The following is a 57,671-nucleotide window of genomic DNA, read 5'->3' on the forward strand; positions in this document are numbered from 1 at the left end:
CTCAACGACATCGGCCCCGAGGTCGACCCGCGCGGTCTGCAGCGCATCCAGGAGTACGTTGGCAAGGCGCCGCCGGTCATCGACTGGGCGGGCGCCATTGCCCAGGTCCAGGAGGTCAACGGCGAGGCCTTGCCGGACTTCAGTCCCGCGCAGTGGGAGGCGATGGCGCGAGCGCTGTACCGCGAGGTGGACGGCGTGCCGGTACCCGCCTACGACCCGGCTATCGCCCAGCCGGTGGATGCCGGCGGCGCGGTGCCACCGGACCTGTGGCCGCTGTTCGCGATGATCGCGTCGCTGCCGATACTGGTGATTCGCGGCGCGCACTCGGATATTCTCGCGCCCCAGTGTGTCGACACCATGCGCGAGCGCAAGCCCGACCTGCTGGTCGCGCAGATCCCTGGCCGCGGTCACGCGCCGACCCTGGACGAGGCCCAGTCGCGCATTGCCATCGACGCATTCCTGGAACAGTTCGCGAGCGCCTGATTCACACTCGCCTGATTCGCACTCGCCTGGGCCGCGGGTTTCCCGGCGGTGGTTTTGATCTATAGTTAGCTTCCCTGCCAACGATACCAACGACAGCGGAGCCGCCCATGCGTCATATCCCGCAGTTTTCCACTGCCATCCTCACCTGCACATTGCTGCTGCTCGCCGCCTGCGGCGACAGCCAGGACCCGCCGGCTGCCGCGGAGGACACCGCCATGACTACCATCCAGGGCGAACTGTATTACCGTGAACGCATGCTGCTTCCCCCGGGTGCCGAGGTCGAGGTGCAGTTGCAGGACGTGTCCCGCGCGGATGCGCCGGCGGACGTGCTGGCCAGTGTGAACTTCCAGCCGGATACGCCCCCGCCGTGGTCGTTCACCATCAGCTATCCCAGCGCACAAATCCAGGAGCGCCGTACCTATGCGCTGCGCGCGACCGTGCGCATGGAGGAGCGACTGCTGTTCACCACTACTGATTTCATCGCGCCGTTCACCGGCGAGCCGCTGTCGATCCAGCTGACCCAGGTGCCGTCGCCGCGCATCAGGACACCCGCGCCTGAAACCGGCCCGGAACAGGCGCCGGAGGCCGGGACGCCCGCCCCGGCCGCGGAAACGTCCGGCCAGCCGGCCTGGCTGCTGGTCACCCTGGAGGGTGAACCCGCACCCGTGGGCGCAGGCGGGCGCCCCGCGGACCTGGTGCTGGACGCGCAGGAGAAGCGCGTCGCCGGGTTCTCGGGTTGCAACCGCTACAGCGGCAGCTTCTCCGACGACGGGAATTCCAGCCACGGCACGCCGCTCAAGTTTGGCCCGCTGGCGGCTACCCGGCGCGCCTGCGTCGATGGCGGCGAGCTGGAACAGCGTTTCCTCGCCCTGCTCGACCGGGTGGATGCCTACCGCATGAGCGGCGAGGAACTGTCCCTGTTGGCCGGCGAAGAGGTGGTCGCGACCTTCCGCCTGCCCTGAGCGCGGCGTATAATGGTCGTTTAATCTCGATGCACTGACGCCCTGACTCCATGTCCCTGATCGCACGTACCGCCGCACTGCGCGCCGCGAGGCTCCTGGCCCTCGTCGCGCTGCTGTCGGTCACCGCGCTGCAGGTCGAGGAGGCGGGGCACTGGCACCAGCCCGGCGACGGCTTCGCCGAGTGCCTGCTGTGCAAGAGTTCCGCCGGCACCGCCCTGCTCTCGCTGCAGGTCGGTATCGCGCTGTTCGCCGTCGCGGTTTTCGCGCCGCGCCTGCGCCAGCGAGTGGCGGTCGTCCGCCGCAGCATTCACCGCCTCGCCAGAGGACCCCCGCAGTACTCCTGAAACCATCGACCTTTCGATAACCACAGGAGAACCCAATGAAACGCCTGATCCCCATCGCCGCGGCACTCGTCGCGGCGCGGGCGGCTGCGGAGCAGTTGCCCATCGAACACGTACTGGTGACAGTACCCCTGCACAAGAAAACCGCCGAGACCGCGCTGCCGATCACCGTGCTGTCCGGCGATGAACTGCACCGCGCCGCGTCCGCCACCATCGGCGATACCCTGGCCAACCAACCCGGCCTGGCCAACGCTTCCTTCGGCCCGGGTGTCGGCCAGCCGGTGATTCGCGGCCAGCAGGGCGCGCGTGTCACCGTGCTGCAAAACGGCACCACCGCGGCGGATGCCTCGGCCCTGAGCGCTGACCACGCGGTATCCGTGGAGCCGTTGCTGGCCGACAGCATCGAGGTGCTGCGCGGCCCGGCCACCCTGCTCTACGGCGGCGGCGCCATCGGTGGCGTGATCAACGTGCTGGACAATCGCGTGCCAACAACACTGCCGGATGCCCCCAGCGGTGGTATCGAATACCGCCGCGACACCGCCTCCGACATGGATAACGTGGTCGGCCGGCTGGAGGCCGCCACCGGCGATTTCGCCTGGCACTTCGACGGCCTGTACCGCGACTGGTCGGAGATGGACGTGCCCGGCAACCCGGTGCTCGGCGACGATGAGCGCGATGAGCGCGGCACCCTGCAGAACTCCGATGGCCAGACCCGCTCCGCGACCCTGGGCAGCAGCTACCACTTCGGTAGCGGTTTCGTCGGCCTCGCCGTCAGCCGCCTGGAGAACGAGTACGGCATTCCCCCCGGCGCGCATGGGCACCACCACGATGAAGAACTCGAAGGAGAGCACGACGAGGAACTCGAGGGCGATCACGACGAAGAGCACGAGGACGAGCACGGCGAGGAGGGTATCCGCATCGACCTCGAGCAGACCCGCTACGACGCCGCACTGCACCTGCACGAGCCCCTGCCCGGGTTGGAGGTCATGCGCGGTTTTGTCAGCTACACCGACTACGAGCACGCCGAGATCGAGGGTAATGGCGAGGTCGGTACGCGTTACACCAACGAATCCTGGGAGGCGCGCCTGGAAGCGGTGCACCAGCCCTGGGGTCCGGTGCATGGCGTGTTCGGCCTGCAGGTGCTGGATGGGCGCTTCAGCGCGATCGGTGAAGAGGCCTTTATCCCGGTGACCGACCGGCGCGAGGCGGGCCTGTTCCTGCTCGAGGACTACCACCTGGACGACTGGTTGTTCGAGGTCGGCCTGCGCCTGGACCGCGATGAGCGCGACCCGCGGGGCGGCGCGCCTGATCGCGATTTTACCGCGTTCAGCGCCTCCGGTTCCGCGGTCTGGTCGCTGAGCCCGGCCTGGCAGTTCGGCCTCGCGCTGTCGCGCGCGGAACGCGCCCCGGCGATCGAGGAGTTGTACTCCAATACGGGTATCACGGATCCCGAAGCCTGGGTGGTGCACGCCGCCACCAATGCCATCGAACTGGGCAACGACGATCTCGACACTGAGGTTTCCGCCAACCTGGACCTTTCCGTGGACTGGTACGGCGACGACAACTCGGTGAGCGTGACCGTGTTCTACAACGACTTCAGCGACTATATCGGCCTGCTCGCCACTGGCCAGGAAGTCGACGAAGTCCCGGTGTACGGCTACGCCCAGGAGGACGCGCAGTTCTACGGCGTGGAGGTGGAGAGCGATTTCCGCCTGGCCAGCCTCGCCGGCGGCGAGCTGCGCCTGGGCGTGTTCGGCGACACCATTCGCGGTGAACTGGACGGCGGCGCCGATGTGCCGCGCCTGCCGCCCATGCGCGTCGGCGCGCGCCTGGGCTGGAGCGATGCGACCTGGGATGTATGGACCCAGGTGCTCGACGCCGCGGACCAGGATCGCCCCGGCGAGAACGAGGAGGAAACCGCGGGCTATACACGCTGGGATGCCGGCGTGCAGTTCAGTCCCACCTGGGGCGGTACCGACCTGCAACTGTTCGCCAGGCTGAACAACATCACCGACGAGGAAATCCGCCTGTCCACTTCCTTCCTGCGCGAGGTCGCCCCGGAGGCCGGGCGCGGCGTGGAGGCCGGCGTGCGCCTGGTGTTCTAGCCGTTCGGCGGATTGCCTGACACAGCGCTGGCGGCATATTTTTGCTATCGTGCACCAGCGGCTTTCACGGCGCCCGGGACACTGTCCCGGGCGTCGCGTTTACAGGATACAGTTCATGCAGAAACGCCTCATCGTCGGTATCAGCGGCGCCTCGGGCATCATCTACGGGGTGCGCGCCCTGGAGTTGTTACGTGAGCACGGCGTGCAGACCCACCTCGTGGTCAGCAAGTCCGCCGAGCTGACCCTGCACCACGAACTCGACATGTCGCTGGACGCCCTGCGCGACCTGGCCGACGAAGTGCACCCGATCAAGGACGTGGGTGCGAGCATAGCCAGCGGCTCGTTCCTCACCGAGGGCATGCTGGTGGCACCGTGCTCGGTGCGCAGCATGGCGGAGATCGCCACCGGGGTGACCTCCACCTTGCTCACGCGTGCGGCCGACGTGGTGCTCAAGGAGCGCCGCCGGCTGGTGCTCATGGTGCGTGAAACGCCGCTGCACACCGGCCACCTGCGCAGCATGACCGCGCTGTCCGAGATGGGCGCGGTGATCGCGCCGCCGGTGCCCGCGTTCTACACCCGCCCGCAGTCCCTCGACGAGGTGGTGACCCAGAGTGTCGGTCGCGCCCTGGAGTTGTTCGGTCTGCCCATTGCACAGGTCCAGCGCTGGCAGGGACACTGATGCCCATCCTGTTCGGCGTGGTGCTGCTCGACCTCGTCGGGTTCGGCATTGTCATTCCCATTCTGCCTTTCCTGTCGCCTCCACTGGGTGCGGACAAGCTCGACATCGCCCTGATCGTCGCGATCTATGCGGCAGCGGCAGGGGTGTCCGGGATATTCTGGGGGCGGCTGTCCGATCGCATCGGGCGCAAGCCGGTGATTCTGCTGTGCCTGTGCGGAAGCGTCATCGCTTATATATTCCTGGCCATGGCGACGAGCCTGTGGATGGTCTATGCGGCGCGCGCCTTTGCCGGTCTCATGGCCGGCAACCTCGGCGTGGCCTCGGCGATGATGGCGGACATCACGCGCCCGGCGGACCGCGCCCGCGGCATGGCGCTGATCGGCGCGGCCTTCGGCCTGGGTATGATTCTCGGCCCCACCATCGGTGGCCTGCTGGCCCATGGCAGCGGCAATTTCACCCTGCCCTGCCTGTTCGCCGGTGGCATGTCGGCGCTCGCCGCGCTGGCCGCTGCCATCTGGTTGCCGGAATCGCACGGCGCCGCGCGGCGGGCGGAGCACCGGGTGCGCCGCCAGCGCGAGGGCCGGCTGAGCACTGGACAGATGCTGCGCCGCAGCGGCAATCGCCTGTTTGTGTTCCAGTACCTGCTGCACAACGCCTGTGTCAGCTCCGGTACCTACATCTTCCCGCTGTGGGTGGCGGACCTGCTCGGCTGGAGCGCGCGCGAGGTCGGTATGGTGTTCGGCGTGCAGGGCGCGTTGATGGTGGTACTGCAGGCTGGCGCCATGGGTACCCTGGTGCGCGTGCTGGGCGAGTGGCGGTTGTTGCGCGTTACGGTGAGCGTGTTCCTGTGCGGGTTCGGCCTCGCCGTGGTGGCCGGCGGGCACGCCGCGGCGATGGTCGCGGCGCTGTTCCTGGCCATGTCCGGCGCCACCCTGTGCATTCCCCTGCTCAACAGCATCATCACCCAGCGCAGCCCGCAGACGGATCGCGGCCGGGTGCTGGGTGCCACCTCCGCGGCGTCCTCGTTCGGCCGCGTGGTGGGGCCGGCGCTCAGCGGCCTGGGCCTGGGCCTGTGCGGCTACGCCTGGACCTGGGCGCTGTGGGCGGCGGTCGCGGCGCTTTACCTCGCCTGGGTTTTGCGCGAATCTGCTCGCGCGGCCAGCATGCGACCGGCCGGCCCGGACCAGGGGCGCACAGGGCGAGCCTAGAGGGAGAGCGAGCATCCATGGAACTGCCTGACATTCACCCGCAACTGCTGGCGGATACGCACTACCTCGGCCAGTTGCCGACCGGCAGCCTGTTGCTGCACCGCAACGCCAGCGTGCCCTGGTTTATCCTGGTGCCGGAGACCCGCCTGGAGGATTTCCTCGACCTGCCCGAGGTGCACCGCCAGGCGGTACTGGCGGATTGCGCCGCGGTCTCCGCTTTCGTCAAGACGGTGCTGGGCTTCGCCAAGGTGAACTTTGCCGGCATCGGCAACCTGGTGCCGCAGATGCACCTGCACGTGGTGGCGCGCGCGCCCGACGACCCCTGCTGGCCGCGCCCGGTGTGGGGCAATCTCGAGGGCGATGCGGCCTATTCGCCGGCCACGCTCAGCGTGTGGCGCACGACCCTGGAGCATATGGCCGGCCTGGAGACAGCGCCGCTGTGAAACCCCGGGTCCTGCTCACCCACCAACTCCCGGGCGAGCGCGTCGCGCTGCTGGAGCAGCGCTGTGAACTGCTCACCTGGCCGGGCCCCGGCCTGCTGCCCGCAGTGCAACTGGCGCAACTCGCCGCCGGCTGCGAGGGCATCCTCTGCCTGCTCACCGACCGCATCGACCGCGCGCTGGTCGACGCCCTGCCGCAACTGGCTTTCGTGTCCAGCATGTCGGTGGGTGTCGACCATGTGGATGTCGAGGCGCTGAACGCGCGCGGCATCCCCCTGGGCCACACGCCGGGGGTGCTGGTGGAGACGACCGCAGATACCGCCTTCGCCCTGCTGCTGGCGGCGGCGCGCCGGGTGGTGGAGGCGGACGCCTTTGTGCGCGCGGGCAAGTGGACCGAAGACAACCGCTGGTCGCCGGAGTTTTTCACCGGTATCGATGTCGGCGGCGCCACCCTGGGCATCGTGGGCCTGGGCGCGATCGGCCAGGCAGTGGCGCGCCGCGCCGCGGGCTTCGGCATGCGCGTGCTGGGCTGGAACCGTACGCCGCGCGAGGTGCCGGGGGTGACGCCGGTGTCACTGGACACCCTGCTCGGCGAGAGCGACTTCCTGTCGCTGCATGTGGCCCTGTGCGAGGACACCCGCGACCTGCTCGACGCGGCGCGCATTGCGCAGATGAAGCCCGGCGCGGTGCTGGTGAACACCGCGCGTGGCGGCATCGTCAACGAAGCCGCCCTGGCGGCGGCGCTGGTGGAGGGTCGCCTGGGTGCGGCGGGCATCGATGTCTTCGAGCGTGAGCCGGTCGCGGTGGACAACCCGCTGTTGCGGGCGCCCAACGTGGTGGTCGCCCCGCATATCGGCAGTGCCACCCGGCTGACCCGGGCGCGTATGGCGGATATTGCGGTGGACAATGCGCTGGCCGCGCTGGACGGCCGACCGATCCCCCATTGCGCCAACCCGCAGGTCTATGCCCGCGGTGGCTGAGGGCGCGGTTTAGCGCGCGTCGGGCAGTTCGCCCAGACCCTTGCGCACGCCCTGGCGGATCGCCTTGGCCATTTTCTCGGGGTCGGGCTGGTTGACGCTGTCGACGATCTTGGTGATCAGCACGCTCCACACCTCGTCGTGGCTGCCCGCATCGTTGAACAGCAGCGCGATGTTGTGGGTCTCGCGCACGCCGGACAGCGCCTGGGCGTTGTCCACCATGGCCTGGTTGACCTGGCGGTTGGGGCGCGCCGAGGGGATCGGGTCGATGCCGCCGTAGGCGTCGCTGCTGCCCACGCCCTGCAGGATCCCGGGTGCCTGCAGGTAGGTGATCTCGAACTGGGCGCGCCCGGCGTCACGCACATAGCCTTTCTCCGCCAGGGCGGCGTCCACTTCGCGGCGCAGCACGGCGTCCATCACATAGATCGGGTCGCTGGAATTCTGCGGATTTTTCAGGGCCTCGTCGCGCCAGGTGTAGAACTTGTACTGGCCCTGTGCGAATTGCGTGGCGTCCGCGGGTTGGGTCTCGATGCTGCTGCAGGCCGCCAGCCACAGCGGGAGGCAGAGAATCGACAGGAGATGGAGTGGGCGCATGCGGCAGGCCTCGGGCAGTGGCAGTGGATCGTCAGCCGGGAATGGTAGCAGGGCGCGCCGAATCCAGCCACGCGCAGGGTTTGCACTCGTCCCGCTAATTGGCAAAAAGCGCACATTTTGTGTGCAAGGGCCTTGTGCCGTTTGCTAGCATCTGGTGAATAACCACAGGTTATTTCTTCAGGGGTGACCCCATGATCTCAAGGAAGCTGATTCGAACGGACCTCAACCTGCTGGTAGCCCTGCAGATTCTCCTCGAGGAACGCAACGTCACCCGCGCCGCGGAGCGCTTGTCGGTGAGCCAGCCGGCGTTGAGTAAAACGCTGCAGAAACTGCGCGACGCCTTCGAGGACGAGTTGTTTACACGCACCGCCCACGGCCTGGTGCCGACACCGCGGGCCGAGGAACTGGCCGCGGAACTGCCCGGTCTGCTGGAGTCGGTGGAGCGCGTGCTCGGCGACACGGACTTCGACCCGGCGACGTTCACCGGTACCTTCAAACTGTTGCTGCCGCCGATCCTGTGCGAGGCGCTGCTGCCGGGCCTGATCGCGGAATTGCACGATGCGGCCCCGGGGGTGCAGGTGATCACCGCCGAGATCACCCCGGACTACCAGGAACTGCTGAAGAAGGGCGAGGTCGATTTCGCCGCCTTCGTCGCGGTGGACACCGGCCGCGACATTCACGCGGAGCCGATCTCCACCCTGGCGCCGCGCTGCTATATGCGCCTGGAGCATCCGCTGGCGAGCAAGTCGGCGATGAGCCTGCAGGACTTCCTCGACTACCCGCACCTGCGTCTGTACCTGCCGCGTCTGACCCGCGAGAACACCTCGATGGTGGACGACGTGCTCGGCCAGTACGGCGTGCACCGCAGCATCAGCCTGGAGACCACGCAGTTCGCCTCGGCGGTCGGCGTACTGGCGCGCACCAACTGCCTGCTGGTGGCCAACGCCGGTTTCGAGGCCTCGGGACTGTACAGCGAACTGATTACCGGGCTGGAACTGCCCTCGGAACTCGAGCGCATGATTCGCAACACCCACAGCAGCAATCGCGGCCGTATGTCGCTGATGCGCCATACCCGCACCTCGCGCAGCGCGCCGCACCAGTGGATGCGCGGCCTGTTGATGAAGCACCTGAACGGGCCGGGCGAGGCGGTGGAAGCCTCGCGGCCGCTGCAGGCGATTTCCTGAACCGTCCGCTGCAGTGAACTTTTCTGAACTGCACCGCTGCGCTCAGGGAGCGCCGCTGCCCGCCATCATTACCGCGTCGATACCCGCCAGCTTGTCGTAGTCGTACGCGCTCAGGCGGAATACGTAGGGGTGGTCGCTGCTGGTGACGAAGCAGTCGTCTCCCTCCCGGTAGAACGCCAGTTTTCGCTCGCCGCCCAGGCCGGTCACCTGCAGGATCATCGACGCTTCCGCAGCGCGGATCTTCTGCGCCCGCTCGTCCCCGGCAACGCCTTCCAGGCGCAGGGTTCTCAGCGCCTGCAGCAGGGCGTCCAGTTCGCGCGGCTCGGGAGGCTGTCCGCTGCCCAGCAGCCAGTCGCCGGAACTGCGATCCAGGCTGTAGCCGTCGGCGACGATGCGCAGCGGGGCGCGCACCTGCAACAGCTCGGGCTCCAGCCAGGCGCCGTCGTGCGCCGGCAGTTCGAACAGGTTCAGCGGTACGCTGTAAATGGGCTCCTCGCCGGCACTGCGCGCGTGTACCCGGCGGTAGCCCGGCGAGGTGCCGAGGTACACAGAGCCCACCTCGTTGCCCTGGGCCGACAGCGTAACTTTCAGCCGGTACAGGTAGGACGCCACCTGGAAGCGCTGGTGCGCGGCGCCGCTGTGCGCCACCGGCCAGCCCGGGTCGGTGTGTGTCAGTACATCCAGCAGTGCCTCGATACGGTCGCGATCTGCGGGCAGGGCATCCAGTTGGGGCAGCGACCACTGCTCGCCGCGGCGCCTTAGCACCGCGACATTGTGCTCGCGGTCCTCTAGCCGGATCTCGTCCACCACGTAGGTGTCGGTGCGCACCAGGTAGATGGCGCTGGTCCCGTCCTCGGCTTCGCGCACGGCGCGGTACTGGTAGGCGAGCACCACCATTTGCGCGGCGAGCAACAGCAGCAGCGCGACGCCGACCCGGTTCACAGTCCCAGCTCCCGGCGGAACCACGCACGGCGCCAGCGACGCATCAACCAGGCGACGATACCGATCAGCGCCAGCCAGCCGACCGCGGCGCCGTAGTTGGCCAGTTCCAGGGCCAGGCGCATGCGCTGCTCCATCGGCGGCAGCGTGCGATTGAAGTGCGCGCGGGCGCGAATCTGCAGGAAGCGCTCTTCCTGCAGCGCCCAGTCCAGAGTGTTGTTGAACAACTGGATGGGCCCCAGGTACTGGTTGCCCGAGGCGCGCACCTGGGCACCCAGCACGCGGTCGCTGAGGAAATCATTGGACGGGTAGACAATCAGCCGCGCCGATTCCGGGGAGTGACGCACGAAGCCGTGGGCCGCTGCAGTGGTGCCGGGCAACTGCGCGAGCGCCGCGGGGGGCTGGCTGAAAAACGAACTGAAGCGGCCCTGTAAAGATGCACCCAGCAACTCGCGCCGGGTCTGCTCCGGCGCCGGCCAGCTGCTGTCCTGCTGCGGGGTGATGTCCCGTTCGTCGCTGGCCCAGGCCTCGCGGCTGCTCGTCAGCAGCCGGGTCAGGCGCACCCCTGCGGGCGGCTCAATCCTGAGCGGCGAGGCCCAGGCCATGGTCACCTGCGGCAGGTTGCGGCTCACCGGGTGGTCCGCCAGCCCGTCCTCGCGAATGTCGATGAAATACGGATAACCGACAATCTGTACGTCGCGGAACTCGTAGTCGCCGGTCACCCGGCGTACCGGAGCCGGGAAGTTGGCGTGGCGCTTGTCGAGTACCAGGCTGTCGCCGATGCTCACCCCGAGGTGCTTGAGCCAGGCCTTGAGGCCGTTGCGCCGACGCTGCATGTCCAGGCCGCTGTCGTCCGGTTGTACGCTCCACGGCGAAGTGGCCAGGATTACCGTGCCGCCGCGCATCAGGAACTGGTCGAGGGCGAAGATCGCGGTCTCGCCCAGTTGCTGCGGCGCAATTACCACCAGCACGTCCGCCTCCGGGCTGACCGTGCCGTCCGCGAGGTCTTCCAGCAGCAGGCTGTGGTCGCGGGTGATGGTCTCCTGCAGGGTATTGAACGCCGGCCCGCCCAGCCCCTGGCGGGCGACCTCCGGGGTCACCCGGGGGGCGGACAGCGCGACACTCCTGGTGAAATTGTGGGCGAAGCGCTTGAGGCCGGCGTCCAGCACCTGGCGGAAATCGTCCGGGTCGAACTCGCCGGTGGGCAGGCGCACCACCTGTTGGGAATCGGCCAGGGTGAGGTAGAAGAAAAAGCTGCGCTCCTCGTCCAGCGGGTCGCGCATGGGGGCGAAGCCCCAGTCCTGTTCGATACGCTGCGCCAGTTCCCCGTTGCCCTGTTCCGGCGGCAGGAAGCGGTAGCTGAACTTGCCGCCGGAGGCCTCCGCCGCGCGGCGCAGGGGGTCTTCGATGGCCTCGCGGTAGGCGAGCAGTTCGTCGGGCAGCTGCGCCGGGCTGGAGACATAGCCGATGAACTCCACCGGTTCATCGATGCCCGCGAACAGGTCGCCGCCCGCGCGGTAGTTGTACAGCACGTCGCGAATCGCACGGGTGATGTCGTACTCGGGGTTGCGCAGCTGCACTTCCGGCTGGCCGCTGGCCGCGGTGCGCATCTCGATGAGTTCGGCAAAGCTCAGCACCTTGTACTCGGAAACATACTGCACCAGCACGTGGAAGTAGGCGTTGACCAGGGCCGTCTGGTAGCGGTCCGCCACCTGTATCGGGGTGGCCTTGATGCCGTAGCGCTCGTTGGCCTCCTGCTCCAGTTCCGGGTCCTGCGCGGGGTCGACGAATTCCACGCGCACGTTGCCGCGACCGGCCGAGGCGTACTCCTGGATAAGGTCCTTCAACTGCGGTTCCAGCGGCGCCAGCAGCGGGTGGTTGCGGGCGCTGAAATAGCCGCGGATCAGCAGCGGTTCGCGCAGGTGGGTCACCAGTTCGCGGCTGGCGTCGGAGATCGAGTACAGGCGTCCCTGGGTGACATCGATGCGCAGGTTGGCGACGCGGTCCAGCCACAGGTTGGCGGCCAGCAGGTTGGCGAGCAGCAGCAGGATGCCCAGTCGCCAGTGGCGCTGGCGCGGGGTGGTGGCCAGGCGCGCCCAGCCCTCGCGTTCCAGCGAGTAGATGCTGAGGCCGAGAAAGCCGCAGCTCAGGCTCAGGTAGTAGACCAGGTCGCGCACGTCGATAACGCCGCGGGTGATGCTGGCGAAACGCGAGCCGCTGCCCAGGCGGCGCAGGGTCTCGGCGCCCTCGGCGGAGAAAAAACCGGTGAACAGGCCGCTGCCCAGCAGGTACAGCGCGCCGCACAGGGCGACGCTGCCGATCAGGCTGACGATGGCGTTGTCGGTGCGCGCGGAGACGAACAGGCCGATGCTGATATAGGCGGCGCCGAGCAGTGCGCTGGCGAGGTAGCCGGCGAGCACCGGGCCCCAGTCGAGGTCGGCGATCGCGGCCACCGTCAGCGGCAGCGGCGCGGTGGCCGCAAGCGCCAGCAACAGCAGGAACTCGCAGGCGTAGAATTTGCCCAGGGCGAAACGCCACAGGGCGCTGGGCTGCACCAGCACGTGTTCCAGGGTGCCGCTGCGCCGCTCCTCGCTCCAGGTGCGCATGGTGATGGCGCTGCACAGGAAGATCAGCAGTACCGGCATCCACTCAAACAGCGGGCGCACGTCGGCGATGTTGCGGGCGAAGAAGGATTCCGCCCAGAACACGATGAACAGGCAGGCGCCGGCGAACGCGGCGAGGAACAGCCAAGCCACCGGCGAGCCGAAGAACAGCCCCAGTTCCTTGCGCAGCAGGCGGCGCGCGACCGGCCTAGTGACCAGCATCGCCGATGACCTCGCGGAACACGTCTTCCAGGTGGCGACCGGAGTTTTCCAGCCGATACAGGCGCGCCCCGGAGTTGTACACGCAGTCCGAGACCAGCCCGGCGACCGTTTCGGCATCCGCGTCCGCGGTCAGTTCCAGGCGCCAGGACTGGCTGTGCTCGTCCTCCTCCAGCGGGCGCACCGAATCGATGCCGGGCAGGGCCTGCAGGATGGAATACAGTTCCGGCGCGCCGTGGTCCGTGCGCAGGTGCAACTCGGCGCAGCGGCGCAGGTCCGCCAGCGGGCGATCCAGGGCCAACTGGCCGTTGCGCAGGATCAGCACGCGGTCACACACCGCCTCCACCTCCTGCATGATATGGGTGGAGACGATTACCGTGGCGCGCCGCGCCAGCTGCCCGATCAGTTCGCGCATGTGTTCGGTCTGGTGCGGGTCCAGGCCGTTGGTGGGCTCGTCGAGAATCAGGTAGCGCGGCCGGCCGAGCAGGGCCTGGGCCACGCCCACGCGCTGTTTCTGGCCGCGCGACAGGCGCCCGATATTGTCCAGGGCGTGCTCCTGCATTTCAGTGGCGTAGAGTGCCTCGCGGATGCTGCGCACGCGTGCTTCGCCGCCGATGCCCTTGATCGTCGCGACATAGTGCAGGTAGTCGGCGACGTACATTTCCGGGTAGATCGGCAGGTTCTCCGGCAGGTAGCCGAGCTGGCGCTGGATGCAATAGGCGTTCTGGCCGAGCTTCTCGCCATCCACGCTGATCTCGCCGGTGGTCGGCTCCAGGTAGCCGCTGAGCATGCGCATGATGGTGGTCTTGCCCGCCCCGTTGGGGCCAAGCAGGCCAACCACCTCGTTGTCGCGGATGGTGAAGGACACGTTGGACACTGCGGTATTGCGGCCGAACCGCCGGGTCAGGTGCGAGGCTTCGATCATGGTGGCGGTGATTCCGCTGGCTCAGTCCTCGGTCCAGGGCTCGCGCATGGTGACGAATTCCTCGGCGGCGGTGGGGTGGATGCCGATGGTGGCGTCGAACACCGCCTTGGTGGCACCCGCCTTCATGGCGATGGCGATACCCTGCATGATCTCGCCGGCATCGGGCCCGACCATGTGCACCCCGACTACCCGGTCGCTGGCCTTGTCCACCAGCATTTTCATCAGGCTGCGCTCGTCGCGTCCGGACAGGGTGTGCTTCATCGGCTTGAAAGTGCTCTTGTACACCACGATCTCGCCGAAGCGCGCGCGGGCCTCCTCCTCGGTAAAACCGACGGTGCCGATATTCGGCTGGCAGAACACCGCGGTGGGAATGAAGTCGTATTCCGGTGCGGCGTCCAGGCCGCCGAATTCGCGACGGGCGAAGGCCATGCCCTCAGCCAGGGCGACGGGGGTGAGTTCCATGCCGCCGGTGACGTCGCCGAGGGCGTAGATGTTCGGTTCGCTGGTCTGGAAGTGCTCGTTGACAGCGATATAGCCGGCGTCGGTGAGTTTGACGTCGACATTTTCCAGGCCGAGGTCCTGCAGGTGGGGCCGGCGGCCGGTGGCGTAGAGCACCGCGTCCGCCTCCAACTGGCTGCCGTCGTTGAGCAGGACGTGCAGGCCGCCGGGGCCGCGCGCGATGCTCTCTACTTCGGTCTCGAAGCGCAGGTCGACGCCGCTGCCGGCGATCTCGCGGGCGGCGTGGGCGCGGATGTCCGCGTCGAAGCCGCGCAGGAACAGCGGGCCGCGGTAGAGCTGGGTGACCTCCGCGCCGAGGCCGTTGAAGATGCCGGCGAACTCCACGGCGATATAACCGCCGCCGACCACCACCAGCCGCCGCGGGAACTCCTCGAGGTCGAAGATCTCGTTGGAGGTGATGGCGAATTCGCTGCCGGGAAACGCGGGAACATGTGGCCAGCCGCCGGTGGCGATAAGCATCTTGTCTGCTGTCATGCGCCGCCCGTCGACGTCCACCGTGTGCGCATCCACGAGGCGCGCGCGGCCGTCGATGAGCTCGGCGTTGGCGCCGTCCAGGATGCGGCGGTACACCGCGTTGAGGCGCGAGATCTCCTGGCGCTTGTTGTCGCGCAGCGTGGCCCAGTCGAACGCGGGCTGGCCGGTTTCCCAGCCGAAGCCCTGGGCGTCGGTGAAAGCCTTGCCGAACTCCGCGGCGTAAACATAGAGCTTTTTCGGTACGCAGCCGACGTTGACGCAGGTGCCCCCCATGTAGCGATCCTCCGCCACCGCAACGCGGGCACCGAAGCCGGAGGCCATGCGGCCGGCGCGCACACCGCCGGAACCTGCGCCGATGACGAAGAGGTCGTAGTCGTAGCTGGACACCATCTGTCTCCCTGGATTTGGCGGGCCGCGCTTGTCCGGGCCCCTGAATGACAGCCGACAGTCTAGCAGCCGGGGCGCCTCCCCTGAACTGTCAGCGCCTTTTACACGTACAGAGGTTTTTACTTGTAAAGGCGGGCGGGGCGGCTACCATTAGCACTCCGCGGATTCTGACGCCGGAGGCCAGTGCGCTTTCGGGGGTTTTTATTGGCAGTGAACAGGTACGGGAACGGGTAAGAATATGAAGCGTATGATTCCAGGATTGATGATCTCCTGCGCCCTGGCGCTGGGTGCCGGCTTAGCCTCGGCCGAGGATGCAGCGCCTGCGGCGGACGAGATCCTGCTGCTGGACGGCTCGAAGATCATCGGCAAGGTCGTCGATGCGCGCGACGGCGCCGTGAAGGTGGAAACCGGTTTTGCCGGCACCATCTCCATTCCGCTGGACCAGGTGGTTTCGGTCAAGTCCTCGGCGCCGGCGGTCATGGAACTGACTGACGAGACAGTGATCGAGGGCCAGCCCCTGCTGGTCGAGGACCAGCAACTGCAGGTCACCGACAACAGCGGTAATATCCGCGAAGTGGAGCTGGGGGAACTGCTGCTGGTCAACCCCGAGCCCTGGGAACTTGGCCTGGGTTACAAGTGGACTGGCCTTGCCAACCTGGCCATGACCCTGCAGCGCGGCAACACCGATACCGACGAGCTGGACTACAAGCTGGAATCGGTGTGGCGCAGCGAGCGCGACCGCTACACGCTGAAGTTCAACGGCGAGCAGGACGAGACCAACAATATCAAGAACGCCGACAACTGGAGCGCCCTGGGCAAGTACGACTACTTCTTCGACGGCCCCACCTACGGCGGCATCAAGGTCTCCGCGGAATCCGACAAGTTCGCGGACCTCGACCTGCGCTACTACATCGGCCCCTATATCGGACGCGAGTTCTACACCGAGCCCGCGTTCACGATGTCCGCGGAAATCGGCCTGTCCTATGTCAACGAGGACTACATCGTCGCCGACGACAACGACTACCCCGGCGCCACCTGGGGTATCGACATGACCAGCGACTATCTCGGCGGCGATTCGCGCCTGTACTTCAACCAGCTGGGTATCTGGGACCTGCAGGAGACTTCCGACGTGGTGATCAACACCACCTTCGGCCTGGCCTTCCCGCTGCTGTGGAATTTCGAGGCGGCGGCCGAGGTCAAGCTGGAGTACGACTCCGGCGCACCGGAGGATATCGAGGAACTCGACCAGACCTACTCGCTGCGCCTGGGTTACACCTGGTAAACGCGGTCGCTGGCCGGTCGCTGCCCGGCCAGGTCGATATCAACTGCGTGCCATGCGCACCGCCGCTGCCAGTTGCTCCAGCAGGGGCACGGTATCCGCCAGCGACAGGCAGGCGTCGGTGATGCTCTGGCCGTAGACCAGCTCGCGGCCGGGCACCACGTCCTGCCGCCCCTCGCGCAGGTGGCTCTCCAGCATCACGCCGCGAATCGCCTGCTCGCCCCCCTGGATCTGCTCACACAGGCTGGACATGACCTGCGCCTGGCGGCGCGGGTCCTTCTCGCTGTTGCCGTGGCTGCAATCGACGATCAGTGCCGCCGGCAGGTCCGCCCGGGCCAGCGCTGTGGCCGCCGCGCGCACCGCGGCTGGGGTGTAGTTGGGGCCGGTCTCGCGGCCGCCGCGCAGTATCAGGTAGCCGTGCGGGTTGCCGCTGGATTCGAGGATCGCCGGGGTGCCCTCCTTGGTGAGGGAGGCAAACCAGTGGCCGTGCCGCGCGCTGCGAATGGCGTCGATGGCGACATCCACCTGGCCATTGGTGCCATTCTTGAAGCCCACCGGCATGGACAGGCCCGAGGCCAGCTCGCGGTGGATCTGGCTCTCCACGGTGCGCGCACCGATGGCGCCGAAGCTCACCAGTTCGGCGTAATACTGCCCGAGCGTGGTATCCAGGAATTCGCTGGCCGCCGGCAGGCCCAGTTCGGCCACTTCCAGCAGTACCCGGCGCGCCAGGTGCAGTCCGCGATTGATGTGGAAACTGCCGTCCAGGTCCGGGTCGTTGATCAGGCCCTTCCAGCCGACCACCGTGCGCGGCTTTTCGAAATACACGCGCAGGATGGGCAGGACCGCGTCTGCCAGCGGCGCGCAAGCGGCCTGCAACTGGGCGGCGAAATCGAGCAGCGCGCGAGGGTCGTGCACCGAGCACGGCCCGACGATGGCTACCACGCGCGGGTCCTCGCCGCTGAGGATGGCCTCGGCCTGCCGCCTGCCGCCGGTCACGGTGGCCGCGGCGGTCTCGCCCAGGGGCAGTTCCTCGGCGAGCACCCAGGGCGTGATCAGTGGGCGGGCGCCGTTGATGCGGATATCGTCAGTGCTGTGCATGGTTGGTCTTCTTCAGTGTTCTCCATGCCACGCAGAGCGTTTTCTGCGGGCAATAAAAAAGGGCGACCCGGTCGCCCTTTGCGCACGGTGCCTGCCGGGTTCAGCGGGCGCCGCGGATCAGGCTGCGGAACCAGTCGGCCCAGGTCTCGTGCTTGTAGTCGGTAAATTCACCGGCGTCCATGAACATGCCGTGGTCCGGGCACTCTTCGAACCAGATGTGTGGCTGCTTCGGGTCCGAGCGCTTTTCCATGTCCTTACCGCAGCGCGGGCAGGCGACGTCTTCCACCGCGTCCCACTTGCGTCCCTCGGTCTTGGCGCCGAGGTCCAGGGCGTCGCCCATCCACTTGCCCTTGAGGGCATCGGCCTCGCCGGTGTCGAACCACAGGCCCTGGCAGTGGCTGCAGCGGTCGATTGTGACCTCGCCATAGGTGACTTCGTTCATGCCGTGCCCGCACTTGGGACACTTGATACTGTGTTCTTCGGGGTTGAATTCCATCTGGATTTCCCTGTGATTCATGCTGTTGTGGGGCGCCGGGCCCGCGCCGCCGCCGAGCGGGGCGCTTCGAGTCTAGACCAATCCGTTGTCGGTGTCCCGTGCGCGGCGCCGCCGTCAGTGAACCGTTTCCAGTGGGGCGCGCTTTGGAATTATCATACGTCGCCACACCTGTTACAAGTTTACCGCGGTAGACACCGCCCCGGAGTGCCCCGATGAAACAATTGTTACCCCCGATCTGGCTCGGCACGCTGCTGCTCGCCGGCGTGGCACAGGCGCAGGACGCTGCGGGCGAACAGCGCTACGCACCGTGTGCCAGCTGTCACGGCGACGCCGCGCAGGGCGACCAGGCCCAGGGTGCGCCGCGGCTGAACCACCTCTCTGCGGTGTATATCACCGCCCAGCTGGAGAAATTCAGCGCCGGGCAGCGCGGCGGCGCCGACGCCTCGCCGCAGGCCCAGGCCATGGCGGCCATGGCCAGGACCCTGCCCGACGAGCAGGCGATGCTGGAGGTGGCGGTGTACATCAGCGCCCTGGACAGCCCGGCCTCGCCGGCCACGGTTGCCGGTGACCCCGCGCTTGGGGCCGACTACTACCGGCAATTGTGCGGCGCCTGCCACGCCGCCGGCGCAGTGGGCAACAAGGCGCTGCACTCGCCGCGGCTTGCCGGCAGCGACGACTGGTACCTGCAGGCGCAACTGGAGGCCTTTCGCAGCGGCCAGCGCGGCGCCCACCCCGATGATCGCACCGGGCGCCAGATGCGCGCCATGGCGGCGACCCTGCCCGATGACCAGGCGGTGCGCAACGTGGTCGCCTACCTGCGGGAGCTGGCGGAACCCGCCGAGTGAGCGCATTCCTGCGCGGCCTGCTGTGTGCGGCACTGCTCCTGTGCGCGCGCTCCTGGGCGGGTGAGTTCACCCTCGCCGCGCACTGCCCGCCGGGCTTTGAGCTGGTCGACGGGCACTGCGAGTTGCGCAGCCTCTACCAGCAGTATGCGTCGTTGCAGTCCGCGGGGGTGGGCGGCCTGAAGACCGGCCTGCCGGCCTGGCGCGATGGTTTTACACCGCAGCAGATCGACCTCGGCCGCTACCTGTTCTTCGACCCGGTGCTGTCCGCCGATGGCAGCCTGTCCTGCGCCAGCTGCCACCAGCCCGAGCGCGGTTTCGCCGACGGCCTGCCGCGCAGCCGCGGTATGCATGGCGAACTGCTCGCGCGCTCCGCGCCCAGCTTGTGGAACGTGGCCTTCCTACAGCGCTTTTTCTGGGATGCGCGCGCCGCTTCGCTGGAGGAACAGATGCTCGGCCCGCTGTACGATGAGCGCGAAATGGCCAATACACCGCAGGCCCTGCTCGACACCCTGAACGGTATCGACGCTTACCGCAGCCTGTTCGCGCAGGCTTTTCCCGCGGAGATTTCACCGGACTCCGGCGGCGAAGACGCCCCGATTCACCTGCAGCAGGTTTACACCGCGCTCGCCGCCTTCGAAACCTCGCTGATTTCCCTCAACAGTCGCTACGACCAGTATGCCCACGGTTATCACGATGCGCTCAGCGCGGCGGAGATCGAGGGCATGAACGTGTTTAGATCGTTTGTTGCCCGCTGCGCCGAGTGCCACACGCCGCCGCTGTTCAGCAACCAGCAGATCGCAGTGATCGGCACGCCGGAACCGGCCGGCCTGCCGCTGGACCCCGGGGCGCAGACACCTACCGGCGATGCCAGCCAGCGCGGCGGCTTCAAGGTGCCCAGCCTGCGCAACGTGGCGCTGACCGCGCCCTACATGCACTCCGGCCGCTTCGCCAGCCTGCGCGAGGCGGTCGCCTTCTACAACGGCGGGCGCGGCCACGCGGTGCCGCCGGGCGAACAGCTCAATATCCACTGGCACATATGGAACCCGCAGCTGGGCGAGCACGAACTGGACCGGCTGGTGGACTTCCTCGGCGCGCTCAACGACGAGGGCTTCATGCCGCAGGTACCCACGCGGTTGCCTTCCGGGTTACCGCCGGTCCACAATGATCCAGCCGTCGATTCCGGCAGCACCGGGGAGTAAACACATGCGCAAACTGATACTGAGCTTCGCCGCCATCGCATTGCTGGCAGCGGGATACTACCTCGGCAGCAACCGCCAGGCGGAACCCACCGTCATCCGCGTGCCGGCACAGCCCAAGGCCGAGTTCGCCTCCAGCGGCGGCGCAGAGGTGACTACCGCCACCAGTGCGCCGCTGCGCAGCCTGACCACGCCGACCAGCGGCGAGGTGATCCTGGTACGCGACGGTGAATCCATCCAGGATGCCGTCGCCGCCGCCAGCCCCGGCGCGGTGATCAAGGTCATGCCCGGTACGTACAAGGAAACCGTCTACATCGACAAGGACAACATCACCCTGTCCGGTGTTATCGAGCAGGGCAAATACCCTGTGCTGGAAGGCGAGGGCGTGCGCAACGACGCGATTCTCTACTCCGGCAACGGCACTACTATCGAGAACTTCTACATCACCCACTACAAGGGCAACGGGGTGATGGGCCAGGCCGGCAACAACTTCGTTATCCGCAACAACGTGGTGGTGGATACCGGCGTCTATGGCATCTTCCCGCAGCTGGGCAAGAACGGCATCGTCTCGCACAACATCCTCTCCGGCATCGAGGACGCGGCTATTTACATCGGCATGTCCGACAACGTCGACGTGGTCTTCAACCAGGTGTTCGAGAGCGTTGCCGGCATCGAGATCGAGAACAGCCGCACCGCGCTGGTCGAGGCCAACTACGTCTACAACAACACCGGGGGTATTCTCGCCTTCGTTACCCCGGGCCTGCCGATCAAGACTTGTGGCGACGTGATCATCCGCAACAACTTCGTGATCGACAACAACCACGAGAACTTCGCCATTCCCGGTTCCATCGTCGCCAACATTCCCCCGGGCACCGGCATGCTGATCATGGCCTGTGACGACGTGGTCATCGAGCGCAATATCATCACCGGCAACGACTCGGTCGGTATCATCTTCACCGACTTCTCCCTGGCCACCAATATTCCCAACGACCCGGAGTCCGAGCCCAACCCCAATCGGCCCAAGCTGCTAGACAACATCATGCGCGATAACGGCAACTCGCCGGCCCCTGTGGTGCGCGCATTCCTCGCCGCACAGCTGGAAACCCGCGGCCCGGACATCGTCGACACCGTGGGCATGGACGACGGCTGTATCAACCACCGCGAGCGCTACCGCACCTTCGGTCTCGACAAATACACCGAGTGCGACATCGACACCACCGCCAACGTGCCCAGCTACACGCTCGCCGAACCGGTTCCCCCGCGCGGACTGGAAAATGTGGATATCGGCAAGCTCACCTACTATGGCGTCTGCGCGGGCTGCCACGCCTACGGCACGCGCATGATCGGCCCGCCGACCCAGGTGATCCAGGCGCTGTACATGGACGACCCGGCTGGTATTGCCGCCTACGCCGCCAAGCCGGTGAAGAAGCGCGACGACTACCCGGAGATGCCGCCGCAGGGGCACCTCGATGAAGAGACGTTGCTGGCGGCTGCGGAGTTCTTGCTGAAACTGAAAAACTAGGGTTGGGCTTCCGGGTGTCGGTGTAGTCCGGGCTGTTGCGGATGGCCGTGGTTTAGTGGGATGGGCCAGCTGCCGCGCCGCCAGCGAAGCCAGGGGCTTGTCGGGACCGCCAAGAAGCGCCATCCATGGCAGGCTCGGGCTCGGACATCCCTGTCCTCGCACGCCCCGACAAGCCCCTGGCTCCGCTGGCGTCGCAGTTCCTGCTTATTCCCTGCCTGGTGATTTTTCCGGGCAACTGATCAAGGGGCCGGTTGTCCGCCGGGTCGGGATTCTGTTTCCAACGCCTCGGTGAGCAGTCCAGGCGGCATCAACACCAACTGGCCTCATCTTCAGGATGCGACAGTAACTCCTCGATGTTCGCATGCAGGATGCGATAGCCGACGTTGCCGTAGAGCGTCTGCCGGCCCTCGTTGAGAATCCAGGTTGGGCTGCCGCGCACACCCAGATCCGCAGCGCGCCGTAAATCGCTGCTGTAGGCCGCCAGCGCACTTCCATCGCGCAGGCTGTCGCGCAAGGCCTGCACATCGATACGTGCCTCACCTGCCAGTTCGAGCAGCAGTTCCATGTCGCTGACATCCTGCGCCTCGCAGAAAAACGCGCGGCGAATCACCAGTGCAAGGTTCGCCAGCGCCTGCGCACCCGCGACCAGACCGACGGCGCGCAACAGCAGGTGCGCCTGCGCCGACGAACGCGGTTGCACATCCAGCCAGCAGCGTTCGTGCACTGCACTGGCATCGAAAGGTTCCGCGCAGTGGCGCACGTGTTCGTTGAAGCGCTGGTAGCCGTCATCGGCGCCCCAGCGCTCGGGGATTTTGCGATGTGCGTCGCCGAATACATCGACGAAATGGTGGTTCACCGTGACCCGGCCCTGCCACTGGCGTGCGAGTTCATCGAGTCGCGGTTGTGCGATCCACGCCCATACACACAGTACATCGCTGTAGTAATCGACGATGATTTCCCTGTTCATTTTGTTCTCCATAGGATTGGTCGCATGCTTTTCCTGCGGTATTGTGCTGTTAACTCGTGTGAACCCGTCTGACTCAGGTCAAAATTTAGGCGTTACACCGGGTTGCTTTCGGAATACACTAAATCAGCGGTATCCACTCTAACCATGGAGCGAGTGAGATTATGCTGGATAAAGAGCTAGCCCAGGCCACCAAGCTGGCTGCCGAGGCCAATAAGAAAGTGGAACAGCTTCGCAAGAAGTTGGTAGCGGAGACCGAGAAAGCTCATGCACGCGCAAGGCGTGAACTTGAAACGGCGCGCAAGCGACACAAGGGCGCCAGTGAAAGACTGAAGAAAGCGCGTGCATCCCTGAAGTCCAGGGCGACACCGAAAAACCAGCGCAGGGTAGATGCGCTGGTCAAGCAAGTGCAGGAATTGGCGGAGGCCGTTGCGCAGATTGCAATGGCGGCCTACGAGGCGGCGCAGAAGTATGGTGCTGTCAAAGCGGACCTGGTGATGGTTGAGCGCAAGGCGCAGGCAGCTGACCAGGCCGCTTCCATGGTAGAAAAGGCCATGAAACAGGCCTCGGGTAAAAAAACCAAGCTCAAGAAGGAGACGGCGGTGAAGAAAAAAGTTCCGGCTAAGAAGAAGGTGGCAGCGAAGAAGGCGGCGGTGAAGAAGGCGCCAGCCAAGAAGAAGGTCGCAGCCAAGAAGGCGCCCGCCAAGAAAAAGGCAGCGGTGAAAAAGGCGCCGGCCAAGAAGAAAGCGGCGGTGAAGAAGGCTCCGGCCAAGAAGAAAGCCGCCGCCAAGAAGAAGGCACCGGCCAAGAAAAAAGCCGTAGCCAAAAAGAAGGCGCCGGCCAAGAAAAAGGCGGTAGCCAAGAAGAAGGCGCCAGCCAAGAAAAAGGCCGTAGCCAAGAAGGCGCCCGCCAAGAAAAAGGCGGTCGCGAAAAAAGCCGTAGCCAAGAAAAAGGCGCCGGCCAGGAAAAAGGCGGCGCCTAAAAAAGCCTCTTGAGTGAGGGGCCGCCGCCCCTCGCGGGCGGCGGTCGTCTAATCCGTCGTGCCGATTCCGGCCCGTTCGCGGGCCTCAGCACGTCTCGCCTGCTGTTTTAGCGAAAAGCGGTACGCCAAGTAGTATTTGAAGATGTTGGCGACGTACTGCACTGTCTCCCGCCCGATTTCCTTCGCGGCGACCAGTTCCACGTTATCGAACCACACGTTGGGGTCATAACCGAGTTCCCGCGCCCGTGCGCGCAGGCCCGCGACGCGCGCCGGGCCCGCATTGTAGGCGGCCAGCGCCAGCAGGGTGCCGTTCAGCCGGTCTATGTCCTCGCCGGAGAAATAGCGCCCGCGCAGGAAGGCCACGTACTTGATGCCGGCGTGGATGTTCGGCTCCGCCTCGTGGATGTCGTCGATACCCACGTTTTTATCGCTGGCCGTACTGGGCAGCAGCTGCATGATGCCGACAGCGCCCGCGTGGCTGCGCACCGACTGGTCGAGGCGCGATTCCTGGTAACCCTGGGCCGCTGCCAGCAGGTAGTCGACCTCGTACTGCTCGCCGTATTTTTCGAACAGGTGCTGCAGCTCGATGAAGCGCGCATAGTCCTGCTGGTCCAGGGCGTGCGCGGCGAAGTCAAAGTCGCGGACATAGCGGTTGCGCAGGACGTTGCCGATCAGCGTGCCCTCGCGGTTCTCGCGCAGGAAGTCATTGATCGCGCTCGCCAGTTGCGGGCTGTTCTTGCGCATTGCCCAACCCTGTCGACCGCTTTCGCGCAACACCAGGTCGGGACGCGGTGTCACTTCACTGAACACGTCCTTCCACTGGATCAGCTTGTAGTCGTCCACCACGATCCAGGGCAGCAGGCCTGTATTGACCATCTCGATCAGGTCGTCGTCCTCGAGATACCCGGATACCAGTTCAATCTCCACCGGGTCCAGCCCGCGCTCGGCAAAATCGGCGTTGAGCGCCTCGAGGCTTTCGCGATAGCTGCTTTGCTCGCGCACATAGACGGTCTCGCCCGCGAGGTCGTCGATGGTCTCCAGCGACGGGGCGGCGGGACCGGTGACTAGGATCTCCGCTACCGGTTTGGAGATCGGGATACTGAAGTCGACATCTTCCCTGCGTTCCTCGGTGATGGTCAGTCCGGCGACGACGAGGTCGCCGTAGCCCGCCAGCAGGGCGGGGACCAGCTGGCTGCGCGCCAGCGGCACGACGGCGACGTGAAAGCGCACGGTGCCCAGCTTGTAGCGTTTGTTGAGGTAGGCCTCCAGCCGGGTTGCCATTTCCCGGGTGAGGCCTTTCTCCTCGCCGTTGGACGCCAGGTAGTAGCGCCCCGGCGAGTAGACCGTCAGCAGGCGCAGCACCCGCCGCTCCACCATCTCGTCCAGGTCGCCCGTCCACGGGTCGCGCAGGCCGCGCAGGTCGGCGACGCTCTTCTCCCCGGCGACCGGCGCCAGGCTGGGGTGGTCGGCTACAACCGGCTGTGCATCGCTCGCCCGTGAAGTGCTCGATTGGTTGGCGGGCGGTGCGGTGGTTTCGCGGGCGTCCCCGCAGGCGACGAGTGGGGACAGGACCAGGAGGCTGGCCAGTAGCAGGGCGAAGCGACGGGGAGGCATGGTGTGTCCTTATTCTGTGTTCTGTGTTCTGTGTTCTGTGTTCTGTGTTCTGTGTTCTGTGTTCTCTGGTTGAAGCGGCTCGCGACGGGCCGGCGATTGCCCGGCGACCGCCGCGTACTACATGCGCAGGAGTATTTTGCCAGTGTGTTCGCCGGACTGCATGTGGGCATGGGCCTCGGCCACCGCCTCCAGCGGGAAGACGCGATCGATGAGCGGGCGAATCGCGCCGCTGTCCAGGTGCGGGTAAAGGTGGGTGCGAATCTCGCCCGCCATGACGCGCTTCTGCTCGAAGCTCTGCGCGCGCAGGGTCGAGCCGGTCATGGTCAGGCGCTTGAACAGCAGCGGTGCGAAGTTCACCTCGGCCTTGAAACCGCGGATGAACGAGATGTACACGATGCGCGCCTCGGCCGCTGCCAGGTTGAAGTTCTTCTGGATGAAGTCCCCGCCGACCATATCGAAGATCACCTCGATACGCTCGCGCAGGCCCAGTTCGGTGAGCACCTGCTCGAAGTCCTCGCTGCGGTAGTTGATCGCGCGGGTCGCGCCCAGGGCCTGCAGGGCCGCGCATTTGGCGTCGGTGCCGGCGGTGGTGTAGACCTGCGCGCCGAGCGCGTGTGCGGCCTGGATGGCGATGGTGCCGATGCCGCTGGCACCGCCGTGCACCAGGGCGCGCTCGCCGGCGCGCAGCCCGGCGCGCTGGAACAGGTTGTGCCACACGGTGAACAGCGCTTCGGGCAGGGCCGCAGCGTCCTCCACGGACATACCTCGCGGCACTGGCAGGCACTGGCTGGCGGGCGCCAGTGCGTGGTCGGCGTAGCCGCCACCATGGGTCAGGGCGCACACCGGGTCGCCCGGCGCCCAGTCGCTCACGCCCTCACCAACGGCGCTGACATGCCCGGACACCTCGAGCCCCATGATGGGCGAGGCGTCCTCGGGTGGGGGGTAGCGCCCGGCGCGCTGCAGCAGGTCGCCGCGGTTGATGCCGGCGGCGGTGACCGCGATCAGCAGCTCGCCGGGAGCGGGGCTGGGGATAGCGTCCCGCTCTATGCGCAGGCTCTGGTCTTCGGGGTCGATGGCGACGTGGCGTCGCACACTCACGCCTGGTGCAGCGGTACGCGCCAGCCGTACGGGTCGTCCGCGGTGCCGCTCTGGATGGCGCACAGCTGCTCGCGCAGCCGGGTGGACCAGGGGCCCATCTCGCCGGTGCCGACCCTGACGGTCTCGCCGTTGTAGACCAGTTCGCCCACCGGTGTGAGTACCGCGGCGGTGCCGGTCAGCGCGGCCTCGGCGCGCGGGGCCAGTTCCAGCAGTTCGGCGACGGTGAAATTGCGCTCCACCACGGTGAGGCCGGCGTCGCGGGCCAGGGTGAGGATGCAGTCGCGGGTCACGCCGGGCAGGATCGAGCCGTCCAGCGGCTTGGTCAGCAGGTGGCTGTCCTCGATCACCACGAAGTTCGCCGCGCCGGTCTCCTGCACGTCGCCGCCGGGGGCGAACAGTACCTGGTCGGCGCCCAGTTCCTCTTTGGCGCGCACTACCTCGCGCAGGGCTGCGGCGTAGTTGCCGCCGGTTTTTACCTCGCCGAAGCTCGGCGTGGAGCGCTGGGCCTTGTCGTCCACTTTGACTCGCAGCGGCTTGAGACCACCGGCAAAGTAATCGCCAACCGGTGAGGGCAGCACGTAGAACACGGCGCTGTCCGCGGGACGGGCCGCGGCGCCGATATCAGCGCTGGTGCCGAACAGGGTGGGGCGCAGGTAGAGTGCGCCCGGGTAGGCCGGAATCTCGCCGCTGGCAGCGGCGACCGCCATGTGCAGGGCGCGCAGCAGTTCTTCCTCGCTGGGAATGGGCAGCAGCAGGCGCTCGGCGCTGCGCTGCATGCGCGCCACGTGGCGGTCGGGACGGAACAGGTGAATGTCCCCGGCGGCGGTGCGGTAGGCCTTGAGGCCCTCGAAGCACTCGCTGGCGTAATGCAGCACGTGTGTGGCCGGGTGCAAGGCGAAGGGTTGTACCGGTTCCAGCTTGAGCGAGGACCACTGGCCTGCGCTGTACGAACTGGTGACCATCTGCGAAGTAAAATTGGTGCCGAACGCCGCCATTATTCTGTGACTCGATCTTATGCTGGACTGAAAACAGCCAATAATACCCCGAGATCCCGCCGAAGGGGGGACCGGTCGCACCAGAAATTATGGAATTTTTCACGCCGCCGTCGCCGGCGACGGCTTTCAGTGATGGCTTTCAGTGACGGCTACCGGTGACAGCTTTCAGTGATGACTACCGGTCACAAGAATCAACCGCAACTATTCTGCTTTCACTGCTGGCTATTCGTTTCGCGCGTGGCATGCTGGGGTCAGGGTAACGAGCAGGAGCAAGGGTGGACGTCAGGTTTGGCATGGATATGCGGCTGTGGGGCGACAGCGCGGGAGTGGCCCAGCTCCCGGTACTGGAGACCCTGGCCGGGCTGGGCTACCAGGGCGTGGAGATCCCGGTCGGCGGCCAGGGCGAATCCGCCCTGAAGCTGTTGCGCGTCGCGCTGGACGACCTCGACCTCGCGGTCAATGCCAGTGCCTGCCTGCCGCCGGAGGCCAACCCCATCGCCGCCGATGCCCGCGTCCGCAGGCGCGCACTCGATACCCTCAAGACGCGCCTGGACGAGGCGGCCCTGCTCGGCGCGAAACTGCTGGTCGGCGGCTTCTTCCAGGCCCGTGGCTGCTTTTCCGGCCAACCCGCCACCGACCGCGAATGGGAGTGGAGCCGGCACTGCCTGGGCGCCGCGGCTGACCACGCCGCAAGCCTGGGCATCACCCTCGCGCTGGAGTTCCAGAGCCGCTACGACGCCTACCTGATTAACACCGCCGCGGCCGCCGCGCGCATGTGTCGGGATGTCGGCCGCGACAACCTCGGCGTCACCTACAACACCTTCCACGCGCACCTCGAGGAACTGAACCCGGCCCAGGCCCTGCCCAGCGCCGGCGACCGCCTGCTGCACGTGCGCGTGTCGGAGAGCAACCGCGGCACCCTCGGCCGCGGCCAGGTGCAGTGGCAGGAGACCTTCGCGACGCTGGAGTTTCTCGATTACTCGGGGTGGATCGTGGTGCAGGCGCTGGGCACCGGGCAGGCACCGCCGCACCCGGACAATATCTGGCGCGATGGTTTCGAGAGCCGCGAGGCCCTGTGCGAGGGCGCCATCGTCATGCTGCAGGAACTGGTGCGCCGGCAGCGGCCCTGACGCGGCGCTACTCGCCGCCGGCGAAGAACACGCTGGCACCTTCCTCCGCCTCGCCCACGGCGCGGCGCATGAAACCGAACAGTTCCCGGCCCACGCCCGTCTCGCACTCATCGGAGGCGCGCGGTGCGTGCTCGCGGGCCGCCCAGTCCGCTTCGGGCACCAGGCACTCCAGGACGCCGGCCGCGGCGTCCAGGCGCACGAGGTCGCCGTCGCGCACCCGCGCGATGGCGCCGCCGAGGCTGGCCTCGGGGCTCAGGTGAATAGCCGCGGGCACCTTGCCCGAGGCCCCGGACATGCGTCCGTCGGTGACCAGCGCCACCTTGTAGCCGCGGTCCAGCAACACGCCCAGGTAGGGGGTGAGCTTGTGCAGTTCGGGCATGCCGTTGGAGGCCGGGCCCTGGTAGCGCACCACCGCGACGAAATCCTGTTCCAGCTCGCCGGCCTCGAAGGCCTGCTTGAGCGCGTCCTGGGTTTCGAACACCCGCGCCGGCGCCTCGATCAGCCAGTGTTCCGGCGCCATGGCCGAGGTCTTGATCACGCAGCGGCCGAGGTTGCCGGTGAGCAGGCGCAGGCCGCCCTCGGCGGAGAACGGCTCGGAAGCCGGGCGCAGCACGGCGGTGTCGGCGCTGTGTGCCGGGCCGTCCACGTAGTGCAGTTCGCCGTCCGCCAGGCGCGGCTCCTGGGTGTACAGCGACAGTCCCTTGCCCCAGTTGGTGGTCACGTCCTCGTGCAGCAGGCCGGCGTCCAGCAGGGTGCGGATCACGTAGGCCGAGCCGCCGGCGGCGTGGAAGTGGTTCACGTCGGCGCTGCCGTTGGGGTAGACCCGCGCCACCAGCGGGGTGATCGCCGATAGGTCGTGGTAGTCCTGCCAGTCGATGAGCACGCCCGCGGCGCGGGCGATGGCGATCCAGTGGATGCTGTGGTTGGTTGAACCGCCGGTGGCGAGCAGGCCGACCAGGGCGTTGACGATGCACTTTTCATCCACCACCTCGCACAGCGGCGTGTAGCTGTCGCCCAGTTCGGTGATGCGGCACAGGCGCTGGGCGGCACCGCGGGTCAGGGCTTCGCGCAGCGGGGTGCCGGGGGTTTCGAAGGCGGCGCCGGGAATGTGGATGCCCATCATCTCCATCAGCATCTGGTTGCTGTTGGCGGTGCCGTAGAAGGTGCAGGTGCCGGGGCCGTGGTAGGCGGCGGATTCCGCGGCCAGCAACTCTTCGCGGCCCACCTTGCCCTCGGCGTACTGCTGGCGCACCGCGGCCTTTTCCTTGTTCGACAGCCCCGAGGTCATCGGGCCCGCCGGGGCAAAGATTACCGGCAGGTGGCCGAAGGACAGCGCGCCGATCAGCAGGCCGGGGACGATCTTGTCGCACACGCCCAGGCACAGCGCGCCGTCGAACATGTTGTGGGACAGCGCCACGGCGGTTGAGGCGGCGATCACGTCGCGGCTGAACAGGGACAGCTCCATGCCCTCGGCGCCCTGGGTCACGCCGTCGCACATGGCCGGCACTCCGCCGGCCACCTGCGCGGTGCAGCCCATGGCGTGCACCGCGGTGCGGATGATGTCCGGGTAGGTCTCCAGCGGCTGGTGCGCGGAGAGCATGTCGTTGTAGGCGTTGACCACGGCGATGTTGGCGGCCTCGGTGAGGCGCAGGGTCTGCTTGTCGCCCTCGCCGCAGGCGGCAAAGCCGTGGGCCAGGTTGGAGCAGGACAGCCGGTTGCGCTTGGGTCCGCGGTCGCGCATGGCGGCCATACGTGCCAGGTAATCGCCGCGGCTGGCGCGGCTGCGCTCGATGATACGTTCGGTGATGGCTAGCAGTCGGTCGTCGGTCATCAGGGGGCCCACCAGATGGTTGCAGGGTTGGCGGTCTGCGCGGTCACGGCGGCGATCGGGTAGCGCTTGTCCACCGCCTCGTCGAGCACCGCGCGTTTGTCCGCGCCGGTGATGTGCACGATGATTTCGCGGCTTTGCAGCACCACCGGCAGGGTCAGCGTGATGCGCTCGTGAGGTGCGGTGACCGGATCACAGCGCCCCAGCACGTCCTTGCCGGCGGGGTCGAGCAGCTGCGCGAGATTGCCCGCCTGCGGGAACCAGGACGCGGTGTGTCCGTCGCCGCCCATGCCCAGCACTACGCAGGTGATCGGTCGCGGCAGCGGGGCGAGTCGCGCGGTGGCCTCGGCCAGGCCGTCGCTCACTTGTGCGTGCGTCGTCTTCAGGCCGACGAAGCGGGCGCGCGCCGCGTGTGCGACCAGCAGGTTCTCGCGTACCAGTCGCTCGTTGGAATCGGCGTCGTCCGGCGCCACCCAGCGCTCGTCGACCAGGGTGACCCACACCTGTTCCCAGGGGATGTCCTGCGCCGCCAACTGGGCGAACATGCCTTTGGGTGTACTGCCGCCGGACACCGCCAGGCTCGCCGCGCCCTGGGCGCGGATCTCCTGGGCCAGGCGCTGCGCCAGGTGTTCAGCCAGGGCTTTGTCCAGGGCCTCGCGGCTGTCGAACTCGCACCACCTACTCATCGAAGCTGCTCATAACGCTGCCCTTACCGCCACCCATGCCACTCGTTGCACTGCTCACCACACGCTGCCGTCATTCGTGCCACTGGCGCCCGTCCACTGCCACCAGGGCGGTGGCCGCGTTCGGTCCCATGGTGCCGGCGTTGTAGTTCTTGACCGGCGTGCCGGCCTCTTCCCAGGCGGCGATGATGGTGTCGATCCAGCGCCAGGCGGTCTCCACCTCGTCGCGGCGCATGAACAGGGTCTGGTCGCCGTGCAGGGCGTCCAGCAGCAGGCGCTCGTAGGCGTCGTAGCTGTCCTCGTCGCGCTCGTCGTCATCGGTCAGGTGCAGTTCCACCGGCTTGAGCTTGAGTTTGCTGCGCAGCCCGGGCTTCTTGTTCAGGGTGTGCAGGGTGATGCTCTCCTCCGGCTGCAGGTGGATGACCAGCTTGTTGGTCAGCTCCTGCGGGTCGTTGGCGAACAGCGAGAAGGGCTGGCGGCGGTACTCGATTACGATCTCCGAGTAGCGCCGGGTCAGGCGTTTGCCGGTGCGCAGGTAGAAGGGCACGCCGGCCCAGCGCCAGTTGTTGATGTTCACCTTGAGGGCGACGAAGGTCTCGGTGGTGTCGGCGTCGTGGAAGGCGTCCTCCTCGAGGAAGCCGCGCACCGCCTCGCCGGCCACCGCGCCGGCGGCGTAGCGCCCGCGCACTGTGCACTCGGCGACGTTGTCGGCGCTGATCGGCTCCAGGCAGCGCAGCACCTTCATCTTTTCATCGCGGATATCGCCGGGCTGCAGGGTGGCCGGCGGTTCCATGGCGACGATGGACAGCACCTGCAGCAGGTGGTTCTGCACCATGTCGCGCAGCGCGCCGGTGTCGGCGTAGTAGCTGCCGCGGCCGGCCACACCGATCTCCTCGGCCACCGTGATCTGTACGCTCTCGATATAGGTGTTGTTCCACATCGGGTGGAACAGCTGGTTGCCGAAGCGCAGGGCGAGCAGGTTCTGCACCGTCTCCTTACCCAGGTAGTGGTCGATACGGAAGGTGGCCTCCTCGTCGAACACCTGCGCCACCTGCGCGTTGATCGCGTGGCAGGAGGCAAGGTCGTGGCCCAGGGGTTTTTCCAGCACCACGCGGCTGTACTCGTCGACCACGCCGGCGCCCTGCAATTGCCGGCAGATCTCGCCGTAGAGCGCGGGCAGGGTGGCCAGGTAGTACAGGCGCCCCGGCGCCTCGCCGGTGTCGAGCAGGCCGGCGAGGTCGCTGTAGTGCTGCGGGTGGTCGGCTTCCACGCGCACGTAATACAGGCGCTCGCGGAAGGCGTCCCAGATACCGTCGTCCCACCTGCCCTCGGGTAGGAAACGCTGCAGGTTGCCGCGCGCTTCCTCGCGGAAGCTGTCGGTGTCGGTCTCGGCGCGCCCGGTGGCGATAATGCGGTGCAGGCGCTCGGCGAGCCCGTGGCGGTGCAACTGGAACAGGGCGGGCAGGAGCTTGCGCGTGGAGAGGTCTCCCGTGCCGCCAAATATCACCAGATCGACCATGTCACTCATAGCTGTCAGGCCTCGGACAAACGCAGGCCGGGGAGGTGGTCTCACCGGCGTGCTGGGTACTCAGGTTCGGTCGCGATTGCGGGCGCGGGTGTAGAGAAGGGCTGTCGGACGCAGCCCGGGCGGCATTCTGGGCGCCGCTCGATGCCATTCATGGTAGCAGGAATGCCGCGGCCTTGTCTGCGCCGGCGCGTGTTTGCGCTCAGCGATCCGCGTCCGCGGTGGCCGCGATCTGCCGGTACCAGTGCACGCCGTGGTCGTCGCGCCGGCGGGTGATGCGCCGGCGCCGCAGCAGGCAGTTGAGGTGGGCGAGCATCTCGCCGGTGGCCGCGCCGAGCACGCTGTCGTCGATCTCGCGCTTGAACAGGGCGGGGAAGCAGTCGACCACGCGCTTGGGTTCATCGAGGTAGGCGAACAGGTTGCGCAGGTCGCGGTTGTGCGACTCGATCACCTGGCCGAGGCGGTGGTGCAGGCCGTAGAACGGGCTCTCGTGGGCGGGCAGTACCAGCAGGTCGTCCGGCAGGCTGTCGCGGAAGTCGGCGTTGGCGACAAGCCACTCGCGCAGCGGGTCGCCCTCGGGTTCGGTGGGGAACACGCTGACATTGGGGGTGATGCGCGGCAGCACCTGGTCGCCGGAGATCAGCAGTTTGAGCGCCGGGCAGTACAGGGACACGTGCTCCGGCGAGTGGCCGCGGCCGACCAGCGGCTGCCAGTAGCGGCCGCCGATGGTGATGGTCTCGCGGTCCACCAGGCGGCGGAAGCTGTCCGGCAGCGGGGAGACGTACTGGCCGAACTGGCCGAAGCGCTGCTTGTACAGGTCCAACTGGTGTTCGTTCCAGCCGGCGCGGCGGTAGAAGCGCAGTGCGACTTCCGGCGCCGGGCGGCCGGTGTCCGCGGTCAGCGCCTTGCACATGAGGAACTCCTCCCGCGACATCCACAGCTCGCAGTCGAAGCGCGTGGTGAGCCAGCCGGCGGCGCCGACGTGATCCGGGTGCAGGTGGGTGCACAGCACCCGGGTGACCGGGCGGCCGCCCATGAAGTCGGCGAACAGGTGTTCCCAGGTCTCGCGGGTGGAGGGAATGTCGAGGCAGGTGTCGACTACGGTCCAGCCCTCGCCGTCCTCGAGCAGCCACAGGTTGATGTGGTCAAGCGCCATGGGCATGGCGAAGCGTGCCCAGTAGACCCCCGGTGCGATCTCCACCGGTTCGCCGGGACGGATGTCGGGCTTGCGGCCGAAGGGATACTTCAGCCCGCGGTAGATCTCGTCAACTTGTTCCGGCATGCACTGTCCCCGATTGCGTCGAGGCACTATGGTCGCGATTGCCCGTCGGGCTGTCCATACCCCTGTGTGCGCGGTAGTTGCGGTATGCTGTAGCCAAGATTCCCCGAGCCGTGGAATGCCGATGAGACGTCTATGCCGTTGTTTGCCCCTCCTCTATTTGCCTGTTCTCGCCCTGGTCAGTGCCTGCAGCAGCAACCCGTCCGCGCCGGATGCGAGCACCGCGGGCGCAGCCACCGCGCCACTCGCGGATGCCGCGGAGACTGTCGCGGTGCCTGAGCTTGGTCCCGGCGGCCGGCCGGTGGGCGCGGCCTGGTCGCGCAGCCCGGTGTACGCTGCCAACGGCATGGCCGCCACCGCGCAGCCGCTGGCCTCGCAGGTCGCACTGCAGGTGTTGCGCGACGGCGGCTCGGCGGTGGATGCGGCGATCGCCGCCAACGCCGCGCTGGGGCTGATGGAACCGACCGGTTGCGGCATCGGCGGCGACCTGTTCGCCATCGTCTGGGACCCGGCCAGCAGGCAGCTGTATGGCTACAACGGTTCCGGCCGCTCGCCCCAGGGCCAGAGCCTTGCCCAGTTGCGCGAGCGCATCGAACGCGGCAAGGCCAGCGGCGCGCTGCCGGCGGACCTGGCTGGCATCCCCGCCTACGGCCCGCTGCCGGTCACCGTGCCCGGCACCGTGGATGCCTGGTTCGCCCTGCACCAGCGTTTCGGCCGCGTGCCCATGAGCCAGGTCCTGGCGCCGAGCATCGACTACGCCCGCCGCGGTTTCCCGGTCTCGCCGGTGGTGGCCTTCTACCTGGAGCGCGGCTGGAAGGTCTTCAACCGCGAGTTCGCCGGCCAGCCGGCGCTGGACAATATCCGCGACACCTGGTTCCGCGGCGACCGAGCGCCGGCGGCGGGGGAACTGTTCACCAACCCGGACCTGGCGCGCACCTACGAGGCCATCGCCCTGGAGGGCCGCGACGTGTTCTACCGCGGCCGGCTGGCGCAGGCGATGGCGGACTACTTCGCCGGCATGGACGGCGGACCCGAGTACGCGGACTTCGCCGCCCACAGCGGCGAGTGGGTGACACCGGCCGCGGTCGACTACCGCGGCTACCAGCTCTACGAACTGCCGCCCAACGGCCAGGGTTTCGCGGCCCTGCAGATGCTGTCGATCCTCAAGAACGTGGACCTCGCGCAGTGGCCGCGCGGCTCGGCGCAGGTGTTCCACTACCTGGTGGAAGCCAAGCGCCTGGCCTTCGAGGACGTGGCGCGCTACTACGCGGACCCGGCGTTCGCCGCGACGCCCGCCGAGGAACTGCTCTCCGACGCCTACGGCCGCGAACGCTTCGCCCTGATCGACCCGCAGCGCGCCAACCCCGGTTTCGTGCCCGGCGATGTGCGCGTCGAGGGGGAGGGCGACACCACCTACCTGACGGTGGCGGACGCCAGCGGCATGATGGTCTCGCTGATCCAGTCCAACTACCGCGGCATGGGTTCGGGCATGGTCGCCGATGGCATGGGTTTTATGTTCCAGGACCGCGGCGAGCTGTTCGACCTCAATCCCGGCCACGCCAACAGCTACGCGCCGGGCAAACGTCCCTTCCACACTATCATCCCCGCATTCGTGATGAAGGACGGCGAGCCGCTGATGAGTTTCGGCCTGATGGGCGGCGCCATGCAGCCACAGGGCCATGTGCAGATGCTGGTCAATCTGGTGGACTACGGCATGAACCTGCAGGAGGCGGGCGACGCCGCGCGCTTCATGCACCAGGGCGGGCGCCAGCCCACCGGCCTCGACGAGGATACCCTGGGCACCCTGTACCTGGAGCCGGGCGTGCCTGCGGCCACCGTCGAAGGCCTGCGCGCCATGGGCCACCGGGTGGAGATCAACAGCAGCGGCGTGCCCTTCGGCGGCTACCAGGCGATCTGGCGCGACCCGGAAAGCGGCGTCTACACCGGTGCCACCGAGATGCGCAAGGACGGTACCGTCGCCGCCTGGTAACCGATTCTTGCGCGCGCTTACTTCTTTGCTGCTGAGTCTGTCCCTGCTCGCCGCGCGCGCCGGGGCGGCGAGCTTTCCCCTGCCGGAACCCGAGGACGACCTGGTCGGTGCGGTGGCGGTGATCCCGGCGCGGCCGCAGGACACGCTGGTCGATATCGCCCGCCACAACGACGTCGGCCAGGACGCCATCGTGCTCGCCAACCCCACGGTCGATCGCTGGCTGCCCGGCGCGGGCACGCCGGTGGTGCTGCCGCTGCAGTTCATCCTGCCCGCCACGCCCTATCGCGGTGTAGTGCTGAACCTGCCGGAGATGCGTCTGTATTTCTACCCGGAACCCGCGGCGGAGCAGCGCGCCGAGGTGATCACCTACCCGGTGAGTATCGGCCGCATGGACTGGGCCACGCCGCTGGGCGAGACCCGCATCAACACCCGCGACCGCGACCCCAGCTGGCGGCCACCGGCCAGCATCCGCGCCGAGCACGCGGCGCAGGGCGACCCGCTGCCGGCGGTGGTGCCGCCCGGACCGGACAACCCGTTGGGGCGCTACGCCCTGCGCCTGGCCATGCCCGGCTACCTGCTGCACGGCACCAACAAGCCGTTTGGCGTGGGTATGCGCGTGTCCCACGGCTGCATCCGCCTGCTGCCGGAGGATATCGAGGATTTGTTTGAACGGGTCGCGGTGGGTACGCCGGTGCGTATCGTCAACCAGCCGGTCAAGGCGGGGTGGCTGGACGGGGTGCTCTACCTGGAGGTGCACCCGCCGCTGGAGGAGGAGAGCTGGCAGCCGCAGACCCTGCGCGAGCAGGCGCTGGCGGCTATCGCAGTGGCGCAGCTGGGGCGCCCGGCGCGGCTGGACCAGACCGCCCTGGACCGCGCACTGGCCGCACCCAGCGGCATGCCGGTCGCCATCTCCCGCTGACTGTCTCCTGCGGTCGGGGCGACCGGCGCCGGACTTACTTGTACATCGACTTCTTGAACATGCGGTCGAGTTTCTCGTCGGTTGCCTGCGCGCTTTGCAGCGCCTGGTCGGCGGTCGCCTTCGCCGAGGCGGCGTCCTGTTTGGCGCTGGCGGCGTCCGCGGCGGCCTTGTCCGCGGTGGCGTTGGCGCGGTTGATCTCCGCCATCATCTCGGCACGCAGCGCGTCGATGTCGGAACTGGTGGCGCAGCCGGTGGTCGCCGCCAGGGCGGCCAGCAGTGCGGTGGAGGTGGTGATTCTGGCGAGTGTCTTCATGGGTTGCTCCTCGGGTGAGTGACGGGCCGTGGAACTTGGCCCGCGGTATGGGCTAGCGAATCGAGACCCTGGTTCCGACGGTGACGAGACCGGCGAGTTCCGTCACCTGCGCGTTGGTCAGGGCAATACAGCCGTTGGTCCAGTTAATAGTAGCCTGTATTTCGGGGTCGCCGGCGCCGATACCGTGAATGCCCAGGTGTCCGCCCAGGGCGGTGTCCTGGGGCGGCGGGCCGCCGTTGGTCCAGGCCAGGCGGATGCGCTGCCAGGTGCGCTCGTCGATGCGGCCGTCGCCCCAGGCGCGCTCGGCGTGCTTGAGCGTGGGATAGTCGAGTGCCAGGAACAGGAGGAAGCGATCGCTGGGGCGGATTTCGCTGATGTGGAACTCGCCCAGCGGAGTGCGCTCGTCGCCCAGGCGCTTGTCCGCCGCGGCGCCGCCGCTGCCGATGGCGATGTTGTCGTAGCGGGCGACCTCGGCATCGCCGCGCATCACTGCCAGGGTCAGCGCGCTGGTGTCGATCAGCAGCCACAGCGGGTCAGTGTGCGCTGCGCTCTCCTCGCCGCCGAGCGCCAGAGGGGGCAGCAGTGCGGCAGTGGTGAGCAATGCGAGCAGCAGGCACGCCCGGCGCAGCCCGGCGGCCCATCGCCGCGGCAGCGCTGTCGCAGCTACGGCTGCCCCCCGCCGGTGTGCGGCTGGTCCGGGAGCAGGGTGTCGCGCACGGTATTCCAGGTGGCCTGGTCGCAGGCGCAGAGCAGGCCGGTCGCCTCGCTGGCGGGGCGGTAGGGGCTGCCGTCGTAACGGCCGGTGACGGCGCCGGCCTCGTTGGCGATCAGTACGCCCGGGGCGTGGTCCCAGGCCAGGGTGCGGTAGTAGAACAGGAACTGGCAGCCGCCGGTGACCAGGGTCAGGTAGTCGAAGGCGGCGCAACCGCTGGCCCAGGTCCGGCCCAGGCGCGCCGCACCCGCGCGCGCGGCGGGGCGCATGGCCTCGGGCAGGTACTTGCCGGACAGCGCGCCCTCGATGCTGTCGAGCGGTCCCGCGTGGGCGGACAGGGTCAGTCGCGTGTCGTCGAGGTAGGCGCCGGCGCCGCGCTCAGCGCGCAGCATGCTCTCGCGCACCGGGTCGTGAATCCACGCACCGAGTGTTTCGCCGCGCAGCACCAGTGCGGCCATCACCGCGAATGGACCCTCGCCGGCGGCGAAATTGTTGGTGCCGTCCACCGGGTCCAGGATCCACACCGGCGCGTCGCCTTGCAGGGCCTGCAGTAGCGACGGGTCCGCGTGTACCGCCTCTTCCCCGACCACCCGCGAGCCCGGCAGCAGGGCGGCGAGGCGCGCCCCGAGCACGCGCTCGCAGTTGCGGTCGGCGTCGGTGACCGCGTCGTCGGCGCGCTTGAGTTCCACCTGGTGGGCCTCGAGGTTGCGCCACAGGGGGAGGATCTCCTCGCAGGCGGTCTGCCGCAGTGCGGCGCAGATACTGTCGTGGTCGATATTCACGGGCTCCAGTTTAGCACCGGCGGACGCGCGAATGAGGAAATCCCCCTATGGGCGCCCCCCGGGCTCCCCGCCATACTGGGCCGATCATGGAGTGACGGGTGCAGGATCATGAGACGAGCCAATCGAATACGCGATGGATGGGTGCACCCACTGGTACTCGCTCTGGCCCTGACCCTGGCGGGTTGCAAGGTGGAGGTGGCGGTGCCTCCCGGCGGCCAGGTGATCACGGAATCGGGCGCCCACAGCTGTGCGCGGGAGCGAATCTGTAGTATCGACGTGGTCGACCAGTACTTCGCGGAGACCTTTATCGCCGTCCCTCACGCCAACAACAGCTTCCTCGGCTGGGCCGCCGGCGACAACGCGCTGTGCGGCAACTCGCGCAAGCCCTGCACCCTGGTGACCGCCGGCTTTGCCGACCAGCCGGAACTCATGGCGCTGCTCGAGTCCGACGCCGTGTTCACCCTGACCCCGCGCTTCCTGGTCAACCCGCGGCTGGGGCGCGGCGACCTGCGCGACGATGGCCGGGCACTGCCGGCGGTGGGCAATTACAACCTGCTGGGCTCGCTGGGCCTGGACGCGGATGCTCCCGCCGAGCGCCTGCTGACCGCTGCCGACATCGACCTGCGCTTCGACGCAAGTGGTGAGCTGCTCTCCCTGTCCGGTAGCGCCGTCCTCCCCGAGCAGGTCACCGATTACATCGGCATTCTCTCCACCACCCGTGCCCAGGTCGGCACCTACACCGGCGCCGAGATCAACGCCATCGAGGATATCCGCATCCGCCTGATCGACGAGCGCCAGTACCTGTTGTTCTACCTGTCCAGCGGCGTGCAGATGGAGGTGGGCGACCGCGCCGGTGGCTCCGCGGTAGTGAACGTGCAGCCGCCGCTGGGTGGCAGCGTGGTGTTCATCCTCGACCCGGTGGACGAGATGCTCTACCGCTTCGGCAGCTTCCTCGGCGAGGTGCGCGGCGAGGCGGAGTCCGACCAGGGCCTGCTACCCTTTGTGCCGCTGGCGGGCCTGCCCGGACCGATTCCGTTCTACGCGCACCGCTACCAGACCGGGGAGAAGTCGGTCGGCATCAAGGTGTTCGACGTGCTGAACTTCAGCGGTGATTTCCTGGTCCGCGAACCGAGCTTCGCGGATATAGACCTCGCCGACCCGTTCAACTCCGAGGTCGGCTACTTCGCCGGCTTCAACGGTCACGCCCAGGTCGCCTTCGGCATCCTCGGCGTCGGCCTGTTCGACTTCGACCTCGCCGAGGCCAGCGCCAACTACGACGTACAGCCGCTGCAGCCGGCGGAGAAACAACGCTTGTCGCTGTACGCGCGCATCGCACCCGACGTGTCTTGGCAGCCTGACTGGCTGCCGATCCTGCCGCAGACCGAACTGCAGGCCGCATTCACCGCGAACGCTGCGGGTGAGCTATCCGGCAAGTTCGCCGGCGGCTATCGTTCCTTCCTGCCCGAGGCGAGCCTGGAGGGCAAGCTGCGCTTCGACAACAGTTCGCTGACCCTGGAGGCCCGGGTCGCGGATGCGGACATGGACTTCCCGGTACAGGTCAGTTTCCGCGACGGCGAGACCCATGCCAGTGTGGGCCTTGATGAACCGATAGGCGGCTATGTGCGCGGGCGCATGAACGACGCCTTCGACGACGTCGACCGGCAGATCGCCGACGCGCGCAGCGAGCTCGAGGCGGCCGTCGCGGACTACGAGTTCGAACTCAGCCTGCGCGGCCTGCGCGAGGCGATACCGGGGATCACCAGTAACGCGATCAGCGCCCTGCAAGCGGTGCCCGACCAGGTGTATTCCAGCGTGCGCTCGCAGGTGCGCGACGAGATCAACAGGCGCCGCTACTGCGTGCTCGGCGTGTGCACACCCTCGGACAGCAAGCGCGACAGCATCGCCAGCAGTGCCGCAAGCAGCGCGCGCAGCCAGGCGCGCAGCGCTATCGCGCCCTATGTCGATGCGCTGGAGGAATTGCGCCGGCGCGCCGCGCAAGAGGATGACGACACGGTGCGCGCCGCCCTGCGCGAGGCGCTCTACGCGGTCTACGATCGTCGCCACATCGACTACACGGTGAAGGTCACAGTGAACGTGGACGTGGTGATCGCGACCATCTCGGTGAGCAAGAGCTACCGCATCAACCGCGACGTGATCAGTGCCGGCGACGCCGCGGACATCCTCGCCGCGGCGGACAACATCGAGCGCATTCCGGAAACCAGCGAGGAGGTAATCGCAGCGCAGGCAGTGGTCGACGCGTTGCCGCTGGAGGAGGCGGTCGACGCTGCCCGCCAGGAAGTCGCGCGCGGACTGGCGCAGATCCCGACCCTGTCCGCGGTGGGTTACAGCGTCGTCGATGGCCAGTATTCCGGTTTCGCACGCTTCGGCGATGGCAGCGAATACCGTGTCGACTTCAACGTGCTGGACCCGCTGGCGCTGGCCGCCGGTCTCAATCGCCTGGTCGTGGAGAGTATTGTCGAGCAGTGACGCGGGCGGCGGTCGCTGCGCCCGGGAGTCAGGCTTCCTGGCCGTCGCCGGCCAGCATGCCCTCGCGAAGAGCCACCTGCAGCAGTCCGCCCAGCGAGTGCACGTCGAGCTTGCGCATGAGGTTGGTGCGGTGGTTGTCCACGGTTTTCGCGCTGATATTAAAGCGCTCGGCGATCTCCTGGTTGCTGGCGCCGGCGACCACCTGCTGCATCACCTGGCGCTCGCGCGCGGTGAGCGCCGCCAGCGAGTCGGCGTCGCTGGCCAGTTGCAGGGCTTCCTCGCACACGTAGGTCTCGCCGCGCAGGATGCGCTCGAGGCCGGCGCGCAGTTCCTCCGCGGGGATGCTCTTGAGCAGCAGGCCGGGGAGTTCGCGTTGCAGCAGTTCGCGCAGCACGCCGCCGGAGCGCACGCCGGTAAACACCGCGACGCGGGTGGCGGGACTCCACTGCTGGATCTCGTCGATGATTTCCAGGCCGCCCACGTAGGGCATGGCGATGTCCAGCAGCAACAGGTCCGGCTGCTGTACCTTGACCACGGCGATGGCGTCGATGCCGTGTTCCGCCTCGCCCACCAGGTCGACCGCGGGGAACTGTGCGAGCATGTCGGCGAGGGCGCGGCGCACGATGGCGTGGTCGTCGGCGATAACCACACGCTGGGCTTGCATGGCGGAAACACCTCGCGCGGTGTAGGCTGGAAAGCCTCCAGTATAGCCGAGGGCTGACATGGCAGCGGTGGCGGTCAGGGCAATGCGCGTTCTGCTGTGGCTGGTGCTGGCAGGCGCCCTGCCGGCCCAGGCCCTGGAGCTGCAGGCGGACCGTCACTACCGCCAGGTGCACGGCGATTTCCTGTTCGAGCTCAACACGCTGCCGGTAGATACTCACCCGGCCCTGGTGCGCGAACGTGTCGCTGCGCAGTTTGCGCCGGTGCCGGGCCAGCAGCTCGACTTCGGCTTTACCGCGCGCACCGTCTGGCTGTTCCTGCCACTGAGCAACCACACCCGCCAGGCCTCGACCTGGGTACTGGCGCTGAATACGCGCTTCATGAACGACATCGCCGTCTACCAGTGGCGCTCCGGGCAGTGGCAGACGCTGATGCGCAATTCCGAGAACAGCGATTTCGGCGACCGCCCCCTCGACTACCGCCACCTCGCCGTGGACTTCGACCTGGACGCGGGGGAGGACAGCGAACTGCTGATCGGCTACACCTCGCGCGGCACCAGCTACCTGCCGGTGTCCATCGAGAGTGAACAGAGTTTCGCCGACATGCGCGAGCTGGCGGTGGCGCGCAGCGCGGGTTTCTATACCGCGGCGGCGCTGATGTTCCTTTACGGCCTGTTCCAGTGGCTGCTGCTGGGCAACCGCATCCACCTGCATTACATCCTCTACCTCGGTGCGGCGGTGCTCTACGTCTTCCACATGGATGGCCTCAGTTTCCAGTACCTGTGGCCGCAGCTGCCGGGCTGGAATGCGTTTGCCGCCCTGCCGCTGGGCCTGCTCATCAACGTCGCCGCTGCCAGCTTCTCGCGCCACTTCCTGCAGACCTGGCGCACCGCGCCGCGCTTCGACCGCGTGATCGTCGCCATCATGTGGGCCTGCGCGCTGGCCCTGTTGTGGGGAGTTTTGGTGGAAGACCAGCAGGTCAAGCGGGTGGGCTTCTGGCTCAGTAGCATCGGCGCCGCGGTGTACCTGGCCGCGGGGGTCAACGCCCTGCTCGGCGGCCAGCGTTTTGCGCGGTTCTATGTCGCCGGCTGGATCGGCATCTGCAGCGCCGCGGTGGTGTCGAGCCTGGTGCACAGCTTTCCCGGCGTGCTGCCGGTGGCGCTGGCCTTCGAGGTGACCAAGGCGGGCATCCTGTTCGATGCGCTGATGTTCGGCATGGCGATGGCGGACCAGGCCGCCGAGGTGCGCCGCCAGCGCGACGCGGCGCTGGAGCGCGAGATGCGCTCGCTGGCGGAACAGGCGCGCACCCGCAACGCGCTGCAGGCGGCGCAGGCCGGCCGTAACGATGCCCTGCGCCTGGCGCGGGAAAAGAGCCTGCAACTGGCCGGCGCCAGCCACGACATCCGCCAGCCGCTGGCGGCGTTGAAGGTCGCGCTGGCGCAGATGCCGGGCAGCGGTGGTTCCCCGGGGGATGCACTGGAGAGCGTCGCCTACCTCGACGCCCTGGTCAGCGGCTATCTCGATAACGCCCGCGCGGAGCACGCGGCGGCGCCATCGGCCCGCGAACTGCAGGAGCCGTTCCCGGTGCAACTGGTGCTCGACGCGGTGACACGCATGTTCAGTGCCGAGGCCGGCGACAAGGGCCTGCGCCTGCGCTGCCGGCCGTCGTCGGCACAGGTGGTGGGCGACCCGCTGGCCACGGTGCGCATCGTCAGCAACCTGGTCAAGAACGCCATTGCCCACACCGGCAGCGGCGGCGTGCTGATCGGCTGCCGGCGCTCACCGGGGCATTGCACGATCTGTGTCGCAGACAGCGGCGGCGGCATGGACCCGGCGCAGCGCGAGCGCCTGCAGCGCGCCTTCGAACAGGGCGACGAATCCCGCGAAGGACACGGGCTGGGCCTGCATATCGTCAACAGCCTGTGCCGGCGCGAGGGTTACGACTTCACCCTGGACAGCGTCGCCGGCGCCGGGGTCATCGCCCGGGTGCGCCTGGAGCTGGCCACGGGCCGGAATTTCCCGGGTTAGACCGCACCGCTGCGCTTGAGCGCCAGGTACTGCCCGGCCAGCGACTGGCTGAGCTGGTGCGGCAGGCAGTCCACCACCCAGGTGCCGGTCTCGCGCAACTGGCGGATCACCCGCTGCCGCTCGCGCAGGATGTCCACCGCCACGCTGTGGGCGAGGGCGTCCTCGAAGTGCTCGATGGGCGCTGTCGCACGCTCCTCCAGTTCGCGTTCGCGCAGGTTGGCCAGCACCACCGCGTGGCGCTCGCCGAGGATGCGCGTTGCGCTGCGCAGGTCCTCGGCGTCCTCGGCCTGGACGTTGGTCACCAGGATTACCAGGGCGCGCTTGCTGCGCCGCGCGCACAGGCGCTGGGTGGCCTCGATGAAGTCGGTGCCCTGGGTGGTCGCCTGCAGGTCGTAGAGGCCGTCGAGCAGCGGGTTGATGCCGTGGCGGTGCTTGCCCGGTTCCAGCCACAGTTCGCGGCCGGCGAAGGTGCACACGCCGACACCGTCACCCTCGCGCAGGGCGAACCAGGCGGTGAGCAGGATACTGTTGAGGGCATGGTCGAAATGGCTGAGGTGGCCGTCGCGGCCGTGCATGCGGCGGCCGCAGTCGAGCAGGAAGATGATGTCGCGGTCGTGCTCGTCCTGGTATTCGCGCGAGACCAGCTTGCACAGCCGCGAGCTGGCTTTCCAGTCCACCTGGCGCAGGATGTCTCCCTCGCGGAATTCACGCAGCTGCAGGAAGTCGGTGCCCTCGCCGCGGCGCCGCTGCAGGTGAATGCCGAGCATGCGCGCGCGCTCCTCGGCGCTGATTTCGCGCAGGTTGCCCGCGGCGAAAAAATCCGGGTAGACGCGCAGTGCGGCGTTGTCCTCGCGCTGCACACGCCGGCGCCACAACTGCCAGGGGCTGTCGATGAGCAACTCCGTGGCGGTGAAATGCAGCTCGCCGCGACGGGTGGGTTCCACCTGGTAATCGAATTCGAGCTCGCCGCCGGCGGGCAGGCTGAATGGCCGCGGCAGGTCGTGGACCGCGAGGTGTTCCGGGTAGTGGTCCACGGCCAGGCCGCTGACACGCCGGCCGCCGGGGTTGGCCAGGGCGATGCCGATGCGGTTGCGCCGGCCCAGGGCGAGGCTGCGCGGCAGCTGCCGGGCGCAGCTCACCGGCGCCTCGCGCAGCACGCGCCAGGCATCCACCAGCGCCGCGCCCGCGAGGCCGGCGGCGGCCGCCAGCCACAGCGGACCGGCGAGCGCGGCCCCGGGCCATTGCAGCAGGCGCAGCGCGGCCACTGCCAGGCCCAGGCCCAGCAGCCACCACAGTGCGCGCAGGCCCGCCGGACCCGGTTTCAAGCTGCGGGCCTCATGCGCGCGGCGCGTCCACGTCCTCGAGCAGGCGCTGCAGCACCTGGTCGGGTGTCTGCCCGTCGATCTCCGCATCCGCGGTGAGGATGATGCGGTGGCGCAGTACCGGCAGCGCCATGGCCTTGATGTCGTCGGGAACCACGAAGTCCTCGCCGCGCAGCAGTGCGCGGGCGCGGGCGGACTGCACCAGGCCGATGCTCGCCCTGGGGCTGGCGCCGACGCGGATGCCCGGGTGGCTGCGCGTGGCCCGCGCGATGCGCACCGCGTAGTCGACCAGCTGCGCGTCCACCAGTACCTCGGCGGCGCGCTGGCGCAGGGCGTCGATATCTGCCGGGCTCAGGCGGCCCGGTGCGTCGGTCCCGGGGATGTTGCGCTCGGTCTCGCCGCCGGTGACCTGGGTGGTGAGCAACACCTCCGCCGCCTCCGACGGGTAGTCGATCAGCACCTTGAGCAGGAAGCGGTCCAGCTGCGCCTCGGGTAGCGGGTAGGTGCCCTCCTGCTCGATCGGGTTCTGCGTGGCCAGTACCATGAACGGCGACTCGATGTGCAGCGACTCGCCCTCGATGGTCACCTGGCGCTCCTGCATGACCTCGAGCAGCGCCGCCTGGGTCTTGGCCGGCGCGCGGTTGACCTCGTCTGCCAGCAGCAGGTGGGTGAACACCGGTCCGCGACGCACGCGGAAACTGCCCTCGGCCATGTTGTAGATGGCGTGGCCGGTAATGTCCGCGGGCATCAGGTCCGGGGTGAACTGGATGCGCCGGTAGCTGCCGCTGAAACAGCCGGCCAGTGCGCGCACCAGCAGCGTCTTGCCCAGCCCCGGCACGCCCTCGAGCAGCACGTGTCCGCCGGCGAGCAGGGCGATGATCACCTGGTCCACCACCGCCTCCTGGCCCACCAGCACGTGATTGAGCGCGTCGCGCAGGCGGGCGCAGGCGGCGTCGCCGCTGCCTGGATGGTCTTCGGTCATAGGGCTTCTCCCAGTTGTTGCAGGAATCGGGCGCGCTCGGTAAAAGCGCCGGGGGTTTGTGGCGGCTCGCCGTACAGGGCGTCGCGGATGGCCGCCTCGGGCAAGGCGCTGTGCTGTGCTAGCAGGTCCAGTTGCTGTTGCGCCGGCAGCTGGTCGAGATGCGGGAACAGCCGTTGCGCCCGCTCCATGACCGCGGCCTCCAGCGGCTGCAGCAGCGCCTGCGCGGCGCCGTGCTGCCACTGGTAGTCGCCACTGGCGCGCAGGTGCTCGGCGATGCCGCGCAGCTCGATGACCGGCGGCTCCACCACCGGGCCGAAGCGGCGGCCCGCCGCCCACAGCGAGGCGACAAACAGGACCAGGGCAGCCACAGCGGCCTCGGGGAAGTGGCGCCACAGCAATTGCCACAGGCTGGGGGCGTGGGCGCCGTGGAACAGCAGGGTCTCTCCGTTTCCGTCGCTCAGCAGCCACAGCAGGTAGGCGTGGTCGTAGTCGCCGATCCTGCCGTTGGCGAAGGGGTCGGCCCCAGCCAGCAGCGAGAGCAGGCCGTCGCCCACCTCGAACTGCATGAAGTTGACGCCCTGCTCGCTGCCGGCGTAGTAGACCGGTTGTGGCACGGCTTCGTCCGGGGCGGCGTAATCGTCATACGCAGAATCCGGGAAATCCTCTTCCCATTCCTCTTCCAGGTGCTCTTCCCATTCTTCAGCCAACGCCGGGTGGAACAGTTGCGTGGCCTGGCCGAGATCGATGGTCAGCGTTTCCTCCACGCCCTCGAAGGTGAGTTCGCTGAGGTGCCCGGCGTGGGGGTCGACCTCCTCCTGCGCAGTGCTGTCGTCCTCCGCCGGCGCCTCGCCATCCAGTTGGGCGCGGATCTCCTCGTTGTACTGGCGCAGGGCCTCGGACAGGCTGGTCGGTTCCTCGGTGCTTTCTGCGCTCTCCCCGGTCTCTTCGCCCGTCGCCCCGGACGCTTCGTCCTCGACCTCGCAGCCGCAATAGGTGCCCTCCACGATGACGCCGAAATCATCCAGCAGCGGGTTGTCCTGCTCCCCCGCATTGACGCGCAGGACCAGGTGCCCGCCGTCGCGCATCCAGCGGGTGAGGCGCGCGGCCTGCGCCGAGGTCAGCACCTGGCCCGGCTGGCTCAGGTACACGGTGCCGCCGGCGGGCAGCGCCGCGTCCAGGGGCAGGCTGTCGCGGGTTGCCACTTGCGCGCCGAGGCGCTCGAGGAACTGGCGCGCGGCCAGGTGCGGGTTGATATAGGCCTCGATGGTCCAGCCGGTGTCATTCTCGACGCGTTTGGCCTCGAACAGTGCGAGGAAGGCGAACAGGAAAAACACCGCCGGCAGGGCAATCAGCAGGATCAGGCCGCGGTTACTCATGCCCGAACAACTCCCGCCACTGCCGGCACAGGTCGTCCACCCAGGCGCCGCTCGGCGCGACGTGGCCGTAGGCCAGGCGCATCCAGCCGCGGGTCATCTGGCCGAAGAACTGCGCTACCGGTGCCGGACTGCGGGCCGCAACCAGCTCGGCGCATTCGCGCTCGGTGAGGTCGTGGGTAAAGGGAATGTCGAAACGGTGCAGCAACTGTGACAGAGCGCCGCGATACAGCAGCGCCATCGCCGCGCGCTGCTCGCCGGCCTGCCACAGGGCCGCGACCTCGGCGGGCACGTCTACCGGCAGGCTTTCGCGGGTCACCGCCATACCGAACAGGCGCTCCGGTGGGGCGTCCGGCGCCGCGTCCGTGCGCGCGCGACCGGTCCAGCGGCCAATCGTTTCCCGGTAGCGCAGCGCCACGTACAGCAGCAGCGCGAGCAGCACGACAACCACGGCGAAGCGCAACAGCCAGGCCAGCAGTGCCAGCGGCTGGTCGAAGCCGGGCCAGTCCCAGTCGGGCCAGACCTTCTCCAGCGACTCGACAAGGAGGATCAGCCAGTTCGGGAAACTGCCCTCCGGGTCATCCTCACTGGCGTGTTTCCACTGCCAGCGCGTGGTAACAAGTACCTCGTGGAAGGCCTCGCCCGCCAGTACCGCATCGATCTCCTCGCGGGCGACCTCGGCGTCCACTTCCGCTACCGCCGACGCCTGTGTCGGGTCGGGTGGGGGCGCCTCCGCCAGTGTCTGCGGCGCGTGCAGGAACCCCGCCGCCAGCACGCCGACCAGCAGCAGGGCGGCCGCGCTGCGCGTTGCGGCCAGGCGCTGGGCCAGGTTGCGGAAGCTGACCTCGATGTCCCAGCCCTCCAGTTCTACGCGCCGGTTGAGGTACAGGGTGAAGCCCGCGGCGGTATAGAACGGCGCCACCAGGGCCATGCCCAGCAGTGACAGGGCGTTGAACAGCAGCGCGGTCTCGGTCTCCGCGGCGGCCTCCGCCAGCGAGATAAACTGCGAACTTTCGCCCGCGGGGAGCAGCAGGAAGCCGGTCATTATCGCGGCGAATACCATCAGGGTTTCCAGGTGCAGGCAGATCATGGTCAACCACAGAGCCTGGTTGCCGCTGGCCAACTGCAGCACGCGCAGCCGCCGTTCGCGCGGTTTGCCCTGCAGGCGCTCGAGCACGGTCACCGGCATGACGAAGGAGCGCAGGGGGTTGAAGCGCCGCCACAGCTGCCAGGGCAGCAGGTCGCAGCGGCAGATCTCGCGCCACTGCCGCAGGGCCTCGCGCAGGCCGGTGTCCTCGCCGAACACCCTGCGGCTCAGGATGTACAGCGGGAAGCGGTCGAACACCGGTTTCAGCCACCAGGTGAGCAGGATGGCGAACTGCGGGTACTTGTACAGCACCACGTGCAGCACGCAGAATACCAGCCCTGCGGGCAGCAGCCAGCTCAGGAACAGGGCGCGCCACCACAGCCGGGTGAGCGTAAAACCGAGGTCGATGGCGCTCCAGCCGCTGCGCTGGCGCACCGCAATGGCCAGTTCGTCAAGCTGCACGCCGGCCCCCCGTCGCCAGGTAGGCGATGACCAGGCACCACAGGACGCCGCCGACACCGATGCGCAGGCCGGCGGGCAGGCTGGTGCGCGAGGACCAGAACGCCTCGAGGGCCGCGGCGACCACCAGCATGGCGGCGGCGCCGTAGATGATTACCGCCGTCTCAGGTGCACATTGGCGCAAGGCACCGAGTCGGGATCGATTGCCCGGTAGCAGCAGGGCGCTGCCCAGGCGCAGGCCGGCCGCCCCGCTCAGCACAATGGCGGTGAGTTCGAAGGCGCCGTGACCGATGACAAAGGGATAGAACGTCACGGCGTAGCCGGCGCGGGTCAGGTGGCCCATCACGCCGCCGATGGCCAGGCCGTTGTAGACCAGGAAGAAGGCGCTGCCGGCGCCGAACAACAGCCCGGTGGCGAATGTGCGAAAGGCGATGCCGATGTTGTTGTAGATGTAGAAACCGAACATCTGCCAGTCGTCCTGGCTGTCGCGATCGCGCCCCACGCGCGCATTCGCCGGGTCGTACATGGCTTCGAACTCGCGCACCTGGGAGGCGCCGAAGAAGCTGTAGATTGCATCCTCGGTGAGCCAGGCGGCGAGGCCCAGGCCGAGCCCGGGCAGTATGAACAGCAGCGCCGCCGCCAGCACGAAGCGCCGGTTGCGCGCGACCGCGGCGGGGAAGTCGACCACGAAAAAGCGCAGCCACAGTCGCTGGTGCTTGCGGCTGGCGCCGTACAGCGCGAAGTAGCCGCGGCCGGCGAGGTCGTTGAGTCGCGCCACCAGCTCCGGCGTGTAGCGCCGCTGCTTGGCCAGGGCCAGGTGCGCGCAGACCTGCCGGTACACGGCGGGCAGCGAGGCGCCGTCCTGTGCGGGTGTGGCGAGCAGGCTCTCGCAGCGCTCCCACAGCGGCGCGTGGCGGCGTTCGAAGTCGGCCTGTTTCACGTCTCCCCCATCAAGCCCAGGCCCACGCCCTGCCAGTAGCGCACCGGGTCGTCCACAGTGCCCGGCAGCGCGGGCGCCAGCAGTTCGGCGAGCTCGCGCTGCCGCGCGCCGCTGAGGGTGTTGGCGCGGCAGGCAAAGTCGACCAGGGCGCGGGCCTCGTCGCGGTCCAGGGCCAGCGGCGCGGAGATGGCGCGCACCTCGGGCAGCGCCGCGGTCGGCGCCAGCGGTGTGTGGTATACCACCAGGCTGCCGGCGGCGAGATCGCCCAGGCGCTGGAAACGGCGCGTCATGCACATGCTCAGGGTCGCCAGCAGGTAGGTGCCGGGCAGGAAGTCCACGGTGCGCAACAGGTTGCGCACCAGCGAGGCGCTCCAGCGGATCGGCGAGAGGTCCAGGTGTACCACGCGCAGGCCGAGGGCGCGCTTGCCCGGGGTCTGGCCGTCGCGCAGCACTTCGAACAGCACCGGGTAGAACCAGTCGAGGGCGAACCAGCCGAGCATCAGCAGGCCGACCCCGACCCGGTCGAGAAACAGCGCCAGCAGGCCGAGCACCAGCATCACCAGGGCGCGGATGCCGAGGTCGATCAGGTAAGCCAGGCAGCGGCTGACGGGCCCGGCACACTCCACTTGCAGGTCGATGTTCTCGGGGGTGACGACCTTGTGCAGGGTGTCCAGTTCTACCGCCACGGCATCAGCTCGCCAGGGTTTCTTGCTCCAGGCCGAACATGTCGCGGTAGATGGTGCCGTAGGCGACGCAGATCAGCGGTACCAGCCAGATCAGCGCGATACCAAGGGTGAAGACGCTGAGCATACCCAGCACGCCGATCAGCAGCATCAGGCCGAACAGCTTGAACCATTGATGGTGCACGGTCTTGCGCGACGTCTCCAGCGCCTGCCACGGCGACATGCCCTTCTCCAGGGCCAGGGTCACGGCGAAGCTGTAACCGACGATCAGGTAGATGCCTGGCAGTACCAGCAGCAACAGGCCGACCAGCACCATGAACATCATCAGCAGGTAGGTGAGGAACGCCTTGCCCAGTTTGCCGATGTAGCGGAAGACGTCGGTCATGTTCACCGGCAGGCCGATGGAGATCTTCGCACCCATGACATAGAAGCCGGCAGTCATGGCGGCGGTGATTGCGTAGTAGATGAAGTCGATGGGCAGGGTGATCAGGCTCGCCCCCACACCGGGGCCTTCCTCGCTGGCGAACATGAACTGGATGGTGCCGGAGATCGCGATGTAGACCAGCACGACGACGAACGCCAGGCCGGAAGCGCCCAGCACAGTGCTCTTACGCCCCTTGATCGCGTCCCAGGCGCTGGACAGCACCTCGCCGATCCGCAGTTCGTAGTTGCCGGCGATGCCGTTCTCGACACTGCCGTACTCCCCCTCCACCCGCGGCTCGTAGAGCTCCGCTGCGGGTGCACTGTAACGATTTGCATCACTCATGCTGGCACTTCTCCCTGGCGCAATGTTGTTGTTGTCCGCGACATTCCGGCTCGCGGTGGCTTCCATCCTAGCAGTCGGGCCTGTGCAGGCAACCAAAAAGCGGCGGAATGCGTGATTCACGCGCGTGTTGCGGCGGCGGGGCCGGGCGAGTCCTGTTGCGGGTGTTGGGGTGGGTGTTGTGGTGGGTGTTGTGGTGGGTGGTGTGGCGGCGAGGGGATGCCGGAAATAACGGCGCCGCAATGCGGCGCCATGGCGGGAGTGCACGCTCGCCGTATCCAGCGAGTGAGCTAGCGCTCAGTCGAGCGCCTGGTTCAGCGGTACCCGGTGCTAAGGTGCTAGCCCAGCGTTAGCCCAGAGCCTAGTCGAGCAATGAGCGACCTGGAATAGACTGCAGCAGGGCGCGCGTGTACTCCTCCTTCGGGTGCTCGAACAGCTCGCCGCCAGTGCCCTGCTCGACGACCTTGCCCTTGTATAGCACCAGGATACGGTCGGCGAGGTGGCGCACCACGGCGAGGTCGTGGGACACGAACAGCATGGTCAGCCCGTACTCCTTGCCGAGGTCCAGCATCAGGTCGAGGATCTGCGCCTGGATGGTGACGTCCAGCGCCGAGACCGGTTCGTCGGCGACGACGAACTCCGGACGCGTGGCCAGGGCGCGGCCGATGGCGATGCGCTGGCGCTGGCCGCCGGAGAATTCGTGGGGGTACTTGCGCACGAAGTTGCGCGCCAGGCCGACATCGTCCATCAGCTTGAGCACGCCGCTGGCGACGGTCTTGCGGTTCTCGATGCCGTGCAGCAGCAGCGGCTCGGCCAGGGTGTCGAACACCGTCATGCGCGGGTTGAGCGAGGCGAACGGGTCCTGGAAGATCATCTGCATGCGCCGGCGCATCTGTTTCAGCGCGCCGCCTTCCAGTTGCGTGAGGTCGGTGCCGTCGAAGTTGACGTGACCGGAGGTCACCGGCACCAGGCGCAGGATTGAGCGGCCGATGGTGGACTTGCCGGAGCCGGACTCGCCGACCAGGCCGAGGATCTCGCCGCGGCGGATATCGAAGCTGACATCGTCCACCGCCTTCACCGGCTCCGCGTCCTTGCCCTGGCCGAACCACGTGCACAGGTTGCGCACTTCGATAAGCGTCTCGGGGTGCGCCTCGGGCTGCTTGCTGTCGCCGGGAATCGCCGCCAGCAGCTTCTGCGTGTAGGGGTGTTCCGCGTGGTGGAAGATGTGATCGCTGTCGCCGGCCTCGACGATCTTGCCCTGCTGCATGACCACGATCTGGTCGGCGATGTCCGCCACCACCGCGAGGTCGTGGGAGATGAAGATCACGCCGATGTCGCGGTTCTTCTGCAGGTCGGCGATCAGCTGCAGGATCTGCGCCTGGATGGTCACGTCCAGCGCGGTGGTCGGCTCGTCGGCGATCAGCAGCTTGGGCTCGTTGATCAGCGCCATGGCGATCATCACCCGCTGGCGCATGCCGCCGGAAAACTCGTGGGGGTAGTTGTCGAAGGTGTTCGCCGGATCGCGGATGCCGACCTCTTCGAGCAGTTGCAGCGCCCGCGCCTTGGCCTCGGCTTTGGTCACGTCGCGGTGGAACAGCAGCGGTTCCATCAGCTGCTTGCCGATGGTCATGAACGGGTTGAGGCAGGTCATCGGGTCCTGGAAGATCATGGCGACGTCGCGGCCGCGGATCTTGCGCAGTTCGGACTCTGATGCCTGCAGCAGGTCCTTGCCTTCAAACAGTGCGGTGCCGCCGTCGACGCGCCCGGGGGGCTGCGGGATCAGGCCGAGCAGCGAGTAACAGGCCACCGACTTACCGGAGCCGGACTCGCCGATGATCGCGGTGATCTTGCCGGTTTCCACCGAGAAGGAGATGCCGTCCACGGCCTTGTTCGTCCCCATGCGGGTGACGAAGCTGACCTCCAGGTTGTTGACTTCGAGCAGTGCCATCAGTCCTTGGACCTCCGTACGTCGAGGGCGTCGCGCAGGCCGTCACCCAGGAAGTTCAGGGAGAACAGCGTGATGGACAGGGCCAGGCCGGGGAAGATCAGCAGCCAGGGGAACTCCTCCATGGTCTCCGCGCCGTAGGAGATGAGCAGCCCCCAGGAGGTCTTCGGCGGCTGGATGCCGAGGCCGAGGAAGCTGAGGAACGCCTCCAGCAGCATGACCGCGGGAATAGTCAGCGTGGTGTAAACAATGATCGGCCCCAGCGCGTTGGGAATCAGGTGGCGCACGATGATCTTGCCCGGCGACAGGCCCAGTGAGATCGCCGCCTCGACGAACTCCTGCTGGCGCAGGGACTGCACCTGGCTGCGCATGATGCGCGCCATGGTCAGCCACTCCACCGCGCCGATGGCCAGGAACAGCAGCAGCATGTTGCGCCCGAACACCACCATCAGCAGCACGATGAAGATCATAAAGGGCAGGGCGTACATGATGTCCACCAGGCGCATCATCACCGCGTCGACGCGGCCGCCGACGTAGCCGGCGATGGCGCCCCAGGTGACGCCGATGAGCAACGCCACGCTGGTGGCGACGAAACCGACCGCCAGCGACACCCGGCCGCCGTACATGATCTGCGTCATCAGGTCGCGGCCGAAGATGTCCGTGCCCAGCCAGTGTTGCGCGGAGGGCGGGGTGGCGCCCAGTTCCAGGTTCTGGGTCTCGTAGGAGTAGGGCGCGATCCACGGCGTCAGCAACGCGATGATGATCAGCGCTACCAGCAGCACCAGGCCGACGATGGCCAGGTGGTTCTTGCGCAGGCGCAGCCAGGCGTCTTTCCAAAGGGAGGTGCCCTGTTCCGCCTCGGTGATATCGGAAATGATTTCGCTGGTCATCACTTACCTCCGAACTGGGCGCGCAGGCGCGGGTTCATCCACGCGGCGAGCACGTCCGAGGCAAGGTTGAACAGCACGATGAGCGTGGAGAGGAAGACAGTGGTACCGAGGATCATGGTGTAGTCGCGGTTGAAGGCGGCCTGGACGTAGAAGCGCCCGAGGCCCGGAATCTGGAAGATGGTCTCGACCACGAAGGAACCCGCCAGCAGGCCGGCGAAGGCCGGGCCGAGGTAGGCGACCACCGGGATCATGCCGCCGCGCAGGCCGTGCTTGACCACCACCTGCCACTCCGGCAGGCCCTTGGCGCGGGCGGTGCGGATGTAGTCCTGGGACAGGACCTCGAGCATGCCGGCCCGCGACAGGCGGGCGATGTACGCAGCGTAGGCGGAACCCAGGGTGATCGAGGGCAGCAGTTTGTCGCCGGGGATGTCGCCCCAGCCGGACACCGGCAGCCAGTCCAGGTAGATGCCGAACACCAGCACCAGCAGCGGCCCGAGCAGGAACGAGGGCATGCAGATACCGATCATCGCCGCGGTCATCGGTATGTAGTCCTGCGCCGTATTCGGTTTTATCGCCGCGAACACCCCGGCGATACCGCCGATGATCACTGCCACCAGCAGGGAGTACAGGCCGAGCTCCGCGGTCACCGGCAGGCCGGCGGCGATCAGTTCGTTGACGCTGCGGCCCGGGTACTTGAACGAGGGGCCGAAGTCGCCCTGGGCGAGGTCGCCGAGGTAGGCGAAGTACTGCTCGAACAGCGGCCGGTCGAGGCGGTACTGTGCCTCCAGCGCCGCTTTCACTTCCGGCAGTACGGCTTTCTCACTGTCGAAGGGTCCGCCGGGGGCGACGCGGACCAGGAAGAAGGTAACGGTGATAACCGCCAGGATTACGGGGACGGCCTGCAGCAGCCGCAAGGAGATGAATCGCCACATGGTCTCGGGTCAGTCCTCCACAGGAGCCGCGTCTGTCTCGTTCGGGTCCAGCCAGACGTAGCGGAAGTTGATGTAGTCCATCAGGTTCGACGGCATCCCCTTCACGCTGGCGTGCTTCAGGTGGTTGCTGGTGTAGGTGTAGATGGGAATGATCGGCATCTGCTCCATGAGCAGGGTCTCGGCCTCGTGGAACAGGCTGAAACGCTCCTCGCGGGTCTTGGCTTCGGGAGCCAGCTTGAGAATCAGGTCATCGTAGCGCGGGTCGGAGAACCCGGTGTTGTTGTTACCGCCATCGGTGATGAACAGGTCGAGGAAGTTGTTCGGGTCCACGTAGTCGCCGATCCAGCCGCGCCGCGCGATCTGGAAATGCATCTCGGTGACGTTGTCGAGGTAGACCTTCCACTCCTGGTTGGCGATGGCGACGTCGATGTTCAGCACGTCTTTCCACATCTGCTGGATGGCCACGGCGATCTTGCGGTGGTCTTCCTGGGTGTTGTAGATCAGTTCCAGCTGGGGGAAACCGTCGCCGCCCGGGTAGCCGGCATCGGCCAGGTACTGGCGCGCCTTCTCGGCGTCGAACTCGAACAGTTTCGGCGGCTGGTAGCCGAGGGTGCCGGGGGGCGTGATGGTGTAGGCCGGGAAGCGCGATTTCTGCAGCACCGTGTTGTTCAGCTTCACCCGGTCGATGGCCATGGACAGCGCCTTGCGCACGCGCACGTCGTTCACCGGTTCCATGGTGGTGTTGATCAGGTAGTAGTAGGTGCCGAGGTAGGGCGATTGCACGTGCGGGGAGTTTTCGATGCCTTCGTAGACGGGGATCTTGTCCAGCGGCACGGTCTGCGTGTAGTGCAGCTGGCCGACCCGGAACATGCGCTCCTCGCTGACGATGTTCTCGGTGGGGTAATAGATGATGCCGTTGAGTTTGACCTTGTCCCTGTCCCAGTAGGTGTCGCTCTTCTCGACGATGATATGGCGGTTGAGGTTCCACTCCTTGAGGTCGAACGGGCCGTTGTTGACCATGTTCTCCACCCGGGTCCAGGGCGTGAAGCGGGTGGAGATCTCGCCGAACTTCTCGATGGTCGGCGGGTGCACCGGGAAGGTGCTGTAGTGGTCCATCAACTGCAGGAAGTACGGGGTGGGGGCGTTGAGGTGGACCTCCAGGGTCACATCGTCCAGCGCCTTCACGCCGACGTCGGCGAAGTCGGGCAGGCGGCCGCGGGCGTAGGCCTCGGCGTTGACCACCGGAAACAGCATGTAGGCGTACTGGTTGCCCATCTTCGGGTGCAGGGCGCGCTGCCAGGAGAACACGAAATCGCCGGCGGTGACCTGGTCGCCGTTGGACCAGCGCGCCTCCGGGTTGAGGTGGAAGACGTAGGTCTTGCCGTCCTCGGAGATCTCCCAGCTGCTGGCGACGCCGGGGATCGGCTCCAGGGTCGCGGGGTCCTTGGCGGTCAGGCCCTCGAACAGAGCCTGGATAACGTGGTGCTCGGGCACGCCGGTGACCACGTGGGGGTCCAGGCCCTGGGGCTCGGAGCCGTTGCCGTAGTGCAGGATGCCTTCGCGATTGCCTTTGCTGACATTGGATTCACCGCCGGTGCAGGCCGCCAGGGTCAATAGCAGCGCGCCGAGCAGAAGTCGTGGGAGCAGGGTCATGGGAGATCTGGGATAGTGGACCAGCAATGCAGTATACAGGGACTGCGCCTGCGGGGAAGGTTTGCATAACCCTGAAGGGTTACATGGTGATGACGGCCGGCCGGCCGGCGTCGTCACTGCCCGTGGCCGCCCTGCCCGGCCAGCGGTGCGCCCAGTTGTGCCAGGTCGGCTCCGGAGGGGTGCTGGTACAGGCGCAGGCCGAATTCGCCGACCACGGCGAACAGGTGGTCGAAGATGTCCGACTGGATGCCCTCGTACTCGGCCCAGGCGGTGGTCGCGGTAAAGCAGTACACCTCGATCGGGATGCCCTCCGCCGCGGCCTGCTGCTGGCGCACCAGCAGGGTCATGTCCTGGCGGATCATCGGGTGGTGCTTCAGGTACTGGAAGATGTAGGCGCGAAAGGTGCCGATGTTGGTCAGGCGGCGCATGTTGATCTCGCCCTCGATGTCCCGCGCGGCGAGCTGGCGGTTGTACTCGGCGAGCTCGTTTTCCTTGTCCTCCAGGTAGTCCTGCAGCAGGGCGACGCGGCGCGCGCGCTCGATCTCCGCCGCGGTGAGGAAGCGCACCGAGCCGGCGTCCAGGTACAGGCTGCGCTTGATCCTCCGGCCGCCGGACTCGGACATGCCGCGCCAGTTGCGGAAGGGGTCGGAGATCAGTCGGTGGGTGGGGATGGTGGTGATGGTCTTGTCCCAGTTCTGCACCTTCACCGTGTGCAGCTGTACATCGATGACATCGCCGTCGGCGCCGAACTGCGGGGCCTCGATCCAGTCGCCGACGTGGATCATGTCCTGGGCGTTGAGCTGCACGCTGGCCACCAGGGACAGAATGGTGTCCTTGAAGATCAGCATGAGCACCGCGGTGGCCGCGCCGAAGCCGGACAGCAGGATCACCGGCGAGCGGTCGATCAGCGCGGCGACGAACAGGATCAGGCCGATGATCCAGATCACCAGCTGCACCAGCTGCAGGAAACCCTTGATCGGCCGCTGCCGCGCCCGCGGGGTGGCCTCGTAGATGGTGTTGGTGGCCTGCAGCAGCGCGCTCAGCGTGAAGGTCACGATGAGGATCATGTAGGCGCCGGTGACGTTGAGCACCACGCGTTCCAGGTCGGCGTCGATGCGCGGCAGCAGGTCGATGCCGACATAGATGATGAAGGCCGGCACCATCTGTGCCAGCCGCCCC

The 57,671-nt window shown here is 67.5% G+C and carries 50 protein-coding genes (2 of these 50 running past the window's edge); 19 read left to right on the forward strand and 31 right to left on the reverse strand.

Annotated features, from left to right (window positions below; all coding sequences use genetic code 11):
- The 8 genes from E4634_RS02640 to E4634_RS02675 form a co-directional block, all read left to right on the forward strand.
- Positions 1-483, forward strand: the 3' portion of a protein-coding gene (locus E4634_RS02640; RefSeq protein WP_135441037.1) for an alpha/beta fold hydrolase. The gene continues 381 nt to the left of window position 1, outside the view; only the last 483 of its 864 coding nucleotides appear in the window; its start codon lies beyond the left edge, outside the window; its stop codon occupies positions 481-483.
- Positions 484-590: 107 nt separating this feature from the next.
- A complete protein-coding gene (locus tag E4634_RS02645) occupies positions 591-1,445 on the forward strand; it encodes a YbaY family lipoprotein (RefSeq protein ID WP_135441038.1) in 855 nt (284 codons plus the stop codon).
- A 50-nt stretch (positions 1,446-1,495) separates the two neighbouring features.
- Positions 1,496-1,789 carry a hypothetical protein gene (locus tag E4634_RS02650; RefSeq protein ID WP_135441039.1) on the forward strand — a complete coding sequence of 98 codons (294 nt, stop codon included), beginning with the start codon at positions 1,496-1,498 and terminating at the stop codon, positions 1,787-1,789.
- Between the two features lie 35 nt (positions 1,790-1,824).
- Positions 1,825-3,891 carry a TonB-dependent receptor gene (locus tag E4634_RS02655; RefSeq protein WP_135441040.1) on the forward strand — a complete coding sequence of 689 codons (2,067 nt, stop codon included), beginning with the start codon at positions 1,825-1,827 and terminating at the stop codon, positions 3,889-3,891.
- Positions 3,892-4,006: 115 nt separating this feature from the next.
- Positions 4,007-4,570 (forward strand): UbiX family flavin prenyltransferase, encoded by a 564-nt coding sequence (locus tag E4634_RS02660; RefSeq protein ID WP_135441041.1) that lies wholly within the window; start codon positions 4,007-4,009, stop codon positions 4,568-4,570.
- Positions 4,570-5,778: an MFS transporter gene (locus E4634_RS02665; protein ID WP_135441042.1), complete on the forward strand. Its 1,209-nt coding sequence runs from the start codon at positions 4,570-4,572 to the stop codon at positions 5,776-5,778. Before E4634_RS02660 ends, E4634_RS02665 begins: the two co-directional genes overlap by 1 nt.
- A 17-nt stretch (positions 5,779-5,795) precedes the next feature.
- On the forward strand, positions 5,796-6,221 hold the full coding sequence (locus E4634_RS02670; protein ID WP_135441043.1) for an HIT domain-containing protein: 426 nt from the start codon (positions 5,796-5,798) through the stop codon (positions 6,219-6,221).
- A complete protein-coding gene (locus E4634_RS02675; protein ID WP_135441044.1) occupies positions 6,218-7,198 on the forward strand; it encodes a 2-hydroxyacid dehydrogenase in 981 nt (326 codons plus the stop codon). The genes E4634_RS02670 and E4634_RS02675 overlap by 4 nt, the downstream gene beginning before the upstream one ends.
- A gap of 9 nt (positions 7,199-7,207) precedes the next feature.
- Here E4634_RS02675 and E4634_RS02680 read toward each other — a convergent pair whose 3' ends face one another.
- Positions 7,208-7,789 carry a DUF4136 domain-containing protein gene (locus tag E4634_RS02680; protein WP_135441045.1) on the reverse strand — a complete coding sequence of 194 codons (582 nt, stop codon included), beginning with the start codon at positions 7,787-7,789 and terminating at the stop codon, positions 7,208-7,210.
- A gap of 191 nt (positions 7,790-7,980) precedes the next feature.
- On the opposite strand from E4634_RS02680, the gene E4634_RS02685 reads away from it, so the two are divergent.
- Complete coding sequence (locus E4634_RS02685) at positions 7,981-8,973, forward strand: LysR family transcriptional regulator (protein WP_135441046.1); 993 nt, start codon at positions 7,981-7,983, stop codon at positions 8,971-8,973.
- Between the two features lie 42 nt (positions 8,974-9,015).
- Here the strand turns inward: E4634_RS02685 and E4634_RS02690 are convergent, their stop codons facing one another.
- From E4634_RS02690 to gor, 4 genes are read right to left on the reverse strand one after another with little or no spacing between them, the layout of a single operon-like run.
- Positions 9,016-9,915 (reverse strand): DUF4340 domain-containing protein, encoded by a 900-nt coding sequence (locus E4634_RS02690; protein WP_135441047.1) that lies wholly within the window; start codon positions 9,913-9,915, stop codon positions 9,016-9,018.
- Entirely contained in the window at positions 9,912-12,737 is a 2,826-nt protein-coding gene (locus E4634_RS02695; RefSeq protein ID WP_167854736.1) for a Gldg family protein, read from the reverse strand. The genes E4634_RS02690 and E4634_RS02695 overlap by 4 nt, the downstream gene beginning before the upstream one ends.
- Positions 12,724-13,659, reverse strand: a complete 936-nt coding sequence (locus E4634_RS02700; RefSeq protein WP_135441048.1) for an ABC transporter ATP-binding protein — start codon at positions 13,657-13,659, stop codon at positions 12,724-12,726. Before E4634_RS02700 ends, E4634_RS02695 begins: the two co-directional genes overlap by 14 nt.
- A 21-nt stretch (positions 13,660-13,680) precedes the next feature.
- Positions 13,681-15,042, reverse strand: coding sequence for a glutathione-disulfide reductase (gor, locus tag E4634_RS02705; RefSeq protein WP_167854737.1), 1,362 nt, complete (start codon positions 15,040-15,042; stop codon positions 13,681-13,683).
- Between the two features lie 235 nt (positions 15,043-15,277).
- On the opposite strand from gor, the gene E4634_RS02710 reads away from it, so the two are divergent.
- Positions 15,278-16,321, forward strand: a complete 1,044-nt coding sequence (locus E4634_RS02710) for a DUF481 domain-containing protein (protein ID WP_135441050.1) — start codon at positions 15,278-15,280, stop codon at positions 16,319-16,321.
- Positions 16,322-16,360: 39 nt separating this feature from the next.
- Here the strand turns inward: E4634_RS02710 and E4634_RS02715 are convergent, their stop codons facing one another.
- Together E4634_RS02715 and E4634_RS02720 are read right to left on the reverse strand one after the other, a co-directional pair.
- Complete coding sequence (locus E4634_RS02715) at positions 16,361-17,416, reverse strand: 3-deoxy-7-phosphoheptulonate synthase (protein WP_135441051.1); 1,056 nt, start codon at positions 17,414-17,416, stop codon at positions 16,361-16,363.
- A 100-nt stretch (positions 17,417-17,516) separates the two neighbouring features.
- Positions 17,517-17,912: a zf-TFIIB domain-containing protein gene (locus E4634_RS02720; RefSeq protein WP_135441052.1), complete on the reverse strand. Its 396-nt coding sequence runs from the start codon at positions 17,910-17,912 to the stop codon at positions 17,517-17,519.
- Positions 17,913-18,124: 212 nt separating this feature from the next.
- On the opposite strand from E4634_RS02720, the gene E4634_RS02725 reads away from it, so the two are divergent.
- Genes E4634_RS02725 through E4634_RS02735 form a run of 3 tightly spaced genes read left to right on the forward strand, consistent with a single transcriptional unit; the run spans position 18,125 to position 21,475 of the window.
- Positions 18,125-18,757: a c-type cytochrome gene (locus E4634_RS02725; RefSeq protein ID WP_135441053.1), complete on the forward strand. Its 633-nt coding sequence runs from the start codon at positions 18,125-18,127 to the stop codon at positions 18,755-18,757.
- Positions 18,754-19,956, forward strand: a complete 1,203-nt coding sequence (locus E4634_RS02730) for a cytochrome-c peroxidase (RefSeq protein WP_434783492.1) — start codon at positions 18,754-18,756, stop codon at positions 19,954-19,956. Before E4634_RS02725 ends, E4634_RS02730 begins: the two co-directional genes overlap by 4 nt.
- Before the next feature lie 4 nt (positions 19,957-19,960).
- Positions 19,961-21,475 carry a parallel beta-helix domain-containing protein gene (locus E4634_RS02735; RefSeq protein WP_135441054.1) on the forward strand — a complete coding sequence of 505 codons (1,515 nt, stop codon included), beginning with the start codon at positions 19,961-19,963 and terminating at the stop codon, positions 21,473-21,475.
- Between the two features lie 307 nt (positions 21,476-21,782).
- Here the strand turns inward: E4634_RS02735 and E4634_RS02740 are convergent, their stop codons facing one another.
- Positions 21,783-22,442, reverse strand: coding sequence for a DsbA family oxidoreductase (locus E4634_RS02740; protein ID WP_167854739.1), 660 nt, complete (start codon positions 22,440-22,442; stop codon positions 21,783-21,785).
- A gap of 161 nt (positions 22,443-22,603) precedes the next feature.
- Here E4634_RS02740 and E4634_RS21420 point away from each other — a divergent pair, with 161 nt between their 5' ends.
- Positions 22,604-23,434: a hypothetical protein gene (locus tag E4634_RS21420; RefSeq protein ID WP_167854740.1), complete on the forward strand. Its 831-nt coding sequence runs from the start codon at positions 22,604-22,606 to the stop codon at positions 23,432-23,434.
- Positions 23,435-23,469: 35 nt separating this feature from the next.
- On the opposite strand, the gene E4634_RS02750 is transcribed toward E4634_RS21420, so the two are convergent.
- The 3 genes from E4634_RS02750 to E4634_RS02760 all read right to left on the reverse strand — a co-directional run bounded on the left by E4634_RS02750 (position 23,470) and on the right by E4634_RS02760 (position 27,128).
- Positions 23,470-25,035 (reverse strand): MltF family protein, encoded by a 1,566-nt coding sequence (locus E4634_RS02750; RefSeq protein WP_135441056.1) that lies wholly within the window; start codon positions 25,033-25,035, stop codon positions 23,470-23,472.
- Positions 25,036-25,152: 117 nt separating this feature from the next.
- Positions 25,153-26,127 (reverse strand): NAD(P)H-quinone oxidoreductase, encoded by a 975-nt coding sequence (locus E4634_RS02755; RefSeq protein ID WP_206046774.1) that lies wholly within the window; start codon positions 26,125-26,127, stop codon positions 25,153-25,155.
- Between the two features lie 2 nt (positions 26,128-26,129).
- Positions 26,130-27,128, reverse strand: a complete 999-nt coding sequence (locus E4634_RS02760) for a branched-chain amino acid aminotransferase (RefSeq protein ID WP_135441058.1) — start codon at positions 27,126-27,128, stop codon at positions 26,130-26,132.
- 275 nt (positions 27,129-27,403) lie between these two features.
- On the opposite strand from E4634_RS02760, the gene E4634_RS02765 reads away from it, so the two are divergent.
- On the forward strand, positions 27,404-28,258 hold the full coding sequence (locus tag E4634_RS02765; protein WP_135441059.1) for a sugar phosphate isomerase/epimerase family protein: 855 nt from the start codon (positions 27,404-27,406) through the stop codon (positions 28,256-28,258).
- A 7-nt stretch (positions 28,259-28,265) separates the two neighbouring features.
- Here the strand turns inward: E4634_RS02765 and edd are convergent, their stop codons facing one another.
- From edd to E4634_RS02785, 4 genes are all read right to left on the reverse strand, one after another.
- The gene (gene edd, locus E4634_RS02770) at positions 28,266-30,089 is read right to left on the reverse strand and encodes a phosphogluconate dehydratase (protein ID WP_135441060.1); all 1,824 of its coding nucleotides are present in this window, start codon (positions 30,087-30,089) and stop codon (positions 28,266-28,268) included.
- Complete coding sequence (gene pgl, locus E4634_RS02775) at positions 30,089-30,772, reverse strand: 6-phosphogluconolactonase (protein WP_135441061.1); 684 nt, start codon at positions 30,770-30,772, stop codon at positions 30,089-30,091. The genes edd and pgl overlap by 1 nt, the downstream gene beginning before the upstream one ends.
- 70 nt (positions 30,773-30,842) lie before the next feature.
- Positions 30,843-32,297, reverse strand: a complete 1,455-nt coding sequence (gene zwf, locus E4634_RS02780; RefSeq protein ID WP_135441062.1) for a glucose-6-phosphate dehydrogenase — start codon at positions 32,295-32,297, stop codon at positions 30,843-30,845.
- 199 nt (positions 32,298-32,496) lie between these two features.
- Positions 32,497-33,576 carry an MBL fold metallo-hydrolase gene (locus E4634_RS02785; protein WP_135441063.1) on the reverse strand — a complete coding sequence of 360 codons (1,080 nt, stop codon included), beginning with the start codon at positions 33,574-33,576 and terminating at the stop codon, positions 32,497-32,499.
- 268 nt (positions 33,577-33,844) lie between these two features.
- Between E4634_RS02785 and ggt the strand changes: the two genes are divergently transcribed.
- Complete coding sequence (gene ggt / locus E4634_RS02790) at positions 33,845-35,563, forward strand: gamma-glutamyltransferase (protein ID WP_240725059.1); 1,719 nt, start codon at positions 33,845-33,847, stop codon at positions 35,561-35,563.
- A 25-nt stretch (positions 35,564-35,588) separates the two neighbouring features.
- The gene (locus tag E4634_RS02795; RefSeq protein ID WP_206046776.1) at positions 35,589-36,482 is read left to right on the forward strand and encodes a L,D-transpeptidase family protein; all 894 of its coding nucleotides are present in this window, start codon (positions 35,589-35,591) and stop codon (positions 36,480-36,482) included.
- A 34-nt stretch (positions 36,483-36,516) separates the two neighbouring features.
- Here E4634_RS02795 and E4634_RS02800 read toward each other — a convergent pair whose 3' ends face one another.
- From E4634_RS02800 to E4634_RS02810, 3 genes are all read right to left on the reverse strand, one after another.
- Positions 36,517-36,795, reverse strand: a complete 279-nt coding sequence (locus tag E4634_RS02800) for an Lpp/OprI family alanine-zipper lipoprotein (RefSeq protein WP_135441065.1) — start codon at positions 36,793-36,795, stop codon at positions 36,517-36,519.
- A 52-nt stretch (positions 36,796-36,847) separates the two neighbouring features.
- A complete protein-coding gene (locus E4634_RS02805; protein WP_135441066.1) occupies positions 36,848-37,396 on the reverse strand; it encodes a L,D-transpeptidase in 549 nt (182 codons plus the stop codon).
- Between the two features lie 62 nt (positions 37,397-37,458).
- Entirely contained in the window at positions 37,459-38,289 is an 831-nt protein-coding gene (locus E4634_RS02810) for an inositol monophosphatase family protein (protein WP_167854742.1), read from the reverse strand.
- A 108-nt stretch (positions 38,290-38,397) separates the two neighbouring features.
- Between E4634_RS02810 and E4634_RS02815 the strand changes: the two genes are divergently transcribed.
- Positions 38,398-40,776 carry a hypothetical protein gene (locus E4634_RS02815; protein WP_135441068.1) on the forward strand — a complete coding sequence of 793 codons (2,379 nt, stop codon included), beginning with the start codon at positions 38,398-38,400 and terminating at the stop codon, positions 40,774-40,776.
- A 28-nt stretch (positions 40,777-40,804) separates the two neighbouring features.
- On the opposite strand, the gene E4634_RS02820 is transcribed toward E4634_RS02815, so the two are convergent.
- Positions 40,805-41,440 (reverse strand): LuxR C-terminal-related transcriptional regulator, encoded by a 636-nt coding sequence (locus E4634_RS02820; protein WP_167854743.1) that lies wholly within the window; start codon positions 41,438-41,440, stop codon positions 40,805-40,807.
- Between the two features lie 82 nt (positions 41,441-41,522).
- On the opposite strand from E4634_RS02820, the gene E4634_RS02825 reads away from it, so the two are divergent.
- Positions 41,523-43,463, forward strand: a complete 1,941-nt coding sequence (locus E4634_RS02825; protein ID WP_167854744.1) for a sensor histidine kinase — start codon at positions 41,523-41,525, stop codon at positions 43,461-43,463.
- Here the strand turns inward: E4634_RS02825 and E4634_RS02830 are convergent.
- The 12 genes from E4634_RS02830 to E4634_RS02885 all read right to left on the reverse strand — a co-directional run.
- On the reverse strand, positions 43,460-44,788 hold the full coding sequence (locus tag E4634_RS02830) for a DUF58 domain-containing protein (RefSeq protein WP_135441071.1): 1,329 nt from the start codon (positions 44,786-44,788) through the stop codon (positions 43,460-43,462). The two genes, E4634_RS02825 and E4634_RS02830, sit on opposite strands and share 4 nt — an antisense overlap.
- 10 nt (positions 44,789-44,798) lie before the next feature.
- On the reverse strand, positions 44,799-45,767 hold the full coding sequence (locus E4634_RS02835; RefSeq protein ID WP_135441072.1) for an AAA family ATPase: 969 nt from the start codon (positions 45,765-45,767) through the stop codon (positions 44,799-44,801).
- Positions 45,764-47,143: a DUF4350 domain-containing protein gene (locus tag E4634_RS02840; protein WP_135441073.1), complete on the reverse strand. Its 1,380-nt coding sequence runs from the start codon at positions 47,141-47,143 to the stop codon at positions 45,764-45,766. Before E4634_RS02840 ends, E4634_RS02835 begins: the two co-directional genes overlap by 4 nt.
- On the reverse strand, positions 47,136-48,689 hold the full coding sequence (locus tag E4634_RS02845; protein WP_135441074.1) for a DUF4129 domain-containing protein: 1,554 nt from the start codon (positions 48,687-48,689) through the stop codon (positions 47,136-47,138). Before E4634_RS02845 ends, E4634_RS02840 begins: the two co-directional genes overlap by 8 nt.
- A complete protein-coding gene (locus tag E4634_RS02850) occupies positions 48,679-49,626 on the reverse strand; it encodes a stage II sporulation protein M (protein ID WP_135441075.1) in 948 nt (315 codons plus the stop codon). The genes E4634_RS02845 and E4634_RS02850 overlap by 11 nt, the downstream gene beginning before the upstream one ends.
- Positions 49,623-50,312, reverse strand: a complete 690-nt coding sequence (locus tag E4634_RS02855; protein WP_135441076.1) for an RDD family protein — start codon at positions 50,310-50,312, stop codon at positions 49,623-49,625. Before E4634_RS02855 ends, E4634_RS02850 begins: the two co-directional genes overlap by 4 nt.
- 4 nt (positions 50,313-50,316) lie before the next feature.
- The gene (locus tag E4634_RS02860) at positions 50,317-51,075 is read right to left on the reverse strand and encodes a DUF975 family protein (protein WP_135441077.1); all 759 of its coding nucleotides are present in this window, start codon (positions 51,073-51,075) and stop codon (positions 50,317-50,319) included.
- A 358-nt stretch (positions 51,076-51,433) separates the two neighbouring features.
- Positions 51,434-53,020, reverse strand: coding sequence for an ABC transporter ATP-binding protein (locus E4634_RS02865; protein ID WP_135441078.1), 1,587 nt, complete (start codon positions 53,018-53,020; stop codon positions 51,434-51,436).
- Positions 53,020-53,907: an ABC transporter permease gene (locus E4634_RS02870; RefSeq protein ID WP_135441079.1), complete on the reverse strand. Its 888-nt coding sequence runs from the start codon at positions 53,905-53,907 to the stop codon at positions 53,020-53,022. Before E4634_RS02870 ends, E4634_RS02865 begins: the two co-directional genes overlap by 1 nt.
- Entirely contained in the window at positions 53,907-54,839 is a 933-nt protein-coding gene (locus E4634_RS02875; protein WP_135441080.1) for an ABC transporter permease, read from the reverse strand. Before E4634_RS02875 ends, E4634_RS02870 begins: the two co-directional genes overlap by 1 nt.
- 9 nt (positions 54,840-54,848) lie before the next feature.
- Entirely contained in the window at positions 54,849-56,492 is a 1,644-nt protein-coding gene (locus E4634_RS02880) for a peptide ABC transporter substrate-binding protein (RefSeq protein WP_135441081.1), read from the reverse strand.
- A 113-nt stretch (positions 56,493-56,605) separates the two neighbouring features.
- On the reverse strand, positions 56,606-57,671 hold the 3' portion of the coding sequence (locus E4634_RS02885) for a mechanosensitive ion channel family protein (protein ID WP_135441082.1). Its footprint extends 182 nt past the window's final position; the window shows 1,066 of its 1,248 coding nt (coding positions 183-1,248); its start codon lies off the right edge, out of view — the gene reads right to left on this strand; its stop codon occupies positions 56,606-56,608.

It is taken from the genome of Mangrovimicrobium sediminis (assembly GCF_004745945.1).
Taxonomy (GTDB): Bacteria; Pseudomonadota; Gammaproteobacteria; order Pseudomonadales; family Halieaceae; genus Mangrovimicrobium; species Mangrovimicrobium sediminis.

Coding starts and splice junctions, on each gene's coding strand:
- E4634_RS02660 (WP_135441041.1), top strand. CDS start 4,007: ATGCAGAAACGCCTCATCGTCGGTATCAGCGGCGCCTCGGGCATCATC.
- E4634_RS02680 (WP_135441045.1), bottom strand. CDS start 7,789: ATGCGCCCACTCCATCTCCTGTCGATTCTCTGCCTCCCGCTGTGGCTG.
- E4634_RS02800 (WP_135441065.1), bottom strand. CDS start 36,795: ATGAAGACACTCGCCAGAATCACCACCTCCACCGCACTGCTGGCCGCC.
- E4634_RS02725 (WP_135441053.1), top strand. CDS start 18,125: ATGAAACAATTGTTACCCCCGATCTGGCTCGGCACGCTGCTGCTCGCC.
- edd (WP_135441060.1), bottom strand. CDS start 30,089: ATGACCGACGACCGACTGCTAGCCATCACCGAACGTATCATCGAGCGC.
- E4634_RS02650 (WP_135441039.1), top strand. CDS start 1,496: ATGTCCCTGATCGCACGTACCGCCGCACTGCGCGCCGCGAGGCTCCTG.
- gor (WP_167854737.1), bottom strand. CDS start 15,042: ATGGTGTCCAGCTACGACTACGACCTCTTCGTCATCGGCGCAGGTTCC.
- E4634_RS02645 (WP_135441038.1), top strand. CDS start 591: ATGCGTCATATCCCGCAGTTTTCCACTGCCATCCTCACCTGCACATTG.
- E4634_RS02710 (WP_135441050.1), top strand. CDS start 15,278: ATGAAGCGTATGATTCCAGGATTGATGATCTCCTGCGCCCTGGCGCTG.
- E4634_RS02785 (WP_135441063.1), bottom strand. CDS start 33,576: ATGCCGGAACAAGTTGACGAGATCTACCGCGGGCTGAAGTATCCCTTC.
- E4634_RS02760 (WP_135441058.1), bottom strand. CDS start 27,128: ATGGCGGCGTTCGGCACCAATTTTACTTCGCAGATGGTCACCAGTTCG.
- E4634_RS02840 (WP_135441073.1), bottom strand. CDS start 47,143: ATGAGTAACCGCGGCCTGATCCTGCTGATTGCCCTGCCGGCGGTGTTT.
- E4634_RS02825 (WP_167854744.1), top strand. CDS start 41,523: ATGCGCGTTCTGCTGTGGCTGGTGCTGGCAGGCGCCCTGCCGGCCCAG.
- E4634_RS02665 (WP_135441042.1), top strand. CDS start 4,570: ATGCCCATCCTGTTCGGCGTGGTGCTGCTCGACCTCGTCGGGTTCGGC.
- E4634_RS02695 (WP_167854736.1), bottom strand. CDS start 12,737: ATGCTGGTCACTAGGCCGGTCGCGCGCCGCCTGCTGCGCAAGGAACTG.
- E4634_RS02860 (WP_135441077.1), bottom strand. CDS start 51,075: ATGAGTGATGCAAATCGTTACAGTGCACCCGCAGCGGAGCTCTACGAG.
- E4634_RS02715 (WP_135441051.1), bottom strand. CDS start 17,416: ATGCACAGCACTGACGATATCCGCATCAACGGCGCCCGCCCACTGATC.
- E4634_RS02735 (WP_135441054.1), top strand. CDS start 19,961: ATGCGCAAACTGATACTGAGCTTCGCCGCCATCGCATTGCTGGCAGCG.
- E4634_RS21420 (WP_167854740.1), top strand. CDS start 22,604: ATGCTGGATAAAGAGCTAGCCCAGGCCACCAAGCTGGCTGCCGAGGCC.
- E4634_RS02655 (WP_135441040.1), top strand. CDS start 1,825: ATGAAACGCCTGATCCCCATCGCCGCGGCACTCGTCGCGGCGCGGGCG.
- pgl (WP_135441061.1), bottom strand. CDS start 30,772: ATGAGTAGGTGGTGCGAGTTCGACAGCCGCGAGGCCCTGGACAAAGCC.
- E4634_RS02720 (WP_135441052.1), bottom strand. CDS start 17,912: ATGGAATTCAACCCCGAAGAACACAGTATCAAGTGTCCCAAGTGCGGG.
- E4634_RS02700 (WP_135441048.1), bottom strand. CDS start 13,659: ATGATCGAAGCCTCGCACCTGACCCGGCGGTTCGGCCGCAATACCGCA.
- zwf (WP_135441062.1), bottom strand. CDS start 32,297: ATGAGTGACATGGTCGATCTGGTGATATTTGGCGGCACGGGAGACCTC.
- E4634_RS02820 (WP_167854743.1), bottom strand. CDS start 41,440: ATGCAAGCCCAGCGTGTGGTTATCGCCGACGACCACGCCATCGTGCGC.
- E4634_RS02880 (WP_135441081.1), bottom strand. CDS start 56,492: ATGACCCTGCTCCCACGACTTCTGCTCGGCGCGCTGCTATTGACCCTG.
- E4634_RS02740 (WP_167854739.1), bottom strand. CDS start 22,442: ATGAACAGGGAAATCATCGTCGATTACTACAGCGATGTACTGTGTGTA.
- E4634_RS02865 (WP_135441078.1), bottom strand. CDS start 53,020: ATGGCACTGCTCGAAGTCAACAACCTGGAGGTCAGCTTCGTCACCCGC.
- E4634_RS02685 (WP_135441046.1), top strand. CDS start 7,981: ATGATCTCAAGGAAGCTGATTCGAACGGACCTCAACCTGCTGGTAGCC.
- E4634_RS02750 (WP_135441056.1), bottom strand. CDS start 25,035: ATGCCTCCCCGTCGCTTCGCCCTGCTACTGGCCAGCCTCCTGGTCCTG.
- E4634_RS02835 (WP_135441072.1), bottom strand. CDS start 45,767: ATGACCGAAGACCATCCAGGCAGCGGCGACGCCGCCTGCGCCCGCCTG.
- E4634_RS02670 (WP_135441043.1), top strand. CDS start 5,796: ATGGAACTGCCTGACATTCACCCGCAACTGCTGGCGGATACGCACTAC.
- E4634_RS02815 (WP_135441068.1), top strand. CDS start 38,398: ATGAGACGAGCCAATCGAATACGCGATGGATGGGTGCACCCACTGGTA.
- E4634_RS02870 (WP_135441079.1), bottom strand. CDS start 53,907: ATGACCAGCGAAATCATTTCCGATATCACCGAGGCGGAACAGGGCACC.
- E4634_RS02875 (WP_135441080.1), bottom strand. CDS start 54,839: ATGTGGCGATTCATCTCCTTGCGGCTGCTGCAGGCCGTCCCCGTAATC.